This is a genomic window from Streptomyces sp. NPDC051738, from assembly GCF_044453205.1.
Lineage (GTDB): Bacteria > Actinomycetota > Actinomycetes > Streptomycetales > Streptomycetaceae > Streptomyces.
Window position 1 is genome coordinate 361077 of record NZ_JBITCM010000004.1, and the last position, 56673, is coordinate 417749.

The 56673-nt window shown below is 69.7% G+C and carries 49 protein-coding genes (1 of these 49 cut by a window edge); 26 read left to right on the forward strand and 23 right to left on the reverse strand.

All coding sequences use genetic code 11. The annotated features are described in order from the left end of the window. Nucleotides 1–388 precede the first annotated feature (388 nt). From ACIA8X_RS12315 to ACIA8X_RS12325, 3 genes are read right to left on the reverse strand one after another with little or no spacing between them, the layout of a single operon-like run. Complete coding sequence (locus ACIA8X_RS12315) at nt 389–1414, reverse strand: ABC transporter permease (RefSeq protein ID WP_399458265.1); 1026 nt, start codon at nt 1412–1414, stop codon at nt 389–391. Next, a complete protein-coding gene (locus tag ACIA8X_RS12320; protein ID WP_393461855.1) occupies nt 1407–2330 on the reverse strand; it encodes an ABC transporter permease in 924 nt (307 codons plus the stop codon). The genes ACIA8X_RS12315 and ACIA8X_RS12320 overlap by 8 nt, the downstream gene beginning before the upstream one ends. A 7-nt stretch (nt 2331–2337) precedes the next feature. After that, nucleotides 2338–3963 (reverse strand): ABC transporter substrate-binding protein, encoded by a 1626-nt coding sequence (locus ACIA8X_RS12325; protein WP_399458266.1) that lies wholly within the window; start codon nt 3961–3963, stop codon nt 2338–2340. 357 nt (nt 3964–4320) lie between these two features. On the opposite strand from ACIA8X_RS12325, the gene ACIA8X_RS12330 reads away from it, so the two are divergent. From ACIA8X_RS12330 to ACIA8X_RS12350, 5 genes are all read left to right on the forward strand, one after another. Continuing rightward, on the forward strand, nt 4321–6141 hold the full coding sequence (locus tag ACIA8X_RS12330; RefSeq protein WP_399458267.1) for an ABC transporter substrate-binding protein: 1821 nt from the start codon (nt 4321–4323) through the stop codon (nt 6139–6141). 6 nt (nt 6142–6147) lie between these two features. Then, nucleotides 6148–7200, forward strand: coding sequence for an ABC transporter permease (locus tag ACIA8X_RS12335; RefSeq protein ID WP_393461849.1), 1053 nt, complete (start codon nt 6148–6150; stop codon nt 7198–7200). Then, nucleotides 7197–8129, forward strand: coding sequence for an ABC transporter permease (locus tag ACIA8X_RS12340; protein ID WP_393461847.1), 933 nt, complete (start codon nt 7197–7199; stop codon nt 8127–8129). The genes ACIA8X_RS12335 and ACIA8X_RS12340 overlap by 4 nt, the downstream gene beginning before the upstream one ends. 178 nt (nt 8130–8307) lie before the next feature. Beyond that, the gene (locus ACIA8X_RS12345) at nt 8308–9282 is read left to right on the forward strand and encodes an ABC transporter ATP-binding protein (protein WP_393461845.1); all 975 of its coding nucleotides are present in this window, start codon (nt 8308–8310) and stop codon (nt 9280–9282) included. Then, nucleotides 9279–10256, forward strand: coding sequence for an ABC transporter ATP-binding protein (locus ACIA8X_RS12350; protein ID WP_393461843.1), 978 nt, complete (start codon nt 9279–9281; stop codon nt 10254–10256). The genes ACIA8X_RS12345 and ACIA8X_RS12350 overlap by 4 nt, the downstream gene beginning before the upstream one ends. An 84-nt stretch (nt 10257–10340) precedes the next feature. On the opposite strand, the gene ACIA8X_RS12355 is transcribed toward ACIA8X_RS12350, so the two are convergent. The 8 genes from ACIA8X_RS12355 to ACIA8X_RS12390 form a co-directional block, all read right to left on the reverse strand. After that, a complete protein-coding gene (locus ACIA8X_RS12355; RefSeq protein ID WP_399458268.1) occupies nt 10341–11486 on the reverse strand; it encodes an ABC transporter ATP-binding protein in 1146 nt (381 codons plus the stop codon). A 25-nt stretch (nt 11487–11511) separates the two neighbouring features. Further along, nucleotides 11512–12573: an ABC transporter ATP-binding protein gene (locus tag ACIA8X_RS12360; protein ID WP_399458269.1), complete on the reverse strand. Its 1062-nt coding sequence runs from the start codon at nt 12571–12573 to the stop codon at nt 11512–11514. A 10-nt stretch (nt 12574–12583) separates the two neighbouring features. After that, nucleotides 12584–13561: an ABC transporter permease gene (locus tag ACIA8X_RS12365; protein WP_393461837.1), complete on the reverse strand. Its 978-nt coding sequence runs from the start codon at nt 13559–13561 to the stop codon at nt 12584–12586. Nucleotides 13562–13673: 112 nt separating this feature from the next. After that, complete coding sequence (locus ACIA8X_RS12370) at nt 13674–15473, reverse strand: ABC transporter substrate-binding protein (RefSeq protein ID WP_393461835.1); 1800 nt, start codon at nt 15471–15473, stop codon at nt 13674–13676. A 117-nt stretch (nt 15474–15590) separates the two neighbouring features. Beyond that, nucleotides 15591–16622: an ABC transporter permease gene (locus tag ACIA8X_RS12375; protein WP_393461833.1), complete on the reverse strand. Its 1032-nt coding sequence runs from the start codon at nt 16620–16622 to the stop codon at nt 15591–15593. Nucleotides 16623–17494: 872 nt separating this feature from the next. Next, nucleotides 17495–19402, reverse strand: coding sequence for a translational GTPase TypA (typA, locus tag ACIA8X_RS12380; protein WP_393461831.1), 1908 nt, complete (start codon nt 19400–19402; stop codon nt 17495–17497). Between the two features lie 383 nt (nt 19403–19785). Further along, on the reverse strand, nt 19786–20610 hold the full coding sequence (locus tag ACIA8X_RS12385; protein ID WP_393448374.1) for a purine-nucleoside phosphorylase: 825 nt from the start codon (nt 20608–20610) through the stop codon (nt 19786–19788). 171 nt (nt 20611–20781) lie between these two features. Next, nucleotides 20782–21219, reverse strand: a complete 438-nt coding sequence (locus ACIA8X_RS12390) for a gamma-glutamylcyclotransferase (protein ID WP_093905048.1) — start codon at nt 21217–21219, stop codon at nt 20782–20784. 96 nt (nt 21220–21315) lie between these two features. Between ACIA8X_RS12390 and ACIA8X_RS12395 the strand changes: the two genes are divergently transcribed. Further along, complete coding sequence (locus ACIA8X_RS12395; RefSeq protein WP_093905047.1) at nt 21316–22764, forward strand: NAD(P)H-quinone dehydrogenase; 1449 nt, start codon at nt 21316–21318, stop codon at nt 22762–22764. 166 nt (nt 22765–22930) lie between these two features. Beyond that, nucleotides 22931–23893 carry a DeoR/GlpR family DNA-binding transcription regulator gene (locus ACIA8X_RS12400; RefSeq protein WP_393448371.1) on the forward strand — a complete coding sequence of 321 codons (963 nt, stop codon included), beginning with the start codon at nt 22931–22933 and terminating at the stop codon, nt 23891–23893. 96 nt (nt 23894–23989) lie between these two features. On the opposite strand, the gene ACIA8X_RS12405 is transcribed toward ACIA8X_RS12400, so the two are convergent. Together ACIA8X_RS12405 and ACIA8X_RS12410 are read right to left on the reverse strand one after the other, a co-directional pair. Beyond that, entirely contained in the window at nt 23990–24610 is a 621-nt protein-coding gene (locus ACIA8X_RS12405; RefSeq protein ID WP_393448369.1) for a TetR/AcrR family transcriptional regulator, read from the reverse strand. A 132-nt stretch (nt 24611–24742) separates the two neighbouring features. Continuing rightward, nucleotides 24743–26515 (reverse strand): acetyl/propionyl/methylcrotonyl-CoA carboxylase subunit alpha, encoded by a 1773-nt coding sequence (locus ACIA8X_RS12410; protein WP_393448367.1) that lies wholly within the window; start codon nt 26513–26515, stop codon nt 24743–24745. 374 nt (nt 26516–26889) lie between these two features. Between ACIA8X_RS12410 and ACIA8X_RS12415 the strand changes: the two genes are divergently transcribed. Continuing rightward, nucleotides 26890–27390: a hypothetical protein gene (locus tag ACIA8X_RS12415; protein ID WP_393448365.1), complete on the forward strand. Its 501-nt coding sequence runs from the start codon at nt 26890–26892 to the stop codon at nt 27388–27390. Here ACIA8X_RS12415 and ACIA8X_RS12420 read toward each other — a convergent pair. Then, nucleotides 27359–27979 carry a Maf family protein gene (locus tag ACIA8X_RS12420; RefSeq protein ID WP_393448363.1) on the reverse strand — a complete coding sequence of 207 codons (621 nt, stop codon included), beginning with the start codon at nt 27977–27979 and terminating at the stop codon, nt 27359–27361. The two genes, ACIA8X_RS12415 and ACIA8X_RS12420, sit on opposite strands and share 32 nt — an antisense overlap. Nucleotides 27980–28025: 46 nt before the next feature. After that, on the reverse strand, nt 28026–28154 hold the full coding sequence (gene mmpB, locus ACIA8X_RS12425) for a morphogenic membrane protein MmpB (protein ID WP_093905041.1): 129 nt from the start codon (nt 28152–28154) through the stop codon (nt 28026–28028). 131 nt (nt 28155–28285) lie between these two features. Here mmpB and ACIA8X_RS12430 point away from each other — a divergent pair, with 131 nt between their 5' ends. Beyond that, the gene (locus tag ACIA8X_RS12430) at nt 28286–29440 is read left to right on the forward strand and encodes an SGNH/GDSL hydrolase family protein (protein ID WP_393448361.1); all 1155 of its coding nucleotides are present in this window, start codon (nt 28286–28288) and stop codon (nt 29438–29440) included. A 1-nt stretch (nt 29441) separates the two neighbouring features. Here the strand turns inward: ACIA8X_RS12430 and ACIA8X_RS12435 are convergent, their stop codons facing one another. Together ACIA8X_RS12435 and ACIA8X_RS12440 are read right to left on the reverse strand one after the other, a co-directional pair. Then, a complete protein-coding gene (locus ACIA8X_RS12435) occupies nt 29442–29651 on the reverse strand; it encodes an acyl-CoA carboxylase epsilon subunit (protein WP_393448359.1) in 210 nt (69 codons plus the stop codon). Between the two features lie 17 nt (nt 29652–29668). Continuing rightward, nucleotides 29669–31291 carry an acyl-CoA carboxylase subunit beta gene (locus ACIA8X_RS12440; RefSeq protein ID WP_393448357.1) on the reverse strand — a complete coding sequence of 541 codons (1623 nt, stop codon included), beginning with the start codon at nt 31289–31291 and terminating at the stop codon, nt 29669–29671. A 110-nt stretch (nt 31292–31401) separates the two neighbouring features. On the opposite strand from ACIA8X_RS12440, the gene ACIA8X_RS12445 reads away from it, so the two are divergent. Together ACIA8X_RS12445 and ACIA8X_RS12450 are read left to right on the forward strand one after the other, a co-directional pair. Further along, nucleotides 31402–32262 carry a biotin--[acetyl-CoA-carboxylase] ligase gene (locus ACIA8X_RS12445; protein ID WP_399458270.1) on the forward strand — a complete coding sequence of 287 codons (861 nt, stop codon included), beginning with the start codon at nt 31402–31404 and terminating at the stop codon, nt 32260–32262. 134 nt (nt 32263–32396) lie between these two features. Continuing rightward, on the forward strand, nt 32397–33524 hold the full coding sequence (locus tag ACIA8X_RS12450) for an adenylate/guanylate cyclase domain-containing protein (RefSeq protein WP_393448353.1): 1128 nt from the start codon (nt 32397–32399) through the stop codon (nt 33522–33524). Nucleotides 33525–33625: 101 nt separating this feature from the next. Here ACIA8X_RS12450 and ACIA8X_RS12455 read toward each other — a convergent pair whose 3' ends face one another. Continuing rightward, entirely contained in the window at nt 33626–34246 is a 621-nt protein-coding gene (locus ACIA8X_RS12455) for a hypothetical protein (protein WP_399458271.1), read from the reverse strand. 183 nt (nt 34247–34429) lie between these two features. Between ACIA8X_RS12455 and ACIA8X_RS12460 the strand changes: the two genes are divergently transcribed. The 3 genes from ACIA8X_RS12460 (at nt 34430) to hutH (ending at nt 38286) form a co-directional block, all read left to right on the forward strand. Beyond that, the gene (locus ACIA8X_RS12460) at nt 34430–35230 is read left to right on the forward strand and encodes an enoyl-CoA hydratase/isomerase family protein (RefSeq protein WP_393448349.1); all 801 of its coding nucleotides are present in this window, start codon (nt 34430–34432) and stop codon (nt 35228–35230) included. Between the two features lie 131 nt (nt 35231–35361). Beyond that, the gene (locus ACIA8X_RS12465) at nt 35362–36510 is read left to right on the forward strand and encodes a diguanylate cyclase domain-containing protein (RefSeq protein WP_393448347.1); all 1149 of its coding nucleotides are present in this window, start codon (nt 35362–35364) and stop codon (nt 36508–36510) included. 237 nt (nt 36511–36747) lie between these two features. Next, the gene (gene hutH, locus ACIA8X_RS12470) at nt 36748–38286 is read left to right on the forward strand and encodes a histidine ammonia-lyase (protein ID WP_399458325.1); all 1539 of its coding nucleotides are present in this window, start codon (nt 36748–36750) and stop codon (nt 38284–38286) included. Between the two features lie 94 nt (nt 38287–38380). On the opposite strand, the gene ACIA8X_RS12475 is transcribed toward hutH, so the two are convergent. Together ACIA8X_RS12475 and ACIA8X_RS12480 are read right to left on the reverse strand one after the other, a co-directional pair. Further along, on the reverse strand, nt 38381–39142 hold the full coding sequence (locus ACIA8X_RS12475) for a hypothetical protein (RefSeq protein ID WP_399458272.1): 762 nt from the start codon (nt 39140–39142) through the stop codon (nt 38381–38383). A gap of 42 nt (nt 39143–39184) precedes the next feature. Further along, complete coding sequence (locus ACIA8X_RS12480) at nt 39185–39481, reverse strand: hypothetical protein (RefSeq protein WP_399458326.1); 297 nt, start codon at nt 39479–39481, stop codon at nt 39185–39187. Between the two features lie 161 nt (nt 39482–39642). On the opposite strand from ACIA8X_RS12480, the gene ACIA8X_RS12485 reads away from it, so the two are divergent. From ACIA8X_RS12485 to ACIA8X_RS12510, 6 genes are all read left to right on the forward strand, one after another. Then, the gene (locus tag ACIA8X_RS12485; RefSeq protein WP_393448343.1) at nt 39643–40023 is read left to right on the forward strand and encodes a hypothetical protein; all 381 of its coding nucleotides are present in this window, start codon (nt 39643–39645) and stop codon (nt 40021–40023) included. A gap of 225 nt (nt 40024–40248) precedes the next feature. Continuing rightward, nucleotides 40249–41499, forward strand: coding sequence for an Ig-like domain-containing protein (locus ACIA8X_RS12490; protein WP_393448341.1), 1251 nt, complete (start codon nt 40249–40251; stop codon nt 41497–41499). A gap of 160 nt (nt 41500–41659) precedes the next feature. Further along, nucleotides 41660–43144 carry an ABC transporter permease gene (locus ACIA8X_RS12495; protein ID WP_393448339.1) on the forward strand — a complete coding sequence of 495 codons (1485 nt, stop codon included), beginning with the start codon at nt 41660–41662 and terminating at the stop codon, nt 43142–43144. A gap of 346 nt (nt 43145–43490) precedes the next feature. Next, entirely contained in the window at nt 43491–44174 is a 684-nt protein-coding gene (locus ACIA8X_RS12500; RefSeq protein ID WP_393448337.1) for an ABC transporter ATP-binding protein, read from the forward strand. A 196-nt stretch (nt 44175–44370) separates the two neighbouring features. Continuing rightward, complete coding sequence (locus ACIA8X_RS12505) at nt 44371–47682, forward strand: S8 family serine peptidase (protein ID WP_399458273.1); 3312 nt, start codon at nt 44371–44373, stop codon at nt 47680–47682. 83 nt (nt 47683–47765) lie between these two features. Then, nucleotides 47766–48536 carry a group II truncated hemoglobin gene (locus ACIA8X_RS12510; protein WP_393448333.1) on the forward strand — a complete coding sequence of 257 codons (771 nt, stop codon included), beginning with the start codon at nt 47766–47768 and terminating at the stop codon, nt 48534–48536. Nucleotides 48537–48548: 12 nt separating this feature from the next. Here ACIA8X_RS12510 and ACIA8X_RS12515 read toward each other — a convergent pair whose 3' ends face one another. Then, a complete protein-coding gene (locus ACIA8X_RS12515; RefSeq protein WP_393448331.1) occupies nt 48549–48932 on the reverse strand; it encodes a VOC family protein in 384 nt (127 codons plus the stop codon). Nucleotides 48933–49173: 241 nt separating this feature from the next. Between ACIA8X_RS12515 and ACIA8X_RS12520 the strand changes: the two genes are divergently transcribed. The 3 genes from ACIA8X_RS12520 to ACIA8X_RS12530 are packed head-to-tail and all read left to right on the forward strand — an operon-like array spanning nt 49174 to nt 52354. After that, nucleotides 49174–50232, forward strand: a complete 1059-nt coding sequence (locus ACIA8X_RS12520) for an ABC transporter substrate-binding protein (protein WP_393448980.1) — start codon at nt 49174–49176, stop codon at nt 50230–50232. Nucleotides 50233–50279: 47 nt separating this feature from the next. Beyond that, a complete protein-coding gene (locus tag ACIA8X_RS12525) occupies nt 50280–51266 on the forward strand; it encodes a FecCD family ABC transporter permease (RefSeq protein ID WP_393448329.1) in 987 nt (328 codons plus the stop codon). Between the two features lie 35 nt (nt 51267–51301). After that, nucleotides 51302–52354, forward strand: coding sequence for a FecCD family ABC transporter permease (locus ACIA8X_RS12530; RefSeq protein WP_393448327.1), 1053 nt, complete (start codon nt 51302–51304; stop codon nt 52352–52354). Nucleotides 52355–52467: 113 nt separating this feature from the next. Here ACIA8X_RS12530 and ACIA8X_RS12535 read toward each other — a convergent pair whose 3' ends face one another. Next, nucleotides 52468–53508, reverse strand: coding sequence for an NAD(P)-dependent alcohol dehydrogenase (locus tag ACIA8X_RS12535; RefSeq protein ID WP_393448325.1), 1041 nt, complete (start codon nt 53506–53508; stop codon nt 52468–52470). Nucleotides 53509–53689: 181 nt separating this feature from the next. Between ACIA8X_RS12535 and ACIA8X_RS12540 the strand changes: the two genes are divergently transcribed. Further along, the gene (locus ACIA8X_RS12540; RefSeq protein ID WP_393448323.1) at nt 53690–54646 is read left to right on the forward strand and encodes a helix-turn-helix domain-containing protein; all 957 of its coding nucleotides are present in this window, start codon (nt 53690–53692) and stop codon (nt 54644–54646) included. 232 nt (nt 54647–54878) lie between these two features. On the opposite strand, the gene ACIA8X_RS12545 is transcribed toward ACIA8X_RS12540, so the two are convergent. Beyond that, nucleotides 54879–55343 carry an SRPBCC family protein gene (locus ACIA8X_RS12545; protein ID WP_393448321.1) on the reverse strand — a complete coding sequence of 155 codons (465 nt, stop codon included), beginning with the start codon at nt 55341–55343 and terminating at the stop codon, nt 54879–54881. Between the two features lie 101 nt (nt 55344–55444). On the opposite strand from ACIA8X_RS12545, the gene ACIA8X_RS12550 reads away from it, so the two are divergent. Next, nucleotides 55445–56242 (forward strand): carbon-nitrogen family hydrolase, encoded by a 798-nt coding sequence (locus ACIA8X_RS12550; RefSeq protein WP_393448319.1) that lies wholly within the window; start codon nt 55445–55447, stop codon nt 56240–56242. A gap of 131 nt (nt 56243–56373) precedes the next feature. After that, on the forward strand, nt 56374–56673 hold the 5' portion of the coding sequence (locus ACIA8X_RS12555) for a hypothetical protein (protein WP_399458274.1). 351 nt of this gene lie beyond the right edge of the window; 300 of the gene's 651 nt are visible here — the first part of the coding sequence; it begins with the start codon at nt 56374–56376; its stop codon lies off the right edge, out of view.

The window sequence follows — 56673 nt, forward strand, 5'->3', positions numbered from 1 at the left end:
AGCGGCAACCGCAGGACAGCGGGCGGGCACCGGAGGGACAGCGGGCACTCGACAGGACCCCCGCCCCGACCCGTCGCCCGAGGCCGAGCCCACCCGCACCTCGCACCACGAACCCATGACGCCCGCACCCCGCCCCCGCACCGAGGACGCCACGCACCGCGACGCCGAGGCGATGAAGACCGCAGCGGCAACCGCAGGACAGCGGGCGGGCACCGGAGGGACAGCGGGCACTCGACAGGACCCCCGCCCCGACCCGTCGCCCGAGGCCGAGCCCACCCGCGCCCCGCACCGCGAACCCAATCTCCGCTCACCTCGACCTCGGCCCGAGGGCATCGCGGACCGCGTCGCCGAGGATGGGAGATCCCGCGTCACCGAACCCATGACCCCCTCACCTCAACTTCGGATCCAGGGCGTCGCGCACCGCGTCGCCCAGCATGATGAAGGCCAGGACCGTGATGGCCAGGGCGCCGGAGGGCCAGAGCAGGGCGTGGGGGGCGTTGCGGATGTAGGGGGAAGCCGCCGAGATGTCGATGCCCCAGGAGACGCTCGGGGGTTTCAGGCCTACTCCGAGGTAGGACAGGGTCGCCTCCAGGGCGATGTACGTGCCGAGCGCGATCGTCGCCACCACGATCACCGGGGCGACGGCGTTGGGCGCGATGTGGCGGAGCAGGACGCGGGAGTGGGAGGCGCCCAGGGCTCGGGCGGCCTGCACGTAGTCGTTCTGTTTGGCGGTGATGACCGCGCCGCGCGCGATACGGGAGATCTGGGGCCAGCCGAGCAGCACGATGAAGCCGATGACCGGCCAGACGGAGTTGCTGGTCACCACCGAGAGAAGGACCAGGCCGCCGAGGACCACCGGGATGGCGAAGAAGATGTCGGTGATCCTGGAGAGGAGCGAGTCCCACCGGCCGCCGAAGAAGCCGGCGAGTGCGCCCAGCACCGAGCCGAGGACCGCGACGCCGAGCGTGGCACAGACGCCGACCGTGACGGACGTACGGGCGCCGTAGACCGTGCGCGTGTAGACGTCGCAGCCCTGTCCGTCGTAGCCGAAGGGATGGCCGGGTGCCGAGGCCTGCTGGGCCTTGGCGAGGTCGCATGCGAGGGGGCTGCCGGAGGCGATCGCCGCGGGCCACAGGGAGATGAAGACCAGGAAGACGATGATCAGGGACGAGATGACGAAGACCGGGTTGCGGCGCAGGTCGCGCCAGGCGTCGGAGCCAAGGCTGCGGGGCCGTTCGGCCGGGCCGGCGGCCGGCTGTGGCTCCGTCGGCTGCGGGGCCGCCGGCGCCCGTCCGCCGAAGGGGCCGGACTGCTGCCGCTGAAGGGTCTCCGCCTCACTGGCGGCCAGGTGCATCGCGCCGGACGTACCGCTGCCGGAGATCGCCCCGTCGGACGGGAACGGCTGGTCAGGCATAGCGGATCCTCGGGTCGAGTACGGCGTACAGGAGGTCGACGACCAGGTTGCACAGGAGGAAGACGAGGACGAGGACCGTCACGAAGCCGACGACGGTCTGCATGTTCTGGCGCAGGATGCCCTGGTAGAGCTGGTAGCCGACGCCGTGGATGTTGAAGATCCGCTCGGTGACGATCGCCCCGCCCATGAGGAAGCCGATGTCGGCGCCGATGAAGGTGACGACCGGGATGAGGGAGTTGCGCAGAAGGTGGCGGGTGACCACGCGGTGTCTGGGCAGGCCCTTGGCGATGGCCGTACGGACGTAGTCGGAGCGCCGGTTCTCCGCGATGGAGGTGCGGGTCAGGCGGGTGACGTAGGCGAGGGAGACCGAGGCCAGGACAAGGCCGGGGATCAGAAGCTCGCTGAAGGGGGCCGCCGTCGAGACGGACGGGCGGATCCAGCCCCATTCCACGCCGAGCAGGAGCTGGAGCAGCAGGCCGGTGACGAAGGTGGGAACGGAGATGACGACGAGGGTGAGGAGCAGGACGCCGGTGTCGACGGGGTGGCCGCGGCGCAGGCCGGTGACGACGCCGAGCGTGACCCCGACGACGACCTGGATGAGGATCGCCACGATGGTCAGGCGGATGGTGACCGGGAAGGCCGTCGACATCAGCTCGGTGACTTCCTGGCCGTTGAACGCCGTACCGAAGTCCCCGGTGAAGACGTTCCCCATGTAGGTCAGGTACTGCTGCCACACGGGCTTGTCGAGGCCGAACTCCTTCCGCAGCTGAGCCGCCGTCGCCGGGTCGCACTGCCGGTCGCCGCACAGGCCCGCGACGGGGTCGCCCATCACGTTCACCATGAGGAAGATCAGCATCGTGGACCCGATGAACACCGGGACCATCTGCAGCAGACGCCGGACGACGTACTGCCCCATGGCGGGCTCAGCCGACCTTGATCTGGTCGTAGACGGGAACGCTGAACGGGTTGAGGGCCACGTTCGACAGCCGCTCCGACCAGCCGGCGCTGCCGTTCTGGTACCAGAGCGGGATGGCCGCCATGTTGTCCCGGACGATTTCCTCGGCCTTCTGGAAGGTCTGGACGGCCTTGGCGACGTCCGTCTCGGCGTTCGCCCGGTCGACGAGCTCGTCGAACTCCTCGTTGGACCATTTGCCGTCGTTGGAGGAGGCGTTGGTGTAGTAGAGCGGCTGGAGGAAGTTCTGGGTCAGCGGGTAGTCCATCTGCCAGCCCGCCCGGAAGGGACCGGAGAGTTTCTGGGTCGTGCTCTTGCTGCGGAAGTCGGCGAAGGTGCCCATCGGGTTGCCGACGCAGGCCCGGTCGTTGTCCAGGGCGTTGTTGATGGAGTTGCAGACGGCGTCCACCCACAGCTTGTGGGAGCCGGTGTCCGCGTTGTACGTGATCTTCACCTGCCCGCCGGGCAGGCCGCCCCCCTCCTTGATCAGCTTCTTGGCCGCGGCGGCGTCGTACTGGCACCACTCACCGCACAGCCCCTCCTTGTAGCCGCCCTCCGCGCCGAGGACGGGTGAGGTCCAGTCGGTGGCGGGGGTGCGGGTCCCCTGGAAGATGGTCTTGGTGATCTGCTCGCGGTCGATCGCCCGGGACAGGCCCTTGCGGACCTTGACCGAGCCGGGCCTGCTCCAGTCCTTGTCGTAGTGGGGGAAGGCCAGGGTCTGGATGATGCCGGCCGGGGTGTTGAGGTAGCGATCGCCCAGGTCGCCGCGGACGTTGCCCAGCTGCTGGGCCGGTACGTCGTCGACGAGGTCGAGGTTGCCGGCCATCAGGTCGGTGTAGGCGGTGTTGTTGTCCGTGTAGACCTTGAGCGTGACGCCGTCGTTGCGGGCCGCGTCCTCGCCCGGGTAGGCGTCCCATCGCGTCAGGCGCATCTCGGAGCCCTTGGTGTACGACTCCACGGCGTACGGGCCGTTGCCGACGGGCTTGGCCAGCCAGCCGGCGTGGTCGTCGAAGAACGCCCGGGGCAGCGGTACGAAGGCGTTGTAGCCGAGGGTGTCGGGGAAGCTGGAGAACTTCTGGCCGAGCCGGACGGTGAAGGTCCGCTCGTCCAGCACCTTCAGCCCGGACATCGTCTCGGCGCTCTGCTCGCCCTTGGCCGGGTGGACCTTGTCGTAGCCCTCGATGTAGCCGAAGAAGTAGGCGTTCTTCTGGTTGTTCTTCAGACTCGCCCCGTAGTTCCAGGCGTCCACGAAGGACCGGGCGGTGACCTTCTCGCCGTTGCTGAAGGTCCAGCCCTTCTTGAGGGTCACCGTGTAGTTCCGCGAGTCCGGGGTCTCGATCTTCTCGGCGAGCATGTCCTCGGCCTCGCCGGTCTTCGGGTCGTACTGCTTCAGCCCCCGGAAGATCATGGAGAGCACCTTGCCGCCCTGCACCTCGTTGGTGTTGGCCGGCTCCAACGGGTTCTGCGGATCGGTCCACGAGGAGCTGAGCACGGCGCCGCCGTCGCCGGCGCTCCCACCTCCGCCTCCGCAGGCCGTCGCCGCGAGGGCGACCACCACCGCGCATACGGCCCGTCCGGCGTGCCTGGCTCCGCGCATGGTGCGTCCTCCTGACTGCGCCGCCTGTATGTCGCCGCGCCCTGGCAGCAAATATCGGCAGCCGGGGAGGACTGTGCATGTGCACGGCACCCATCCGAGGCGCCGTTAGCTCTTTCGGCGGCAACCGCCCGCCGACCGGTCGGCGCGACGGTATCCGGCACGCATCGCCTTCGCCCTGCCGGACCGTCAGGGATTGACCAGGTGCTCTTCACTGGTGTGGACCATTGACTGTCTCAATCTCATCACTTCGTTGTTTTCGCAGGCCACATGGGGTTTCATGCGCTGTTCACGCGCGCAGTAAAGCGCTGACAGTCCAACAAGCCGTCCCTGTGCAAGCGATGACGTGAGGTCACGATCATGAGCACTCAACAGCAGCACGGCAGAGTGCGGCGCCTGCTCGCCGCCACAGCCGCCGCCCTGACGCTGTCGGCCGGACTCGCGCCGCACCAGGCAGCGGCGGCGGACGGCGACAAGGTCCTCACCGTCGCGGTCGCGCAGAGTGTCGACTCGCTGAGCCCCTTCCTCGCGGCGCGGCTCCTCAGCACCAGCATCCACCGGCTGATGTACGAGTACCTCACGAACTACGACCCGGGGGACGCCCACGCCGTCCCGGCCCTGGCGACCGAGTGGAAGTCGTCGCCGGACAAGCTGACCTGGACGTACACGATCCGCTCCGACTCCAAGTGGTCGGACGGACAGCAGGCGACCGCCGAGGACGCGGCCTGGACGTTCAACAAGATGATGACCGACGAGGGCGCGGCCACCGCCAACGGCAGCTTCGTCGGCAACTTCCGCAAGGTGACGGCCCCGAGCCCCACCGAGCTGGTCATCGAGCTGAAGAAGCCGCAGGCCACGATGACGGCACTGGACGTGCCGATCGTGCCGAAGCACGTCTGGGAGAAGGTCGGCGACTTCTCGAAGTTCAACAACGACAAGGACTTCCCCGTCGTCGGGAACGGGCCGTTCATCCTCACCGACTACAAGCCCGACAGCTACGTCCGCCTCAAGGCCAACAAGGACTTCTGGCGCGGGGCACCGAAGTTCGACGAGCTGGTCTTCCGCTACTACAAGGACCAGGACGCGGCGGTCGCCGCCCTGCGCAAGGGCGAGGTCTCCTTCGTCGCCGGGTCCCCGTCCCTGACGCCCGCTCAGGCGACCTCGCTCAAGGGCGAGAAGAACATCCGCGTCAACGACGCCCCCGGCCGCCGCTTCTACGCCCTCGCCACCAACCCGGGGGCACGGGCGAAAAACGGCCAGAAGTTCGGTGACGGCCACCCCTCCCTGCTGGACGAGCGGGTGCGGCACGCCCTGTTCACGGCGGTCGACCGCAAGACCATCATCGACCGGGTGTTCCAGGGGCACGCGGTGCAGGGCGAGGGCTACATCCCGCCCCGCTTCTCCACGTACTTCTGGAAGCCGGCGGGCGGGCAGGAACTCGCCTACGACCCCGCGAAGGCCGCCCAACTCCTCGACCAGGCCGGCTACAAGAAGAACGGCGACGGCAAGCGCCTCGGCAAGGACGGCAAGCCGATCACCTACCGCGTCCTGTGCCATGCCACCGACCCCAACGACAAGGCCATAGGGCAGTACCTCCAGGAGTGGTGGGGCGAGCTCGGCATCGGCGTGAACCTCAACTGCCTGGACAACGTCAGCGATCCCTGGCTCGCGGGCACCTACGACATCGCCTTCGACGGCTGGTCCGTCAACCCCGACCCGGACTTCGTGCTGTCGATCCACACCTGCGGCGCGCTGCCCTCGACACCGAAGGACACGGGCGCGACGGACAACTTCATCTGCGACAAGACGTACGACGACCTGTACGCGAAGCAGCTCGCCGAGTACGACCCGGCCAAACGGGCGGACATCGTCAAGCAGATGGAGTCCCGGCTGTACGACCTCGGGTACATGAACGTCATGGCGTATCCGAACGCGGTCGAGGCCTACCGCACGGACCAGATCAAGTCGATCACGACGATGCCCGAGAAGGCGGGCAACATCTACGGGCAGGACGGCTACTGGAGTTGGTGGTCGGCGACCCCGGCGGACTCGGACGGCTCCTCCGACGGTTCCGGCTCGACGGGCGTCGTCATCGGGGTCGTCGCCGGTGCCGCCGTCCTCGTCGGCGCGGGAGTGTTCTTCGCCCTGCGCCGCCGGGCGACCGCCGAGGAGCGCGAGTAGCCGCCCATGACCGCCGACGCACCCTCCGCTCCGGCCGTCAAGGCCGCCGCGCCCGCGGTCCGGGGACCGCGGGCGCGCACCACCACGCGCTATCTGCGCTACGGCGCCGGCAAGGTGGGCGGCGCCGCCGTCTCCCTGCTCGCCGTCCTCGTCACCGGGTTCTTCCTGTTCCGGCTGATTCCCGGCGACCCCGTCAAGACCATGACGGGCGGCCGCCCCATCTCCGAGGAGCAACTCGCCGCCTACCGCAGGGAGTTCGGGCTCGATCTGCCGATGTGGGAGCAGTTCACGGACTACTGCGGCAAGGCGCTCACCGGGGATCTCGGGACGTCGTACCAGTTCCGGGCGCCCGTCGTCGACAAGATCTCCGAGGCGCTGCCCAACACGCTGCTGCTCACCGGAACCGCGTTCGTCCTGTACACCGTGCTCGGCATCGTGCTGGGCACTCGCTCGGCCTGGCGGCACGGGGGACTCGGCGACCGCCTGAACACGGGTCTGGCCCTCACTCTCTACTCGATCCCGTCGTTCTGGCTGGGCCTGCTGCTGATCATCGTGTTCTCGGTGGGGATCGGCCCGATTCCCGGACTGTTCCCGACCGGTGGCATGGAGTCGGGCGGTGAGGAGGGCTTCGCGTACGTCCTCGATGTCGCCCACCATCTGATCCTGCCCGTCGTCACGCTGGTCGCGGTCGAGTACGGCCAGACCCTGCTGGTGGCCCGCTCCGCGCTGCTGGACGAGATGGGCAGCGACTATCTGACGACCGCCCGCGCCAAGGGCCTCAGGGACGACCTGGTGCGGCGCCGGCATGCCGTGCCGAACGCGCTGCTGCCGACGGTGACGCTGGTCTTCGTCAATCTGGGCCGGACGGTCGCGGGCGTGATCCTCGTCGAGACGGTGTTCTCCTGGCCGGGACTCGGCGGGCTGTTCTACCAGGCGCTCAGCGTGCCCGATCTGCCGCTGGTGCAGGGCCTGTTCCTCTTCTTCGCAGCGGCGGTGATCGTCATGAACACCCTGGCCGACCTGGTCTATCCGCTGCTCGACCCCCGGGTGGGCCGATGACGACCGAGACCGGGAAGGACGATGCCGGGGCGCGGGCGGCCGGTCCGCGCGCGCTCGCCCGGCAGCGGCGGCGCCAGTCCGTCGTACGGTTCTGGAAGCAGTACCGCACCCATCGCGCGGGCCTGGTGGGTCTGATCGCCCTCGCCGTGTTCGCGCTGCTCGCGCTGACCGCCCCGCTCACCATCGGCTCCGACGTGGCCGGCGTGACCCGGGCGCCGGGGCAGCCGATGGAGAGCCCGAGCGGTGAGTTCCCGCTGGGGACCGACCGGTTCGGGCGGGATCTGCTGGGCCTGCTGGTGTGGGGCTCGCGGGTGTCGCTGCTGGTTGGGCTGCTCGCCGCCGCGCTGTCGGTGGCGATCGGCACGACGGTCGGGATCACCGCGGGGCACTTCAAGGGGGCGTACGCCACCGTGCTGATGCGGGTCACCGACTGGTTCCTGGTGATGCCGACCCTGGTCCTCGCCATCGCGCTGGCCACCGTGCTACCCCGCTCCCTGGGCACGGTCGTCCTGGCGATCGGCGTGACCTCCTGGCCGACCACGGCCAGGCTGGTGCGGGCGCAGACGCTTGCGGTGGAGTCACGGCCGTACATCGAACGCGCGAAGGCGCTGGGCGGCGGGCACTGGCATGTGATGTCCCGGCATGTGCTGCCCAATGTGATGCCGCTGGTGCTCGCCCAGACGACGCTGATGATCTCGTCCTCCATCCTCGCCGAGGCGACCCTCGCCTTCCTGGGGCTGAGCGATCCGAACGTCGTGTCGTGGGGCGGGCTGCTCCAGGACGCGCGGGAGGCGGGGGCGGTCAGCTCCGGGAACTGGTGGTATCTCGTGCCGCCGGGCATCGCCATCGCGGTGGTGGCACTGGCGTTCACACTGTGCGGGCGTGCGGTGGAGTCCGTGCTCAACCCCAGGCTGGGGGTGGGACGTTGAGCCTGCCCGCAGTCAGGACCCACGCAGCGACGCGCCGCGGCGCAGCGGCCGCCCCGCCGGGGGACGCCACTTCACCGCCCGCACGCCGAAGCCCCACCGGCACCGGCTCGGCGACGGCCCACCCGCCCCGCCGACCCGCCACGAAACCAGCCCTCAACCCCACACCGGGGGTGACACCTTGAGCCTGCTCGACGTCAAGAACCTCACGGTGACCTACGCGGGCGGTGCCGCCGCCGTGCGGGGCGTCGACCTGACGCTGGCGGCCGGGCAGAAGCTCGGGATCGCGGGCGAGTCCGGCTGCGGCAAGTCCACGCTCGCCCTCGCGCTGCTGCGGCTGCTGCCGGCCGGGACCCGGATCGGCGGGCAGGTGCTGCTGGACGGCGAGGACGTCCTCACCATGAAGTGGGGCCGGCTGCGGGCGGTGCGCTGGGCCGGGGCCTCCATCGTCTTCCAGGGCGCGATGCACTCGCTCAACGCCGTCCACCGCGTCGGAGACCAGATCGCCGAGCCGATCCAGCTGCACGGGAAGGCGACCCCCGCGGGAGCGAGGAAGCGGGCCGGGGAGCTTCTGGAGCAGGTGGGGCTCCCCGCGGCGCGGGCGTCGGCGTATCCGCACGAGCTGTCCGGCGGGCAGCGTCAGCGCGTCATGATCGCCATGGCCCTCGCCTGCGACCCCCGACTGATCGTCGCCGACGAGCCGACCACCGCCCTGGACGTGATGATCCAGGCGCAGATCCTCCGCCTCATCGAACAGCTCGTCGCGGAGCAGGAGTTGGGCCTGATCGCGATCAGCCACGACCTGGCGGTCCTCGCCGACACCTGTGACCGGCTGGCGGTGATGTACGCGGGCCGCGTGGTCGAGGAGGGCCCGGCGCGCAGGGTCTACGAGGACGCCCGGCACCCCTACGGCAAGGCGCTGTCGGAGGCGTTCCCGAGGATCGGCGACCCGGCGTCGCGGTTCGCGCCGCGCGGCCTGCCGGGCGATCCGCCGGACCCGTCCGCCGTGCCCTCCGGGTGCGCCTTCCATCCGCGCTGTCCGGTCGCGCTGGAGTCCTGCGCGGAGGACGACCAGGAGCTGCGGGCGGCCGACGAGGACCGGCGGGCGGCCTGTGTGCATGTGCGGGCGACGCAGGACACGAGGAGCGGATCATGACCCTCTTGAGCGCACAGGGCCTGCACGTCACCTATCCCGGCCGGCACGGCGCCCCGCCCGCCCGCGCGGTGGACGGCGTCCAACTCGACATCGGCACCGGGGAGATCGTGGCACTGGTCGGCGAGTCCGGCTGCGGCAAGACGACGCTGGCCCGCGCCCTGCTCGGCCTGGAACCGCCGACCCAGGGGCGGGTCGTCTTCGACGGCGAGCAGCTCCGTTACTCCTCGCGGGCCCTGAAGGCGTACCGGCGACGCGTCCAGCTGGTCCTCCAGGACCCGACGGGATCGCTGAACCCACGGCACACGGTGTACGACGCGGTGGCGGAGGGCCTGCGGATCCACGGCCACGGCGGCGACGAGCGTGCGGCGGTGGCCGGGGCGCTGTCCCGGGCCGGTCTGCGGCCCCCGGAGCGCTTCTTCCTGCGCTATCCGCACGAACTCTCCGGCGGCCAGCGCCAACGCGTCGTCATCGCCGGCGCGTTGGTCCTCGAACCCGAACTCCTCGTCGCCGACGAGCCGGTGGCCTCCCTGGACGCCTCCGTACGCGGCGAGATCCTCGCCCTGCTGCTGCGGCTGCGCGCCGATCTCGGTCTGTCGGCGCTGGTGGTGACGCACGACCTGGGGCTGGCCTGGAACATCGCGGACCGGGTGGCGGTGATGTACCTGGGCCGGATCGTGGAGACGGGGGACGTGGAGCAGGTGCTCACGGCGCCCCGGCATCCGTACACCCAGGCCCTGTTGTCGGTCCTGCCGGAGGCACCCGGCGATCCGGTGGTCCTGACCGGCGAGCCTCCCGACCCGACCCGCATCCCCTCCGGATGCCGTTTCCACGCCCGCTGCCAGGTGCTGGCGGGCGGGGAGGCGGAACGGGCGGGAGTGGCGGACGCCTGCCGGACCGAGGATCCGGAGGTGCTCGGCGGAGGTGCGCAGGCGCAGGTGGCGTGTCACTGGGCGCGGGCGCGGATCACCGCCTGACGCCCGAGTACGCGCCGACACATACGAAAGACCGAGGGCGGGAGAGCAGGCTCCCGCCCCCGGTCCATGACGACCCCGCCGGTCTCAGCCCTTCGAGACCGCCGTGTCGCCGTCGGCGTTGTCCTCCAGGGCCTTCAGGCCCAGGTCCAGCACCACGTCCTCGCCGCGGTCCGCGATGGTGGGCTCCTCCGGGAAGTGGCACGCCGTCAGGTGCCCCTCCTTGCTGCCCTCGATGCGCAGCAGCGGCGGCTCCTGCGTCGCGCACTTGTCCTGCGCCTTCCAGCAGCGCGTACGGAACCGGCAGCCGGACGGCGGGCTGATCGGGGAGGGCACGTCACCGGCGAGGCGGATCCGCTCCCGCTTGGCCGCGTCGATGTCCGCGTCCGGCACCGCCGACAGCAGCGCGTGCGTGTAGGGGTGACGGGGCCGGTTGTAGAGCGAGTCGCGGTCCGCGATCTCCACGACCTTGCCGAGGTACATCACCGCGACGCGCTGCGAGAAGTGGCGCACGATCGCCAGGTCGTGGGCGATGAAGACGAAGGCGATGCCCATCTCCCGCTGCACCTCCTGCAGCAGGTTCACCACCTGGGCCTGGATCGACACGTCGAGGGCCGAGACCGGCTCGTCCGCGATGATCAGCTTCGGCTCCAGCGCGACGGCGCGCGCGACACCGATGCGCTGGCGCTGGCCGCCGGAGAACTCGTGCGGGAAGCGGTTGTAGTGCTCCGGGTTGAGACCGACGATCTCCAGGAGCTCGCGGACCCGCTTCTCACGGCCGCCGGGCGGGTTGATCCCGTTGATCTCCATCGGGCCCGAGATGATCTTGCCGACCGTCTGCCGCGGGTTCAGCGCGGTGTACGGGTCCTGGAAGATCATCTGGATCTCGGACCTGATCGGCGCCATCTTCGACCGGCTGGCGTGACTGATGTCCCGCCCCTTGTACTCGATGGTGCCCTCGGTCGGCTCGTACAGCCGGGTCAGCAGTCGCCCGGTCGTCGACTTGCCGCAGCCGGACTCGCCGACCAGGCCGAGGCTCTCCCCGGGGAAGACCTCCAGGTCGACGCCGTCGACGGCCTTGACATGGCCGACGGTCCGCCGGATCGGGAAGCCGCCTTTGATCGGGAAGTGTTTCTTCAGGCCGCTGACCTTGAGGAGCGGTGCGCTGTCCTCGCCCCGCTGCTGCGGGATCGCGTCGGCGACCGCCGTGGTGGTGTTGCTGTTGTCGCTCATGGTGATGCCCCAGTCCCGGTTTGGCTCAGCCCAGCCGGGGCTGAATCGTCTCGATGAACAGCTGCTGCCGCTGGTCCCCCGTCAGGTGACACGCGGCGGCTCGCCCAGGGGCGAGCGGCGGCCGCTCACTGGAGCAACGGCCTCCAGGAACCTCTTCGGTGAAGCCGCACCGCGGGTGGAAGGCACAACCCGTGGGCGGGTTGAGCAGCGAGGGGGGCGATCCGGGGATCGGCACCAGCGGCTCGTCGACATCGGACGTGAGCCGCGGCATCGACCCCAACAGGCCCCAGGTGTACGGGTGCTGAGGCGCCTTGAGCACCTCGCGCACCGTGCCCCGCTCAACCGCGCGGCCCGCGTACATCACGAGGATGTCGTCGGCCATGTTGGCGACGACGCCGAGGTCGTGGGTGATCATGATGATGGCGGAACCGAACTCCTGCTGCAGGTCCTTGAGCAGGTCGAGGATCTGCGCCTGCACCGTCACGTCGAGCGCCGTGGTGGGCTCGTCGGCGATGAGCAGGTCCGGGTCGCAGGAGAGCGCCATCGCGATCATGGCGCGCTGCCGCATACCGCCGGAGAACTGGTGCGGGTAGTCGTCGACCCGCTGCTGCGGGTGCGGGATGCCGACCTTCTCCAGCAGATCGATGGCGCGCACGCGGGCGTCCCGCTTGGAGGCCCCGGTGTGCTTCATGAACGGCTCACCGATCTGGCGGCCGACCGTGTAGTACGGCGACAGCGCGGTCAGCGCGTCCTGGAAGATCATCGCCATCTTCTTGCCGCGCAGCGTCTCCAGCTGCTTCTCGCCGGTCTCGGTCAGCTCCTGACCGTCCAGCGTGATCGACCCGTCGATGGCGGTGGTCTTGCGGTTGTGCAGGCCGAGGACGGCGAGGTTGGTCACCGACTTGCCGGAGCCGGACTCACCGACGATGCCGAGGGTCTTGCCGCGCTCCAGGTCGAAGGAGAGCCCGTCCACCGCCTTGACGACGCCGTCCTCGGTGGAGAAGTGGACCTTGAGGTCACGTACCGAGAGGAAGGCCCGCTCCGCGGCGGTGGCCGCGGCCTCTTCGGGCTTGGTCTGAGTGGTCACGGTGGTTCTCCTAGGACAGCCGCACGCGCGGGTCGATGACGGCGTACAGGGCGTCCACGATCAGGTTGAAGACGATGATGAGCGCGGCGCTGATCAGCATGACGCCCATGAGCATCGGCAGGTCCTTGTTGGTGACGGACTCCAGCGCGAGTCGGCCGAGACCGGCCAGACCGAACGTCAGCTCCGTCACCATGCCGCCCGCCAGCAGGGAGGACAGGTCGATGCCGAGGATGGTGACGATGGGGATGAGGGAGCCGCGCCAGGCGTAGCGGAAGAACACGTAGTTGCCCGACATGCCCTTGGCGCGGGCCGCCTTCACATGCTCTTCCTGCAGCTGCTCGATCATCGAGGAGCGGGACATACGTGTGTAGTTGGCGGTGAAGATGGTCGCCATGACGACCCAGGGGATCAACAGGCCCATGAACCAGCCGCCGAGGTCCTCGCTGATCGGCACGTACTTCGGCTTGTCGAGCCAGCCGGTGCTGTAGACCAGGCCGAGGAGCACCAGGGGGCCGAGGAAGTAGATCTGCATGGAGCTGATGACCAGCGAGCCCGAGCTGAACACCTTGTCCAGCCAGGTACCGCGGTACTTGGCGGCCAGCAGACCGGCGCCGAGGCCGAGCGTGAGGAAGACCAGCAGGCTGCCTGCGGTCAGCGAGAGGGTCAGCGGGAAGCGGTCGAGGATCGTGTCCCAGACGTTCTGGTTGTTGGCGAAGGAGACGCCGAAGCAGGGGGCGTCGCAGTGGCCGACGGCGAAGTCCCGGCCGACGAATATGCCGGCGAGGAAGTTCCAGTACTGAACGGGGACGGGCGAGTCGAGGCCGAGGTTCTTGTGGATGATCGCCAGCGCGTCCGGAGTGCAGTTCTTGCCACAGGCCAGCAAAGCCGGGTCCTGCGGGATGGCGAAGAACATGAAGAACGTGAACGCACTGATCAACAGCAAAATCAGCGCCGCGCCGAACGTCCGGCGAATGAGGAATTGAAGCATGGCAGGCAGCTGCTCTCAGGACGGCGGCAGTCGAAGGGAAGGTCTGGGGAATCCGGGCCCCGGTGGTGGGCGCTCCGCCACGCGCCCACCACCGGTTTGCCGACGAAGCCGGTTACTTCTTCAGGAAGACCCGGGTGACGTCCACGTAGCTCGAGTCCGAGCTGTAGCGGATGCCGCCGATGTTCGAACCGAAGATCTGGAAGACCTTGGTGTAGTAGATCGGGGCGGCCGGGTTGACCTTCTCGGTGATGTACTTGTTCAGCGCGTCCCACGCCTTGGTGGCCTGGGCGGTGTCCGTGATCTTCACGATGCGGGCGATCTCGGAGTTGACGTGCTCGTCATTGATGTGCGAGTAGTTCGACGCGCCGTCCTGGATCTGCGTCCCGTCGTACAGCGGCGGGAAGACCGTGGACGCGGACGGCCAGTCCTGGCCCCAGCCGGTCATGTACAGGTCGTAGCCGTTCTTGACCTTGCCGATCTGCTCGTACCAGGTGGCGGAGTCGATCTCCTTCTTCTGGATGTCGAGGCCGATCTTCTCCAGCGCGTCGGCGATCAGGACGGCCTGCTGCTGACGGACCGGCGTGTTGCCGTAGGCGTAGACGAGCTTCTTGCCCTTGAAGCCGCCTTCCTCGATCAGCTTCTTGGCGGCCGCGATGTCACCGTTGGGCTTCTTGGCCCGGTTGAACGGGTCGTACTTCTCGTCGTAGCCCGGAGTGGTGGGCGACATCAGCGAGTTGGCGGTCTCACCGCCGTAGGCGCCACCGTCGGCCTTGAAGACCGAGGAGGCCGGCAGGGCCAGCGTGATGGCGTCACGGAGCTTCTTGTCCGTGACGCGGTCCATGTTGAAGTTGAGCTGCCACACGTAGGGCGCGTAGCCCTGGATCGTGCGGTTCTTCATGGCGTTCTTGTCGCCCACGACGGCCTGCAGCTGCGTGGTGGCGACCTGACCCGTGAACATCATCGTGTTCTTGGCGTCGCCCTGGTCGGCGAGGAGGGTCTTGGTCTGGTCCTCGTCGTCGTGGTTCATCTCGATGTTGAAGCCGTCGACGTACTGGTGGCGCACCGAGTCGGACTTCGGGTCCCACTCGGTGTTCTTGACGAGCTTCATCGACTTGCCCGGCTTGAAGTCGGCGATCTTGTACGGGCCGAGCGCGACCGGGTCGTTGTCGTACTTCTCCTTGGTGTCCGTCTCCTCCGGGACGACGCTGTAACCGGGCATGGTCAGCATCTGCGGGAGGTCGGGCTGCGCGTCCTTGAAGTGGAAGACGATCGTCTTGTCGTCCGGCGTCTCCAGGACGTTGTCCGGCAGGTGCTTGCCCTTGTCCGGACCTGCGTAGGCCTTGCGGTAGGTGGTGCCGGCGCCGGACAGCCACTGCTGCAGGTAGGTCGGGCCGTCGGTGATGTAGTTCGCGTACAGGCGCTCGACCGTGTGGCGGATGTCCGCCGCGTTGATCGGGTTGCCGTTCTCGTCCTTCAGGTTGTCCTTCAGGGTGTACGTCCAGGTCTTGCCGCCGTCGGAGACCTTGCCCGCGTCGGTGGCGAGGTCTCCCACGACGGTCAGGTTGCCCTGGTCGTCCTCGTTGTACTGGGTGAGACCGCGGAAGATGAGGCGGCTGAGCAGCTTTCCGTCCGAGACATAGATCTGGCCCGGGTCCAGGTGGGAGAAGTCCGCCTCCTGGTAAACGTTCGCAGTGCCGCCCGACTTGGCACCGGGGACCTCGGCAGCGGGGCCGGTGGACGCCTTCGCATCGCCGATCTGCACCGGCTTGGACTGCGACTTGGCGTCCTCCTTGCTCTTGCTGTTGTCCTTCGCCGAGCTGCCGCTGCCGCCGCCGCACGCGGTGAGGGTCAGTGCTCCGGCGGCAACCGCGACAAGCGCGGCTGTGGTGGTGCGGTTACGGAAGATGCTCATGGAGTGGAATCCACCTGCCTGTGAGTAGTAGCGCTACTGGTAGCTGGCCGGAGCCGGGCCGTGGGGACCGAAGCCGACGTGGGCAAGAGCGTGGCCTGCCCGTGAGTGGGGGGACCCTCAGCGGCCCGTCTTGGGATCGAAGGCATCCCGTACCGAGTCACCGAGAAGGTTGAAGGCCACGACGAAGACCACCATGGCCACGCCGGGGAAGAGCATGAAGTACGGGTCCTGCTCGATGATGTTCGCGCCGATGGCGAACATCCGCCCCCAGTCCGGGGTGGGTTCGACGTATCCCACGCCCACGAAGGAGAGGAAGGCGATGCTGAGGATGGTGCTCGGCAGCGTGAGCGTGGCCTGCACCAGCACCGGGGTGACGATGTTGGGCAACAGCTCCTTGCGGATGATCCGCCAGGGCGAGGCCCCGGAGATCCGCGCCGCCTCGATGAACTCCCGGTCACGCAGGGACAGCGTGGCGGCCCGGATCAGTCGCGCCATGCTCATCCAGCCCAGGAAGGACAGGACGATGATGATCGCGGCTGTGCGCACATAGGTGGGCGTCTCCTCGTCCGGAGCGACGAACACCGTGGTGATGACGGGCATCGCGGCGACGAAGAAGAGCTGGTTGGGCAGCGCCATGAAGAAGTCGGTGATCCGGCCGAGCCAGTAGTCGGACTTCCCGCCGAAGTAGCCTCCCGCGAGGCCGATCAACACACCCACCACGGTCATCAGCACCGTCGCGGCCAGCGCCGTGAACAGCGAGGTCCGGATGCCGTACAGCAGCAGGGTGAAGACGTCCCGGCCCAGGCCCGGTTCGATGCCGAACCAGAACTCCCCGTTCATGCCACCGGCGGGCCCCGCCGGCATGGTGAACATGTCCAGGAGTTCGGGCCGCTCCTGCCCGTAGAGCGTGTACGGGTCCTTGCCGTACACCTTCGCGATCAGCGGCGCCGCGGCGGCGATGACGAAGAAGAACAGGACGACGAAGGCGGAGATCACACCGGTGCGGTCGCGCTTGAAGCGGCCCCACATCAACTGCCCGGGGCTGCGTCCCGCAAGCTTCTTCGACTCCTTGGCGCCTTCCTGCGGGGCGCTCTCCTTGTCCACGAGAGAAGGGGTTTCGGCACCCTCGAGCTCGATTGGACTCGTCATGATTCGTCCATTTCACAGATGTTGGAGATCGTCGGGACTGCACAGTGGTCGACGACCTTCGCACGGCGTACGTCTTTCGCAGCGCGCGAGGAGAACAACGGTTGGGGGCGGGCCCCTGAGGAACCCTGGCTCGCGATCGGAACCGACCGGCCGACGGAACGGACCGTCAGGGGAGTTCGCGGCGCCTGGCCGCGACCGCAACCGCCGAATCGGGACTCAGCACGCCTGCGGGGCCTACATCTGCCATCCGGGACGACGCGACCCATATGGCGCTTGTGGCACCTCGCATGGGTTCCTCCTCATGAATCCGCTGGTTCACCGCAAAGGGGAGCACACGACACCTCCAGGCCCCGTCGCCGGTGCCGGAGTTGGTCTGGTGCCCCCACGCTCGCAAGTCCGCGCCCCGTCAGCGCGTAACCCGTTTATCCGAGCTCTACGCGCCTAACTATCTGCTATCGGCCAGGGGACGAACCACAGTCTCGAGGTCTCGGTTCGATCACAGATAGGGGCCAGGTCTTCCAAAATCCGGACAAAGGGTTTGAGGAGAGATCGCTGCGAAACGGACTTGTTACACATCTATCGGGGGGTTGCGTCCGAATACCGGACGTCCTGCGCCGGAAAAACAGTTGCCGAGCGCATACCGTCGGTGCTTGGGTGCCCCGACCGTTCGGCGCGCTGCTCCCGAGCAAGTTGGCACGTTGCTTTCGGGCAGGTTAATGGGATCCGACCTGCCGAACGGGGCCTCACAACGAATCAAAGGGTTTTCCCTACGTCCCGTTGGAGAGCCCTTCACGTCAGTCACCCCCATCTTGTGCAAAACGGCACCGGGCACCCCTCAGTGGGGCGCCCGGTGCCGTCTGCGGCGGTGAGGGTCAGCCGTGCTTGGCGCGGCTCGCGGCGCGGGCGCGCTCGCGGGCGTCCAGGTTCACCTTGCGGATACGGACCGCCTCCGGGGTCACCTCGACGCACTCGTCGTCGCGGCAGAACTCCAGGGACTGCTCCAGGGAGAGCTTGCGGGGCGGCACGATCGCCTCGAACGAGTCGGCCGAGGAGGACCGCATGTTCGTGAGCTTCTTCTCCTTGGTGATGTTCACGTCCATGTCGTCGGAGCGCGAGTTCTCGCCGACGATCATGCCCTCGTACACCTCGGTGCCCGGGTCCGTGAACAGCACGCCGCGCTCCTGGAGGTTGGTCATCGCGAACGCGGTGACGGCACCGGAGCGGTCGGCGACCAGCGACCCGTTGTTACGGGTCTGCAGGGTGCCGAACCAGGGCTCGAAGCCCTCGTGGATGGAGTGGCCGATGCCGGTGCCGCGGGTCTGGGTCAGGAACTCGGTCCGGAACCCGATGAGACCGCGGGACGGCACGACGAACTCCATACGGACCCAGCCGGAGCCGTGGTTGGACATGTTGTCCATACGGCCCTTGCGGACGCCCATGAGCTGCGTGACCGCGCCCATGTGCTCCTCGGGGACGTCGATGGTCATGCGCTCGACGGGCTCGTAGACCTTGCCGTCGACGTCCTTGGTCACCACCTGCGGCTTGCCGATGGTCAGCTCGAAGCCCTCGCGGCGCATCTGCTCGACCAGGATGGCCAGCGCCAGCTCACCACGGCCCTGCACCTCCCAGGCGTCCGGGCGCTCGGTGTCGAGGACGCGCAGCGAGACGTTACCGATCAGCTCGCGGTCCAGGCGGTCCTTGACCTGGCGGGCGGTGACCTTGCGGTCCTTGACGGCCGCCTTGTTGTCGGCGCCCTTACCGGTGCCGCCACGGCCGACCAGCGGCGAGGTGTTGGTGCCGATGGTCATGGAGATCGCGGGCTCGTCGACCGTGATCAGTGGCAGCGGAATCGGGTTCTCAGTGTCGGCGAGGGTCTCACCGATCATGATGTCCGGGATACCGGCGACGGCACAGATGTCACCGGGGCCGGCCTTCTCGGCGGGCTTGCGGGTCAGCGCCTCGGTCATCATCAGCTCGCTGATGCGGACGTTGCCGACGGTGCCGTCACGCTTGATCCAGGCGACGGTCTGGCCCTTGCGCAGTTCGCCCTGCTCGACGCGGAGCAGCGCGATACGGCCGAGGAAGTTGTCCGCGTCCAGGTTGGTGACGTGCGCCTGGAGCGGGGCCTCCTCGTCGTAGGTCGGGGCCGGGATGTGCTGGAGGATCGTGGAGAAGAACGGCTCCAGGCTGGTCGAGTCGGCCGGGACCGTGCCGTTCTCCGGCTTGGTCAGCGAGGCGATGCCGTCACGGCCACAGGCGTAGACGATCGGGAACTCGATCTGCTCCTCGTCGGCGTCCAGGTCGAGGAAGAGGTCGTAGGTCTCGTTGACCACCTCGTCGATCCGGGAGTCCGGACGGTCCGTCTTGTTGATGCACAGGATGACGGGCAGGCGCTGCTGCAGCGCCTTGCGCAGCACGAAGCGGGTCTGCGGCAGCGGGCCCTCGGAGGCGTCGACGAGGAGCACGACACCGTCGACCATCGACAGACCGCGCTCCACCTCGCCACCGAAGTCGGCGTGGCCGGGGGTGTCGATGATGTTGATGGTGATGACGTCCCCCCCGTCCTTCGGGTGGTACTTCACCGCCGTGTTCTTGGCCAGGATCGTGATGCCCTTCTCACGCTCCAGGTCGTTCGAGTCCATCATGCGGTCGTCGACGCCTTCGAGCTGATGCGCGGCGAAGGCGCCGGCCTGCTTCAGCATGCCGTCCACGATGGTGGTCTTGCCGTGGTCGACGTGGGCGACGATGGCGACGTTGCGGATGTCGTGGCGCGTGGCCATGGTGTGGCGTACTCCCGGAGTGGTGAGGACGGCTCTCGCGTACGTCTGTGTTACGCGGGCCCTGCCGGGCTGAACGTGCCACGGCCTTACCCCATGGTACGGGGCCGCTGCCACTGGGGCTTGGCGGGATACGTCGGTGCAGGTCAGGGTCGATTTTGGGGGCCCTGCACCGTGGTTACCGCCGGTCATTTCGCCCCCGCCGCCCCTACCCGTCCCGTCCTTCTGGGGCTCCGCCCCAGACCCCGCTCCTCAAACGCCGGAGGGGCTGAGTAGTTCAGCCCGTCCGGCGTTTGAGGACGAGGCCCCTTCAGGGCCGAAGCGGGGGTCTGGGGGCGGCAGCCCCCAGGGACGGGACGGGTAGGGGCGGCGGGGGCGAAAAACTCCTACAACCGCCCCAGCACCTGCGCCAGCAGCGACCCCATCTGCGTAGCCGAGTCGCGCCCGGCCTGCAGGACCTCCTCGTGGTTGAGGGGCTCGCCCGTCATCCCCGCGGCGAGGTTCGTCACCAGGGAGATGCCCAGCACCTCCGCCCCCGCCTCACGCGCCGCGATCGCTTCGAGCACCGTCGACATGCCCACCAGGTCCGCACCGATCACCCGGGCCATCCGGATCTCCGCCGGCGTCTCGTAGTGCGGGCCGGGGAACTGGGCGTAGACACCCTCCTCCAGCGTGGCGTCGATCTCCTTGCACAGGGCACGCAGACGCGGCGAGTACAGGTCCGTCAGGTCGACGAAGTTCGCGCCGATGATCGGCGACGTCGCCGTGAGGTTGATGTGGTCGCTGATCAGGACCGGCTGGCCGGGGCGCATGCCCTCGCGCAGACCGCCGCAGCCGTTGGTGAGGACGACCGTCTTGCAGCCGGCCGCCACCGCCGTACGGACGCCATGCGCGACGGCGGCCACACCACGGCCCTCGTAGAAGTGCGTGCGGCCCAGGAACACGAGCGCGCGCTTGTTTCCGATCCGGTAGGAACGGATCTTGCCGCCGTGCCCTTCCACCGCCGGCGGGGGGAACCCGGGCAGCTCGGTGACCTGGAACTCGGCCTCGGGTGCGCCGAGGGCGTCCACGGCCGGAGCCCAGCCGGAGCCCATCACGAGGGCGACGTCGTGGGTCTCGGCGCCCGTGAGTTCGCGCAGGCGCGCGGCGGCGGCGTCGGCGGCGGCATGGGGGTCGCCCTGGATGTCGTCCGGAAGAAGAGATGCGTTCACGCGACTGAGGGTAGCCGGTTTGGGCCTACGCGCGTAGATGACAGAGCTCACGGGATGGCGATCGTTGTCTTGTCGTTTCCAACGAAGGTGTGACGGGAGAGGCGGGTGAGGCAGGGGTGAAGCGGGAGGGGGAGATGAGGTCGGCGGGGCGAAGTCGGCGACCGTCAACCGTCAACAGGGCCGCTTCCGCAGCTCCATCACATAGTCGTGCGGCGCCCCCGCCGACTCCGCCGCGTCCGCCACCTCGCCCAGATAGCGGGCCGACGGCAGCCCGCCCTCGTAGGCGTTCAGCACGAACACCCACGCCGGCTCCTCGCCCTCCAGTGTGTGCACCCGCACCCGGAGCCTGCGGTATATCCCGAGACCGACGCCCTCCCAGCGGTCCAGGGACTCCTCGTCCATCGGGGCGATGTCGTACAGCGCGACGAAGACCTGCTCGCCCGGCTCCTCGACGAGCGTCGCCAGCGCGCCGTCCCAGCCGAGCTGCTCGCCCCCGAACGTCAGTCGCCACCCGTTCAGCCAGCCGGTGGCGCGCAGCGGCGAGTGGGGGGCGCGGCGGGTCATCAGCCGCGCGTCGAGATTGCCGGCGTACGCGGCGTAGAGCGACATGCAGAGAGGGTACGGCAGCACAATCGCTCGCCCCTCCCGTAACAGTGGTGTCTCGGGCGGGCCCCCAGGCAGTACCACCGTGAGGCGTGCGGGACAATGGAGTACGTGACTCGGATCGTGATCATCGGTGGCGGACCCGGCGGATACGAGGCGGCCCTGGTGGCCGCCCAGCTCGGCGCGGAGGTGACCGTCGTCGACTGCGACGGTCTGGGCGGGGCGTCGGTGCTCACCGACTGCGTGCCGTCGAAGACTCTTATCGCTACGGCCGAGGTGATGACCACCTTCGATTCGTCGTACGAGGAACTCGGCATCATCGTCGCCGACGACACCCCGCACGTCGACACGCCCGCCCGGGTCGTCGGCGTCGACCTGGGCAAGGTCAACCGGCGTGTCAAACGGCTCGCGCTCGCCCAGTCCCACGACATCACCGCCTCCGTCACCCGCGCCGGCGCCCGGGTCCTGCGCGGCCGCGGCCGGCTGGAGGGCATGCAGGGCCTCGACGGCTCGCGCAAGGTCGTCGTCCGTGCCGCCGACGGCACCGAGGAGACCCTCACCGCCGACGCCGTCCTCATCGCCACCGGCGGTCACCCGCGCGAGCTGCCCGACGCCCAGCCCGACGGCGAGCGCATCCTCAACTGGACCCAGGTCTACGACCTCAACGAGCTGCCCGAGGAGCTCATCGTGGTCGGCTCGGGTGTCACCGGCGCCGAGTTCGCCGGTGCCTACCAGGCGCTGGGGTCGCGGGTCACCCTCGTCTCGTCCCGGGACCGCGTGCTGCCGGGTGAGGACCCGGACGCCGCCGCCGTCCTGGAGGACGTCTTCCGGCGCCGCGGCATGAACGTCATGGCCCGCTCGCGCGCCGCCGCCGCCAAGCGGGTCGGCGACCGGGTCGAGGTCACCCTCGCCGACGGGCGCGTCATCAGCGGCTCCCACTGCCTGATGGCCGTCGGTGCCATCCCGAACTCCGAGGGCATGGGCCTGGAGGAGGCCGGCGTCAAGCTGCGCGAGTCCGGGCACATCTGGACCGACAAGGTGTCCAGGACGACCGCGCCGGGTGTGTACGCGGCCGGTGACGTGACCGGCGTGTTTGCGCTCGCGTCCGTCGCCGCCATGCAGGGACGTATCGCCATGTACCACTTCCTGGGCGATGCCGTGGCCCCGCTGAACCTGAAGACCGTGTCCTCCAACGTCTTCACCGACCCCGAGATCGCCACCGTCGGCTACTCCCAGGCGGACGTGGACGCGGGCAAGATCGACGCCCGGGTCGTCAAGCTGCCGCTGCTGCGCAACCCGCGCGCCAAGATGCAGGGCATCCGGGACGGCTTCGTCAAGATCTTCTGCCGTCCGGGCACCGGCATCGTGGTCGGCGGAGTGGTCGTGTCGCCGCGCGCCTCGGAACTGATCCATCCGATCTCGATCGCGGTCGACAACAATCTGACGGTCGAACAGATCGCGAACGCCTTCACCGTGTACCCCTCCCTTTCGGGGTCGATCGCCGAGGTGGCACGGCAGTTGCACACGCGGAAATCCGGCGGCGAACTCTGACGGCCGGAACCAACTCCTCGCTGGTCACAGGGAGTTGTCGAGCATGCGTACGGCATAGGCGGCGGGACTAGGCTCTATACCACTTCTTGCCCTCGCGTACGAACAACTTCTGTTATTCGGCGCAAACTGCTGAAACCAGACGGTCGTTGGGGTTACTGTCAGTTTCGTGTTCGCTGCAGAACGTCGCCAATTGATCCTCGAAATGGTGCGAGCGAACGGGGCCGTGTCGCTCCGTGAGCTCGCCCGCGTCGTCCAGACCTCCGAAGTGACCGTACGGCGGGACGTGCGCGCACTGGAGGCAGAAGGACTCCTCGACCGCCGGCATGGCGGTGCGGTATTGCCGGGCGGGTTCACGCGGGAGTCCGGCTTTCCGCAGAAGTCACATCTCGCGACCGCCGAGAAGACGGCCATCGCCGACCTCGCCGCGAATTTCGTGGAAGAGGGCGAGGCGATCGTCGTCGGGGCGGGCACCACCACGCAGGAGCTGGCCCGCCGGCTCGCCCGCGTCCCCGGTCTGACCGTCGTCACCAACTCCCTTCTGGTGGCACAGGCGTTGGCCCATGCCAACCGGGTCGAGGTCGTGATGACCGGCGGTACGCTCCGCGGCTCCAACTACGCCTTGGTGGGCAGCGGTGCCGAGCAGTCCCTGCAGGGGCTGCGGGTGTCGCGGGCCTTCATCTCCGGGAGCGGTCTCACCGCCGAGCGTGGGCTGTCCACGTCCAACATGCTCTCGGCGTCCGTCGACCGGGCGCTCGTCCAGGCGGCCGCGGAGGTCGTCGTCCTCGCCGATCACACCAAGCTCGGCACGGACACGATGTTCCAGACGGTGCCTACGGATGTCATCACGCGGCTGGTCACCGACGAGCCGCCGGGCCATGACGACCGTGCCCACACCGAGTTGCAGGCTCTCGCCGACCAAGGGGTGCAGATCGCCGTGGCGGGGGCGAGCGGGAACCCGGGGGGTGAGGAGGTCCCGGCTCGGCGTCAACAGCGGCCTGCGTTGCCGGGGCCACGGAGGGGACAAGCCCCTCCGGGGGGTGGGCCGGGGTTGCGGAGCGCCGCCACGGTACTTGGGGATCCGGGGGGCGAGCGGGAGCGGGCCCGGGTTGCGGATCTGCGACGGCGTTAGGGTCGCCTGCTCGCCGTAGGGGTTTGTGTTGTCATGCGCGTGCGGGTGGTGTGTGGCTGGTCGCGCAGTTCCCCGCGCCCCTGGGTTGGCTGCTGCTCAGCCTGCTTTCAGGCCCCGCAACGTCAGCATCAGCAACCGGTCGGCCAACTCCGGATCCCCCGGTGTCTCCTCCGCCGCCAGCGCGATCGCGTGGGTGAGTTGGAGGAGGTCGCCGATTGCCACGTCTTCCCGTACCGCCCCCGACTCCTGTGCGCGTGCCAGCAGTGCGCCGCCCGCCTCGCGGATCGGGCCGCTGCAGCGGGACAGGGCCGAGGTGGTGTCGTAGGAGACGGACATCAGGGAGCGGGCCAGGCCGCGGTACTCGCCGGCGTGGGTGACCATCTCGCGCAGCCACTTCACCAGGGCCGCGCAGGGCTCGGGGGCGTGCAGGAGTTCGCGGGAGCGGGTCAGGAGGTCGCCGACCGCCTCCTCGAAGACGGCGCTCAACAGGGCGTCGCGGTTGGGGAAGTGGCGGTAGAGGGTGCCGATGCCCACGCCCGCCCGACGGGCCACGTCCTCCAGGGAGGCGTCGGTGCCGTGCTCGGCGAAGGCGGAGCGCGCCTCGGTGAGCAGGCGGTCGTGGTTGCGGCGGGCGTCCGCACGCATGGCGCGCGGCTGGGCCGGCGTCGCCGCCGCGTGCTCGTGCTCCGCAGCCTCGTGTGAGGTCGCGCCCACCATGGCTCCCACCTGCCCTCTCTCACGCCCTCGGCGTGTCTCCAGGATGCCACCGAGCCGAAAACGGGGCGCCCGGCGGACCACTGCTGCAGTCCGCCGGGCGCCCCGGGATGTCGTACGGAAGTCGTCGTACGGTCAGTCCTTGATCTCGCAGATGGCCGCACCGGAGGTGAGGGACGCGCCGACCTCGGCGGACAGGCCCTTTACGGTGCCGGACTTGTGCGCGTTCAGGGGCTGTTCCATCTTCATCGCTTCGAGGACGACGATCAGGTCGCCTTCCTTGACCTCCTGGCCCTCCTCGACGGCCACCTTGACGATGGTGCCCTGCATCGGGGAGGCGAGGGTGTCGCCGGAGGCCGCGGGGCCGGACTTCTTCGCCGCGCGGCGCTTGGGCTTGGCCCCGGCGGCGAGGCCGGTGCGGGCCAGCGTCATGCCGAGGGAGGACGGGAGGGAGACCTCCAGGCGCTTGCCGCCGACCTCGACGACGATCGTCTCGCGGTCCGGGTCCTCGTCCGCCTCGGTGTCGGCGGGGGCCGCGAAGGGCTTGATGTCGTTGACGAACTCGGTCTCGATCCAGCGGGTGTGGACCGTGAAGGGGTCCTCGCTGCCGGTGAGTTCGGGCGCGAACGCCGGGTCCTTCACCACCGCGCGGTGGAACGGGATGGCGGTGGCCATGCCCTCGACCTGGAACTCGGCCAGCGCCCGGGCCGCGCGCTGCAGGGCCTGCTCACGGGTGGCGCCGGTGACGATCAGCTTGGCCAGCAGGGAGTCCCAGGCCGGGCCGATCACCGACCCGGACTCGACGCCCGCGTCCAGGCGGACACCGGGGCCGGTGGGCGCGTCGAAGGTGGTCACCGTGCCGGGGGCGGGCAGGAAGTTGCGGCCCGGGTCCTCGCCGTTGATGCGGAACTCGAAGGAGTGGCCGCGCAGCGGCGGGTCGTCGTAGCCGAGTTCCTGGCCGTCGGCGATGCGGAACATCTCGCGCACCAGGTCGATGCCGGCCACCTCCTCGGTGACCGGGTGCTCGACCTGGAGGCGGGTGTTGACCTCCAGGAAGGAGATCGTGCCGTCCAGGCCGACGAGGAACTCGACCGTGCCGGCGCCGACGTAGCCGGCCTCCTTCAGGATCGCCTTGGAGGACGAGTACAGCTCGGCCACCTGCGCCTCGGAGAGGAAGGGCGCCGGGGCCTCCTCCACGAGCTTCTGGTGGCGGCGCTGCAGCGAGCAGTCACGGGTGGAGACCACGACCACGTTGCCGTGCTGGTCGGCCAGGCACTGCGTCTCCACGTGGCGGGGCTTGTCGAGGTAGCGCTCGACGAAACACTCGCCGCGGCCGAACGCGGCGACCGCCTCGCGCACCGCCGACTCGTACAGCTCGGGCACCTCTTCGAGGGTGCGGGCGACCTTCAGGCCGCGTCCGCCACCGCCGAACGCCGCCTTGATCGCGATCGGCAGGCCGTGCTCCTCGGCGAAGGCGACGACCTCGTCGGCGCCGGAGACCGGGTCGGGCGTGCCCGCGACCAGGGGTGCGCCGGCGCGCTGGGCGATGTGCCGGGCGGCGACCTTGTCACCCAGGTCGCGGATGGCCTGCGGCGGCGGGCCGATCCAGATCAGACCGGCGTCCAGGACCGCCTGGGCGAAGTCGGCGTTCTCCGAGAGGAAGCCGTAGCCGGGGTGGATGGCGTCCGCGCCGGACTCCCGGGCTGCCTTGAGGACCTTGTCGATGTCCAGGTAGCTGGTGGCCGGTGTGTCACCGCCCAGGGCGAACGCCTCATCCGCGGCGCGGACATGCAATGCGTCCCGATCCGGGTCCGCGTAGACGGCCACGCTCGCGATCCCGGCGTCCCGGCAGGCCCGGGCCACGCGGACAGCGATTTCGCCACGGTTGGCGATGAGCACCTTGCGCACGATTGAGGCTCCCTCCTTGAAACAAGCCGAGTTTAGGGACTGCCGACACGCAACATCGACCCGTCCCCGGTGGTGAGCTTGCCCACACGGAGCGTGACTCCGGACTCGCTCTCCCCGCGAAATCCCATGTCGCGCCTCGGCACGCAGGTCTCTCCCGGAAAACCCTAGCCCTCCGCTGTGGTCAAGGTCTCTGTCATCACGTGCTGCGGGCCACTTGGTTTCTTTGTGGAATCCCTACGAATGGCCCAATGATTCTTTGCTCCCGCCCGAACCCTTGTCCGGGGGTTTACCCGTTAGTAGCGTTCGCGATGTCTCGTACGTACTAGAGGTAACGGCGTCCGGCTCGGACGGCGGTCGAAAGTGGGTGGGGGCCGGTGGTGCGCAGATCGGTGGCGTGGGTGTTGGCACTCGTGCTCTTCGTCGAGGCGCTCGGCATCGCGGGGCTGAACTGGCTCCTCGGGAATGTCGTCGACGGTCAGCACATGTCCCTGGCGGGCCTGGACCCGGACGTGATGTCGATGTCCTCGAAGATCGGCGGCCTGGTCTTCGGCGCCTACTTCGCGTTCTGCGGCCTGGTCGCCCTGCTCGTGGCCCTGCGCAACCGCGCCCCGGCCGGCCTCGGCCGCATCCTGCTGATCAGCGCGGCCGTGGCGCACGGGCTGCTGGGCGCCGTCACCTGGGGTCTGGTGGGCCCGACGGCGTTCGTGTTCATGATGGTCGTACTCGGGCTGATAGTGCTGCTGCTCATGACGTACGACGCCCAGGCCGCGCCCGCGGGACCCACCGACGCCGTCCCCGGCGGGGACAGGGGCGACGACGGCTCCCCGGCCGGGGGCTCCCCGGTCAGCCCTCCGCCGGCGCCCACAACTCCGTGATGCCGATGCCCAGTTGGCCGAGCAGCCGCCGCACCAGCGGCAGGCTGATGCCGATCACATTGCCGTGGTCGCCGTCGATCCCGTCGATGAACGGGGCCGAGCGGCCGTCGAGCGTGAACGCCCCGGCGACGTAGAGGGGTTCGCCGGAGGCGACGTACGCCGCGATCTCCTCGTCGGTCGGCTCGCCGAAGCGGACGACCGTGGAGGCGGTCGCGGAGGTGTACCGGCCGGTGACGGTGTCGTAGACGCAGTGGCCGGTCTGCAGCGTGCCCGCCCGGCCGCGCATCGACTTCCAGCGGGCCGTGGCCTCCTCGGCGTCGGCCGGCTTGCCCAGGGCCTCGCCGTCCAGGTCGAGGACCGAGTCGCAGCCGATCACGATCGCGCCCTTGACCTCCGGCTTCGCCGCCACGACGGAGGCCTTCGCCTCGGCCAGGGCCAGCGCCAGGTCGGCGGGGGTGGGCGCGCTGACGGCGTCCTCGTCGACGCCGCTCACGATGACCTCGGGGTCCAGCCCGGCCTGGCGGAGCAGATTGAGGCGGGCGGGGGACTGGGAGGCGAGGACGAGTCGGCGGCGCGGCTGATCAGTCATGCGGTCAGCGTATCGGCGGTCCCGGCCGGACTCATCGCGGCCGGACTCACCACAGTCCGAGCACGATCATCGTGAGCACCATGGCCAGCGCCATGAGAACGCCCAGCCGCCGCAACATCTCCTGCATGTCGCGCAGTTCCTTGGGCGGCTCGTTCTCCGGGTCGGACCACAGCATGCCCTCCATCGTCGGTCGGGGGTCCGGGGCGGCGCCTGAGTACGCGTACTCAACTTTCCTCCAAACGGTGCTAGCGTTCCATTAACTAAAGGGACTCAAGTCCCGTTTGATGGATGTCTGGAGGGTGCGTCATGTTCACCGCTTCCTGGATCGCGTCACCGCAGCCGCCCAGCGAGGGCTTCACCCCCAACTGGTCCCGCGAGGGCTTCTGGCGGCAGTCACTGCGGCAGGTCGTACGGCTGTCGGCGGGGGGCGGCCGGCTGCGGGTGCGGCTCTCCCATGCCTACGGCACCTCGCCCGTGCGGGTCGCGGGGGCGAGTGTGGGGCGTACGGCCGCCGGGGCCGAGGTGGAGCCGGGGTCGCTCGTGCGGCTCACCTTCGGGGGTGTCGGGGACGCCGCGCTGCATCCATGGCGCGCCTCCGGCACGACGGCGCGCGGGGAGTTGGTCAGCGATGACGTCCCGCTCGCCGTCGCCGCCGGCGAGTCGGTGACCGTGACCCTGTACTTCGATGCCGCGACCGGCCCCGCGACCTTCCACGCGCAGGCCTTCACGGCCGGCTACCGGGGCGAGGGCGACCGGTCGGCGGACACGGGCGGCGAGGGCTTCGATGCCGCCACCGAGTCCTGGTACTTCCTGTCGGCCGTGGAGGTCGACGCCGGCCGCGCGGACGCCGTCGCCCTCTTCGGCGACTCGATCACGGACGGGTTCGGCTCGACACCTGGCGCCAACCGGCGCTGGTCGGACGCGCTCGCCCGGCGCACGGGGCGGCCCGTCCTCAACGCGGGGATCGGCGGGAACCTGCTGCTCAACGACTCCGCGTGGTACGGCGAGCGGGGCCTTGGGCGGTTGCGCCGGGACGTCCTCGACCGGGCCGGGGTGGACACGCTCGTCGTCCTGCTCGGCCTCAACGACATCGGCTTCAGCGAGACGGACGAGCAGCCGACCTACAAGCCGGCGCCGGTGGTGGAGGCGGAGGAACTCATCGCCGGGCACCGGGAGTTGATACGGCAGGGCAGGGCGGCGGGGCTGAGGGTGATCGGTGCGACGCTGCTGCCGTTCGCGGGCTCGGACCACTGGGGTGAGCACGCGGCCAAGGTGAGTCACGAGCTGAACGAGTGGATCCGTTGCTCGGGGGAGTACGACGCGGTCGTGGACCTGCACCGGGCGCTGGCCGATCCCGCGGACCCCGACCGACTGCACCCGTCGTACGACTTCGGCGATCACCTGCACCCGAACGACGCCGGGTACGAGGTGATGGCCGAAGCCGTGTCGACGATCCTCTGAACTAGCTCGGCCAGTAGGTGCGGGCCCAGGTCGCCGGGCCCGGTTGAGGCAGCCTGTGTGCCGCGATGCGGGACGGGTCCGACCACCCGTCCCGCGGCCTGGGTGCGCCGGGCGGCGGGACTGCCGCCGCCGCGGCGCGGGCGCGGACCACCGCCAGTGCGGCGGCCAGCTCCTCCGGTGTCGGGTTGCCCCGTAGGACCTTGATGTTCATGGATGCTCCCGGCAGGCCTAGAGGGGGATGTTGCCGTGCTTCTTCGGAGGCAGTGATTCCCGCTTGGTGCGCAGCTGACGCAGGCCCCGTACGACATGGCGGCGGGTGTCGGACGGCATGATCACCGAGTCGATGTAGCCGCGCTCGGCCGCGATGTAGGGGTTGAGGAGGGTGTCCTCGTACTCCTGGATCAGCCGGGCGCGCACCGCCTCCAGGTCCTCGCCGTTCGCCTCGGCCTCGGCGATGGTGCGCCGGTGCAGGATGTTGACCGCGCCCTGGGCGCCCATCACGGCGATCTGGGCGGTGGGCCAGGCCAGGTTGAGGTCGGCGCCGAGGTGCTTGGAGCCCATGACGTCGTAGGCGCCGCCGAAGGCCTTGCGCGTGATGATCGTGATGAGGGGGACGGTGGCTTCCGCGTAGGCGTAGATCAGCTTGGCGCCGCGGCGGATGATGCCGTCGTGCTCCTGGTCGACGCCCGGGAGGAAGCCGGGCACGTCGACGAAGGTGATGACCGGGACGTTGAACGCGTCGCAGGTGCGCACGAAACGCGCGGCCTTCTCGCTGGCCTGGATGTCGAGACAGCCGGCGAACTGCATCGGCTGGTTGGCGACGATGCCGACGGGACGGCCTTCGACCCGACCGAAGCCGGTGACGATGTTCGGCGCGAACAGCGGCTGCGTCTCGAAGAACTCGGCGTCGTCCAGGATGTGTTCGATCACCGCGTGCATGTCGTACGGCTGGTTCGCGCTGTCCGGCACGATCGTGTCCAGCTCGCGGTCCTCGTCGGTGACGGCGAGGTCCGCCTCCTCCGGGAACGCCGGGGGCTCGGAGAGGTTGTTGGACGGCAGGTACGACAGCAGCTGCTTGACGTACTCGATGGCGTCCTTCTCGTCCCCGGCCATGTGATGCGCCACGCCGGAGGCCGAGTTGTGGGTGCGGGCGCCGCCCAGCTCCTCGAAGCCGACGTCCTCGCCGGTGACGGTCTTGATGACGTCCGGGCCGGTGATGAACATGTGCGAGGTCTGGTCGACCATGACCGTGAAGTCGGTGATCGCCGGGGAGTAGACCGCGCCGCCCGCACAGGGGCCGACGACGAGCGAGATCTGCGGGATGACCCCGGACGCATGGGTGTTGCGGCGGAAGATCTCGCCGTACGCGCCCAGCGAGGCCACGCCCTCCTGGATGCGGGCGCCGCCGGAGTCGTTGATGCCGATGACCGGGCAGCCGGTCTTCAGCGCGAAGTCCATCACCTTGACGATCTTCTGGCCGTAGACCTCACCCAGCGCGCCGCCGAAGACGGTGAAGTCCTGGGAGAAGACGGCGACGGGGCGGCCGTCGACCGTGCCGTACCCGGTGACGACACCGTCGCCGTACGGGCGGTTCTTCTCCAGGCCGAAGTTGGTGGAGCGGTGCCGGGCGAACTCGTCGAGCTCGACGAAGGAACCCTCGTCGAGGAGCAGCTCGATGCGCTCACGGGCCGTCAACTTGCCCTTGGCGTGCTGCTTTTCGACGGCGCGTGCGGAGCCGGCGTGCGTCGCTTCCTCGATACGGCGCTGGAGATCCGCGAGCTTGCCCGCGGTGGTGTGGATGTCGATCCCTGAGGACTCTTGGATCTCGTGACGCTCTTCCGGCTCGGACATCGGGATGGCGCTCCCTGCCTGCTCAAAAGGGGGGACGGTTACTCATCCGTAGAGTAGTGGGGGGCCTACGAAACAGCAGTGCGGCGTTTCACACACCTAGGGTGGCTTGCATGACGCCGCGAGATGCATCAGACGACAGCCGTTGGTCCGATCTGGACCGTCCGCCGCTGAACGCCGCCGCCCTGCGGCGCGGGCTCGTGCGGGACGGCGGGCTGTGGCGCGACGTGGAGGTGGTGCGGAGCACCGGCTCCACCAACACCGACCTGGTGGACCTGGCGACCGGCGGCAAGGCGGGCGAGGGCTCGGTCCTGGTCGCCGAGGAGCAGACGGCCGGCAAGGGGCGCCTGGACCGGCAGTGGACGGCGCCGGCCCGCTCGGGCCTGTTCTTCTCGGTGCTGCTGAACCCCGCCGAGGTGCCGGTGGCCCGGTGGGGGTGGCTGCCGCTGCTCACGGGGGTCGCCGTGGCGACGGGGCTGTCGCGGTCGGCGGGCGTCGATACGGCACTCAAGTGGCCCAACGACCTGCTGGTGACCGTCGGCGGCGAGGAACGCAAGGCCGGCGGGATCCTCGCGGAACGGGCCGGGAACGCCGGGGTGGTCATCGGGGTCGGCATCAACGTCACCCTGCGTGCGGACGAGCTGCCCGTGCCCCAGGCGGGCTCGCTGCTGCTCGCCGGGGCCGTGAGCACGGACCGGGATCCGCTGCTGCGGGCCGTGCTGCGGTCACTGGAGGAGTGGTACGGGCGTTGGCGGGCCGCGGTGGGGGACCCGGTGGTGAGCGGACTGCAGGAGACGTACGCGGCGGGGTGCGCGACGTTGGGGAGAGTCGTGCGGGCCGAGTTGCCGGGCGAGCGGGAGATCACGGGGGAGGCCGTCGCGATCGACGGGGACGGGCGGCTGGTGCTGGCCACGGGGGACGGGGTGCAGGAGCCCGTGGGGGCGGGAGACATCGTGCACCTGCGGTTGGCGTGAGGGCGCCGACCCGGCCCCTCACCAGGGCCGGTACACCACCGTCGGCCTTCTCTTACGGAGTGAGGTGGCCCACACCTGCCGTACAGTGAAGGCCGGTCGAATACTGACCGCGGCAGATCGGAAGGGCAGCAGGCGTGACCGTCGACGATTCGGGCTCCGGCACGGGCGCGGACGGCCGGGTGGACCCCCACGCCGCCGATCCCGGCGAGGATCCGCTCGCCCTGCGTCTGGAACAGCTCATCCTCGGTGCCGAGCGGCGCTACACCCCGTTTCAGGCCGCTCGCAGCGCGGGCGTCTCCATGGAACTGGCGTCCCGCTTCTGGCGGGCCATGGGCTTCGCCGACATCGGGCAGGCCAAGGCGCTGACCGAGGCCGACGTGCTGGCGCTCAGGCGCCTCGCCGGTCTCGTCGAGGCGGGGCTGCTGAGCGAAGCCATGGCCGTGCAGGTGGCGCGGTCGACGGGGCAGACCACCGCCCGGCTGGCCGAGTGGCAGATCGACTCCTTCCTGGAGGGCCTGACCGAGCCCCCGGAGCCGGGCATGACCCGCACCGAGGTCACGTACCCGATCATCGAACTGCTCCTGCCCGAGCTGGAGGAGTTCCTCGTCTACGTCTGGCGGCGTCAGCTCGCCGCCTCGGCCGGCCGGGTCATCCAGGCTGCCGACGACGAGGAGATGGTCGACCGGCGCCTCGCCGTGGGCTTCGCCGACCTGGTCGGCTTCACACGGCTGACCCGTCGGATGGAGGAGGAGGAACTCGGCGAACTCGTCGAGGCCTTCGAGACCACCGCGGCCGACCTGGTCGCCGCGCGCGGTGGACGACTGGTCAAGACGCTCGGCGACGAGGTGCTGTACGCGGCCGACGATGCCGGGATCGCCGCGGAGATCGCGCTGCGGCTCATCGAGACGATGGCGGGCGACGAGACGATGCCCGAGCTGCGGGTCGGCATCGCGTTCGGCACGGTGACCACCCGGATGGGCGATGTCTTCGGTACGACCGTGAACCTTGCCTCCCGGCTGACGTCGATAGCTCCGCGGGATGCCGTGCTCGTCGACAGCGCGTTCGCGCAGGAGCTCGTCCGAACGGGTGAAGCGCCGGTGTCGGAGGCGGAGGCGGCGGAAGCGGCTGCGGCGGCGGAGAAGGAGGGGGAGGAGCCGCCGGTTTATCGGTTTGCGTTGCAGCCGATGTGGCAGCGGCCGGTGCGGGGGCTTGGCGTTGTGGAGCCTTGGCTTTTGACGCGGAGGGCGTCGACGGGGGACTAGGCGCCGTTGAGCTGGCCGTGGTGTGTCGGCTGCGGGTTCGTTGTGGCTGGTCGCGCAGTTCCCCGCGCCCCTTTGGCGGCGTTGCAGTGCAGGCCGACTTGTCAGTGATCGGTGGGCAGTGAGTCCACACACAGGCCGATGACCGGAACGCAGACGGTGCTGTCGTCGGGCTGAGTCGGCTGGGGGGCCGGGGGGTTCGTCGATGTCTGGCCGGGTGCCGGAGTCGGGGGCGGTTCGGGTGCGTGGGTGGTCGTCGTCGGTGGGCGGGGTGTGGGGGTGTGCACCGGGGCGTCGGCCGTTGTGGTGCCGAGGGCCGGTAGCTGCGTACTGGTCGCGTTCCTTGTCGGTACGACGATCGTGCCCGTTGCCGGGGTCGCGCCCAGGCCGCCCATGGCTGAGGTTGCCGACGGGCTTGGGGTCGGGAGTGTGGCGGCGGCGTTGGTCGAGCCGTCCGTGTCCGTGTCTGTGTCCGTGCCGATGGCCAGGTCCGGGGTGGGGTCGGTTTCCGTGGTGCCGAGGCCGGTGATGTTGGAGTCCGGGGTCGGGCGTACGAGGCTCAGGGCGCCGGCCGCCAGGGCGAGGCCGCCCGCGGCCAGGAGGACCTTGCGGGGGCGAGGGCGGCGGTGGCGGCCTCGGGGGCCGAAGAGTGCCGACGGTGTCCTTGGTGCCTCGGCTTCCCGTGCCGTCTCTTCCGCCGGTGAGCCTTTCGCCGTACCACCCATCGCGACCCTCCCCATGCGCTCGCGCCCCCAATGCGCCGTGGTTCGCGCACGCTATGCGCTGGGGTCGGCGGTGCGATGGGAGTTGGGCGGGATGTCACTCGAACGGGGTGTCCCTTTCCCTGGCGGGGTCCGGCTGCGATGATCGGGGCGAGTGTTGTTAACCCGCGTTAACCGGAGGGTGTCATGAGCGAGGAGCGGTACGGGGAGTTCGTGCTGGTGCGGCGGCCCGGCGACGGGCATGTCGCGGAGCTCGTCCTGGACCGGCCCAAGGCCATGAACGCCGTTTCCACGGAGATGGCTCGTTCGATCGCGGGGGCGTGTGCGGCGCTGGGTGCGGACAGCGGGGTACGGGTGGTGGTGCTGACCTCGACGCATGAGCGGGCGTTCTGTGTCGGGGCGGATCTGAAGGAGCGGAACTCCTTCAGCGACGCGGAGCTGGTGCGGCAGCGGCCGGTGGCGCGGGGGGCGTACACCGGGGTGCTGGAGTTGCCGGTGCCGGCGATCGCGGCGGTGCACGGCTTCGCGCTGGGGGGTGGCTTCGAGCTGGCGTTGGCCTGCGATGTGATCGTGGCCGACCGTACGGCTGTGGTGGGGCTGCCCGAGGTGTCGGTCGGGGTGCTTCCGGGTGGTGGAGGTACGCAGTTGCTGCCCCGGCGGGTGGGGGCCGCGCGGGCGGCGGAGCTGATCTTCACGGCGCGGCGGGTCGAGGCGGTCGAGGCTCGGGAGCTGGGCCTGGTGGACGAGCTGGTGGAGCCGGGGCGGGACAGGGAGGAGGCCCTGGCCCTGGGTGCTCGGATCGCGGCGAACTCACCCGTGGGGTTGCGGGCGGCCAAGCGGGCGCTGCGGTTGGGGCACGGGCTGGATCTGCGGGCCGGGCTGGAGGTCGAGGACGCGGCGTGGCGGGCGGTGGCGTTCTCGGGGGACCGGGCGGAGGGGGTGGCGGCGTTCAACGAGAAGCGGACGCCGGAGTGGCCGGGGGAGTAGGGGAGTAGAGGGTGGGGCGGCTGGGGTGTGTGTGCCGCTTCTGGCTTGGCGTGCTGTCTGCTGCCCGCCTGTCCGTCACTCCAGTGCCGTATCGATGTCCCAGTTTGTCCCAAACCTCCTAGCCTGGAGTGATGGGTGAGGACAGACGGCTCGCGGCCGTGGTGGCGCTGGCGCAGGGGATGGCTGCGGCGCACACCCCGCGTGAGTCCTGGCGGGCGGCGGCGCTCGGGGCGTGTCGGGCGCTGGCCGGGAGCTTTGCCGCGCTGTCGGTGTGGGAGCGCGACCTCGGGCGGTTGCGGGTGCTCGTGAACGTGGGGGACCGGGCGCAGGGGGAAGAGGAGTTTCCCGGCGACGAGGCCTATCCGGTGCATCAGTTCCCGGAGATCACCGAGTTTCTGCACGAGCGGTGGGCCTCCGGCGGTGAGCCCAACGCCTGGGTGGAGACGGCCGAGGGTCCCGCCGCCGGTCACCCCGGGTACTGCCATCAGCGGGTCGCCGCGCTACGGCGCCGTGGGCGGGGGTGCTGTGTCGTCGCGCCGATCGTGCTGAACGGGCGGGCCTGGGGGGAGCTGTATGTCGCTCGCTCCGCCGGTTCGCCGGTCTTCGACCGGGGTGACGCCGACTTCGCCACCGTGCTGGCGTCCGTCGTGGCCGCCGGGATCGCGCAGAGTGAGCGGCTGGAGGAGGCGCGGCGGTTGGCGTTCACCGACGCGCTCACGGGGCTGGCCAATCGGCGGGCGGTCGATGTGCGGTTGGAGGAGGCCATCGAGCGGCACCGGCGGCAGGGCGTCGTCGTCAGTCTCGTCGTGTGTGACCTCAACGGGCTCAAGCGGGTCAATGACACGCGGGGGCATGCCGTGGGGGACCGGTTGTTGGAGCGGTTCGGGTCGGTGTTGTCGTTGTGCGGGGCGATGTTGCCCGGGGCGCTGGCCGCGCGGCTCGGAGGGGACGAGTTCTGTCTGCTCGCTGTCGGGTCGCCTGCCGACGATGTGGTGAAGGCCGCGGATGAACTGTGCCGTCGGGCCGGGGAGTTGGAGCTCGGGGAGGGGGTCGCGTGTGGGGTGGCGTCGACCGAGGATGCGATCGGGGAGGTTCGGTCCGCTCGGCGGTTGTTCCGGCTTGCCGATGCGGCGCAGTACCAGGCGAAGGCCGTGCGGGCGGAGCGGGCCGTTGTCGCGGGGCGGGAGGGGCCGGACGATCCGGTGGTGCGGCTCGCTGACGCGGAGCCGTCCGGGGAGGGGGTTGTGGAGCGGCGGCGGTTCCGGGGGCGGGTGCCGTGATCCTGCCGGTGGGTGCCTGGAGTTTCTCGCCCCCGCCGCCCCTACCCGTCCCGTCCCTGGGGGCTGCCGCCCCCAGACCCCCGCTTTCGGCCCGAAGGGCCTCGTCCTCAAACGCCGGACGGGCTGGAATGCCCGGGCCGGCGTTGAGATGTCCTGGCCACTCTGTGTTGTAAGGGGTGTACCCCCCACCCACTAGTGACATCTTCGTCTTCACTGCGTACGCTCCTGAATATGGATATGCACACTGTGGTGGTGGGGACGTACGGCGTCACCGCGTCCGACGTTCTTGCCGTGGCGCGGGGCGGGGCTCGGGTCGAGTTGTCGGGTGAGGCGGTGGCCGCTCTTGCCGCGGCTCGCGGGATCGTGGATGCGCTGGCGGCCAAGCCGGAGCCCGTCTACGGCGTCTCCACCGGGTTCGGTGCCCTGGCGACACGGCACATCAGCCAGGAGCTGCGCGCCCAGTTGCAGCGCAACATCGTCCGTTCGCACGCCGCGGGGATGGGGCCGCGCGTGGAGCGGGAGGTCGTACGGGCCCTGATGTTCCTGCGGCTGAAGACCGTCTGCTCGGGGCACACGGGCGTACGGCCCGAGGTCGCGCAGACCATGGCCGATGTTCTCAACGCCGGCATCACGCCCGTCGTTCATGAGTACGGGTCCCTCGGGTGTTCCGGTGATCTCGCTCCGCTTTCCCATTGCGCTCTCACGCTCATGGGGGAAGGCGACGCCGAGGGGCCGGACGGGGTCGTGCGGCCCGCCGGTGAGCTGCTTGCCGCACACGGGATCGCGGCCGTCGAGCTGAGGGAGAAGGAGGGGCTCGCCCTCCTCAACGGCACCGACGGCATGCTCGGCATGCTGATCATGGCCCTCGCCGATCTGGACACCCTGTACAAGTCCGCCGACGTCACCGCCGCCCTCAGCCTGGAGGCCCTGCTCGGGACGGACAAGGTCCTCGCGCCCGAGCTGCACGCCATCCGGCCGCACCCGGGGCAGGGCGCCTCCGCCGCCAACATGCTGGCCGTGCTGAAGGGTTCGGAGCTGACCGGGCATCACCAGGACGACGCGCCCCGCGTCCAGGACGCCTACTCGGTGCGGTGTGCTCCCCAGGTCGCCGGGGCCGGGCGGGACACCATGGCGCACGCACGGCTCGTCGCGGTGCGGGAGCTGGCCTCCGCCGTCGACAACCCGGTCGTGCTGCCCGACGGGCGCGTCGAGTCCAACGGCAACTTCCATGGGGCGCCCGTCGCCTACGTCCTGGACTTCCTCGCCATCGCCGTCGCCGACCTGGCCTCCATCGCCGAGCGCCGCACCGACCGGCTGCTCGACAAGAACCGCAGCCACGGGCTGCCGCCGTTCCTGGCCGACGACGCGGGGGTCGACTCCGGGTTGATGATCGCCCAGTACACCCAGGCCGCCCTGGTCAGCGAGTTGAAGCGGCTGGCCGTGCCCGCGTCCGCCGACTCGATTCCCTCCTCCGCCATGCAGGAGGACCACGTCTCCATGGGCTGGTCGGCCGCGCGGAAGCTGCGTACCGCCGTCGACAACCTCACTCGTGTGCTCGCCGTCGAGCTGTACGCCGCCACCCGCGCCATCGAACTGCGGGACGGTCTCGCCCCGGCACCGGCCTCGCGGGCGGTCATCGACGCCGTACGGTCCGCCGGAGTCCGGGGCGCCGGGCCCGACAGGTTCCTGGCACCCGACCTCGCCGCGGCGGACGCGTTCGTGCGCGCCGGGGAGTTGGTCGCGGCGACGGAGAAGGTCACCGGGCCGCTTCAGTGACATCCGGGCCGCGTCAGTGGCGTGGAAATGGAAGGGGGCCCTGTCCGCCGTACGAGCCTTGTGCGGCGTACGGCTGACAGGGCCCCTGCGTTCGCTACTTCAGCTTGGCGCCCTGGGCGTCGACCACCGCGGCCGGGACCGTGTAGTCCTTGCCGGTCATCAACGCGCCGAGGTTCATCGTGTAGTACGTGGCGACGGTGTTGCCGTGGCGGACGACCTCGGCGTGTGCCTGGCCGCTGTCACCGTCCTCCATGTCCGAGGTCAGGGCGAACGCCACCGACTCGTCGCCGGCGCCCGCGCCCTTCTCGGCGGCGACCTTGGTGAACTTGCCCTCGTCCTTCTTCTGCCCGGCGGTGAAGCCGCCCCCGCACTTCTCGACCGCGTCGGAGACGGACTTGAACGCCTTCTCGGCGCCGTCGCCGTCGTAGGACGAGAGCCCCACCACGGTGACGTCGACGCTCATCGACTCGTTGAGCGCGTCCTCGACGTCTCCCTCGGACAGCTCGTCAAGGGACTTGGAGGCGGCGTCCGTGGGCTTCTTCTCCTCCGTGGCCACCGTCCTCGTCTCGGTGGCCGCCTCGCCCGGGGCGAGGCCTCCGATGACGTACACGAGCGGCTTGCACTGCTCGTCCCCGCTGATCTCGCTCTTGGCGGACGGAAGTTGCTTGGCCTCGACCGCCGAGACCTTGTGTCCCTCGACATCGCCCTCGACGATGATCGCCTTCTTCAACTCCGCGGAGCTGAGCGCCTTCGCGTCAGAACCGCCGGAGTCCCCGCCGCAACCCGTGACAAGGGCGAACGACAGCACGCTCACAGCAACCGTGGCGGCCGAACGCACGCCCGATGATCTCTTCATGCGCGGACTATGAAGCCCAGGTGAAGAGAGCGTCAAGTGATTTCAAAACCCGAGACGTTCCCGGCGTACCGAGTAGGCCACGAAGCCCGCGCCCAGTGCCAGAGAGACGGTCCCGCCGACGATGTACGGCGTGGTGTCGAAGCTTCCGGTGTCCGCGAGCCGGGTGCCGGCGGCGGTCGTGTCGCCCGCGCCCTCGGACGTGGCCCGCGCCTGCTGGGTGGTCTGCGTCGTGGGGGTCGCCGAAGGCTCCGTTCTCGCCGGCTCGTCGCCCGTCGCGTTCGCGGAGGGCACGAACCACAGAGCGCCCAGCAGGGCTCCCGCGGCGGTGGCGGTCAGCAGCGATCGGCGTGCGGTGGACGACGATCGGTGAGCGGCGGACACGGAATATCGATCCCCTTGTGGTGCTGGCGAATTGGCCGTGTGGGGCGATGTTAGTGAAAGTCGCGGGTCACGGGAAAGTCACGGGGGAAAAGAGCCGCAGTGAGCCGTACTCTCCGGGCATGAGCAATCCAGAATCATCACGGTTTGTGCGGCTTCGCGTGGAAGTCGTCCTGGAAGTGGACGACGAGGACGCCCTGACCAAGGCCGCGCTGCGCCGCATCGCCGACGACAGCACCATGCCGGCCGACGAACGGGTCCACGCCGAGGGCAGTGTGACGGAAGACACCGCGGAGGCCCTCGCCTACCTTGTAGATCCGTTCGACCTGGTCAGTGGGGTACCGGGGATCGAGCTCGCGCAGGCCTCCTGGTCAAGCGAGCGCATCGGGCACCATCCGGATTCGCCCGAGTGGGACTTCGACGACGATGATGTCGACGAGGACTTCGACGACGAAGCGGCAAACGCAGCGAACACGGCGAACACTGCAAACAGGGTCGGCTGAGGCGTCTTGGGGAAATCGTGACCCCGGGCGGCAACCGCCGCCCGGGGTTTCGTCGTCTCATGGTGCGCACTGGCCGACACCCGCACCATCCGTCACGGCGAATGTGACGTGGTGTGCCCCACACATACGCGGTATGTGGAACGGGACGAACCGGTCGTAGCGTTGAAGATTCTTGACGGGGACTCTCGGGGTTTTTGGGATTCGGGAACTATGGAGAAGCGTGTGATGACGAACAGTAAGCGGCGCAAGGGCCTCGCGGTCGCGTCCGCACTGCTCGGCGGTGTCCTGGTGCTCTCGGCCTGTTCCGGCGGCGACGACAACGCCTCCGGCAGTGACGGCGGCGACAGCTCGCAGTCCAAGGTCGACGAGGCGGCGGCCAAGAAGACCTCCGCCGCGCAGATCAAGATCACGCCAGGGGACGGCACCGACAACGCCTCCATCAACAAGTCCGCCGCCGTCACCGTGAGCAAGGGCACGCTCACCGAGGTGACGATGACGACGGCCGAGGGCGCGGCGGTCGAGGGCGAGATATCCGCCGACAAGACGAGCTGGAAGCCCAGCGCCCAGCTGGAGCGCTCCACGACCTACAAGATCGCGGTGAGCGCGAAGGACTCCAAGGGCCTGGAGGCCCACGAGAACGCCTCCTTCACCACCGTCTCCCCGAACAACAGCTTCCTCGGCTACTTCACGCCGGAGGACGGCTCCACGGTCGGCGTCGGCATGCCCGTCTCGATCAACTTCGACAAGGCGATCAGCAACAAGGCGGCCGTCCAGAAGGGCGTCACCGTCTCCACCACCAGCGGCCAGGAAGTCGTCTGCCACTGGTTCAACGACACCCGCATGGACTGCCGGCCCGAGGACTACTGGCAGGAGGGCGCCACCGTCACCCTGAAGATGGCCCTGGACGGGGTCGAGGGCTCCGACGGTGTCTACGGCGTCCAGGAGAAGACGGTCACCTTCAAGATCGGCCGCAACCAGATCTCCTACGTCGACGCGAAGACCAAGCAGATGAAGGTCACGCAGGACGGCAAGACCGTCAAGACCATCCCGATCTCCGCCGGTTCGCCCGACAACAAGACCTACCAGGGCATCATGGTGATGTCCGAGAAGTTCAAGGAGACGCGCATGAACGGCGCGACCGTGGGCTTCACGGACGACGACGGCAAGGGCGAGTACGACATCAAGGACGTGCCGCACGCCATCCGCCTGTCCACCTCCGGCACCTTCATCCACGGCAACTACTGGGGTGCCAAGTCCATCTTCGGCAGCGTGAACACCAGCCACGGCTGCGTGGGCCTGTCCGACACCAAGGGCGCCAACGACAAGGGCACCGCGGGCTACTGGTTCTACAACAGCTCGATCGTCGGTGACGTCGTGGTCGTCCAGAACACCGGCGACAAGACGATCTCGCCGGACAACGGCCTCAACGGCTGGAACCTGGACTGGGCGCAGTGGAAGGCCGGTTCGGCCGTCTGACGTACCGCTGCCGCGCGTAGAAGTCCCACAGCTGCCTCACAGCTGACCGATGCCGCCCTCAGGGGCGGCATCGGTGTTTCCTGGGGTTGTCTCAGCCTTCTCATGCATCTCTTATTTCGGCCTTATCCCTTCATCACGCACCGTGCCTAGCTTGCGGCGCATGTTCTTCACCTACCTGAGGCGCGAGCTGCGCCGCCGCAGAAAGGCGGCCCTCGTCGTCGCCTCCGGACTCGCGCTGGGTATCGCGCTGGTCATCGTGGTCAACTCCGTGTCCTCCGGCATGAGCAAGGCCCAGGACAAGGTCCTGCAGTCCCTGTACGGCCTGGGCACGGACATGACCGTCACCAAGGCCGCCGAGCCGACCTCGGACAGCTCCGAGCGGCCGCGGTTCCAGTTCGACGCGCAGGACGGCGACTCCGACGAGGAGCAGTCCACCGACCGCGTCATGGTCCAGGGCTTCCAGACGCTGGCGGGCTCGACCGTGACCAAGGTCGGCTCGCAGAGCGGGGTCTCCGACGCCGTGGGCGGGCTGAGCCTCCAGGTCATCAAGGTCAGCGGGGAGTTCACGCGGGGTGAGTTCCAGCAGGACCAGAGCAGCGGGGGCCAGCAGGGCGGTGGTCCCGGGCAGCAGGGCAGTGGCGGCAGCGGGCAGCCGCAGGGCGAAGTGCGCGGGGGCGGCGCCGACTTCGACGTCAACAACTACTCCGTCTACGGCACCGACGTCACCAAGTCGGCGCTCGGCCCGCTGACCTCGTCGAAGATCACCAGCGGCCGTACGTTCAAGTCGACGGAGACGAACGCCGAGGTCGTCGTCGCCGACACCTCCTACGCCAAGGAGAAGAAGCTCAAGGTCGGCTCGACCGTCACCGTCAAGGGCACCAAGTTCAAGGTGATCGGCATCGCCACGCCCGACAGCGGGGACGCGGCGGCCAACCTCTACATCCCGCTGAAGCAGGCGCAGACGCTCGCCGACGCGAAGGACAAGGTCACCACGATCTATGTCAAGGCGTCCGACTCCCAGCAGATCGACTCCGTCAAGTCGGCCATCCAGAAGAACATCTCCGGTACGACGGTGACGACCTCCGCGGACCTCGCTGACACGGTGTCGGGCTCGCTGTCCACGGCGTCGTCGTTGGCGACCAGTGTCGGCAAGTGGCTGTCCATCGCGGTGCTGGTGGCGGCGTTCCTGGTGGCCGGGCTGCTGACGTCCTCGGCGGTGTCGCGGCGAGTGCGGGAGTTCGGCACGCTGAAGGCGCTGGGGTGGAAGTCGGGGCGGGTGACCCGGCAGGTGGTCGGTGAGGCGGTCGTCAACGGGCTGCTCGGCGGGGCGCTGGGGATCGCGATCGGGCTCGCGGGTGCGTACGCGGTGACGGCGATCAGCCCGACGCTGCAGGCGCAGTTGGGTGGCGGTACGGGTGGCGGTGGCATGGGCGGTGGCCCCGGCGGCGGTGGCTTCGGTGGCGGCGGTCCTGGACGGCAGACGGCGTCCACGACGCTGGACGTCGCGCTGACGGCGCCGGTGAGCCTGACGACGGTTGCGCTCGCGGTTGGCCTGGCCGTGACGGGTGGGCTGATCGCCGGCGCTTTCGGCGGCTGGCGTGCGTCACGGCTCCGCCCGGCGGATGCACTACGCCGCGTCGAGTAGCTGACGTCGGCTGCGGCTGGGGAGGGGTGGGTGTCGCTCACCCGCGCTGGCGGGGTGCCGCTCTCTTTGGGACGGGTGCCGCCCAAGCGGCACGACTGCCCGCAGCTACGCGGGCTGAGGCTGCTCGCGGCTGCCCAGGTCGCAGCGACCCAGGCCGCGACCGCGCGCAGTTAGGCACGCGGCGGCGGACGCCGTGCTCCGCGGCGAGGAGCGGTCCGTTGGCAGCCGGCGGGACTGCGCCCACCCCAGGGGCGCGGGGAACTGCGCGACCAGCCCCCACCCACCCGCACCCAAAAACGATCCGCACCACCCCGAACCGAACCCACCCACCCAGGAGCAATCCACCATGTACGAACTCAGAAGCGTCACCAAGCGCTACACCCGAGGCAAGGAAACCGTCGACGCCCTCGACGGAGTCGATCTCACCATCGCCGACGGGGACCGTCTCGTCATCCAGGGCCCCACCGGCGGCGGCAAGTCCACGCTGCTGCAGATGCTCGGCGGCCTCGACCGGCCCACCGCAGGTGAAGTCGTGCTGGACGGCATCGACTTGGCCAAGCTGTCCGAGGCCCGGCTCACAAAGGTCCGCAGCGAGAACATCGGGTTCGTGTTCCAGTCCTTCAACCTCATCCCCACCCTCACCGCACAGGAGAACGTGGAGACCGCCCTCGTCCCCCTCGGCGTCAAGTCGAAGGAGCGGCGCGAACGAGCCGCCGAGGCGCTGAAGTCGGTCGGGCTGGGGGAGCGGCTCGGGCATCTGCCGAGCGAGATGTCCGGCGGGCAGCAGCAGCGGGTCGCCATAGCCAGGGCACTCGTCAAGCAGCCCAAGGTGCTGCTCGCCGACGAACCCACCGGCAACCTCGACGAGTCGATGCGCGACGAGATCATGGACGTACTCGAACGCATGTGGAAGGAACTCGGGTTGACCTTCATCATGGTCACCCACGACTCGGCGATCGCGAAGAAGGCCCCGCGGGTGGCGACCATCCGCAAGGGCCGGATCAGTGTCAAGGAGAACGCGGGGGCGTAACCCGGCGACTCTGTAACGGAGTTCACGCCGTCGCGTAACAGTCTCCACGCGCGCTTCTCATCTTCTTCTCATCTATTGAGGAGTCTGATCACCCCTCGGCATACTGCGTATTCCGGGGGGTGACGCGCATGCATACGGGATCTCCCTCGGCCGGGTGAACGGGGAAATTCGCCCGGACCTTCTGCAAGGGGGAAACTTGCGCAGAAATGTCAAAAGAATAGGCACGGCCTCGGTCGCCACAGCGGCCGCCGTCGCCCTCGCCGCGGGAATGACCAGCCCCGCGTCGGCCGAACCGGAGGAGCAGCGCGCACCGGGCGCCGCCGCCTCGTTCACGTCCCCCCACCGCATCACCCTGATCACGGGTGACCGGGTCTCCGTCGACTCCAAGGGCCGCGTGGTCGGCCTGGAGCGGACCAAGGGGCGCGAGCACGTACCCGTACAGATACGCAAGGTCGACGGGCGCACGCTCGTCATCCCGGCCGACGCGGCCCGCCTGGTCGCCACCGGCAAGCTCGACCAGCGGCTGTTCGACATCACCGAGCTGGCCAAGTCCGAGACCCGCGCCTCCCAGGCCAAGGGCCTGAAGGTCATCGTCGGCTACCAGGGTGCCGCAGCCGGCGCCAAGGCGGACGTCCGGGACGCGGGCAAGCTGCGCCGGACCCTGAAGTCCCTGAATGCCGATGCGGTGCAGACGCCGCATCAGGACACCCCCGAGCTGTGGGACGCGCTCACCAACGGCGACAGGGCGACCTCCGGCATCGCGCACGTCTGGCTCGACGGCGTCCGCAAGGCCAGCCTCGACAAGTCCGTGCCGCAGATCGGCGCCCCCAAGGCGTGGGAGGCCGGCTACGACGGCAAGGGCGTCAAGATCGCCGTCCTGGACACCGGCGTCGACGCGACCCACCCGGACCTCAAGGACCAGGTGATCGGGGCCAAGAACTTCACGCCGGCCGCCACCGCCGAGGACAAGGTCGGCCACGGTACGCACGTCGCGTCCATCGCGGCGGGCACCGGCGCCAAGTCGGGGGGCAAGCTCAAGGGCGTGGCGCCCGGCGCCGACATCCTCAACGGCAAGGTCCTCGACGACCAGGGCTTCGGCGACGACTCCGGCATCCTCGCCGGCATGGAGTGGGCCGCCGAGCAGGGCGCCCAGGTCGTCAACATGAGCCTGGGCGGCGGCGACACCCCGGAGATCGATCCGCTGGAGGCGGCGGTCAACAAGCTGTCCGCCGAGAAGGGGATCCTGTTCGCGATCGCGGCGGGCAACTCCGGCCCGGAGTCGGTCGGTTCGCCGGGCAGCGCGGAGGCCGCGCTCACCGTCGGCGCCGTCGACGACAAGGACGTCCTCGCCCCGTTCTCCAGCACCGGCCCGCGCCTCGGCGACGGCGCCATCAAGCCGGACGTCACCGCGCCGGGCGTGGACATCACGGCCGCGTCCGCCAAGGGCAGCCTCATCGAGCAGGAAGTCGGCGAGAATCCGGCCGGCTACCTGACGATTTCCGGTACGTCCATGGCGACCCCGCATGTCGCGGGCGCGGCGGCGATCCTCAAGCAGCAGCACCCGGACTGGACGTACGCCGAGCTCAAGGGCGCGCTGACCGGTTCCACGAAGGGCGGCAAGTACACGCCGTTCCAGCAGGGTTCGGGCCGTATCCAGGTCGACAAGGCCATCAAGCAGACCGTGATCGCCGACCCGGTGTCGGTGAGCTTCGGCACCCAGGCCTGGCCGCACACCGACGACACGCCGGTCACCAAGGAGCTGACGTACCGCAACCTCGGTACCGAGGACGTCACGCTCACGCTCTCCGCGACCGCCACCGACCCCAAGGGCCAGGCGGCTCCCGCGGGCTTCTTCAAGCTCGGCGCGACGAAGGTGACCGTCCCGGCGGGCGGCAAGGCCTCCGTCGACTTCACCGCCGACACCAAGCTGGGCGGCACGCTCGACGGCGCCTACTCCGCGTATGTGACGGCGACGGGCGGCGGGCAGAGCGTCCGTACGGGCGCCGCGGTGCAGCGTGAGATGGAGTCGTACGACGTCACCGTCAAGCACATCGGCAAGGACGGCAAGCCGGCCCCCGAGTACAACACCGCCCTGTTCGGCTACACGGGCCTGGCGACCGACCGCGCCTACCAGGTCCCGCTCGCCGAGTCCGGCACCACCAAGATGCGGCTGCCCAAGGGCACGTATCTGCTGGACGCCTGGATCGCCAAGGACTGGGTGAACCTGGAGGGCGGCCTCGACTGGCTGGTCCAGCCGAAGCTGAGCGTCACCAAGAACACCTCGGTGACGATCGACGCCCGGACCACCAAGAGCGCCGACATCACCGTCCCGGACGCAGCTGCCAAGCCGACGTCCGTCTCCATCAACTACTTCTACGACGAGGCGGTCGCCGGCGTCAGCGTCAGTCTCGACTCCTTCGCCAACCTGCGGATGGCGCACCTGGGCCCGGAGATCGCGAGCGGTCTGACCCAGACCTGGAGCGGCCAGTGGACCAAGGGCGCCGACACCGAGTACGACGTCGGCACCACCACCAAGGTCAAGAAGATCCAGGGCAACAAGGTCCGCCACTTCAAGGCGGGCGAGCTCGCCAAGGTGAAGCACAGCCTCGGCGCCTCCGCCCCGAACAAGACCGGCTCCCTGCTGCCCATCGGGGTCTTCCCCGAGGATGCCGCGATCGGCGTACCGGTCGAGCAGAAGCTGCCCGGTTCGCGGACGGTGTACCTGTCGACGTCCGACAAGATCCGGTGGACCTTCGACTTCGAGCAGTACGCCGGCAAGGACGCGGACGGCGTCCCGATCAGCGACGCGTACTACTCGCTGGGCGACCCGCAGGTCTTCAAGGCGGGGCAGAGCTACGCGAAGACCTTCAACACCGCGGTCTTCGGCCCGCACCTCAACAAGTACTTCGGCGTGTTCCGCGAGGGCAACGAGATCTACGGCTCGCTGCCGCTGTTCGCCGATGCCAACAAGCACGCCGGCTCGTCGAACTTCACCGCGGTGACCACGAACCTGTACCGCAACGGCACCAAGATCGGCACCAACCAGGACCCGCTGTTCGGTGAGCCGTTCACGGTCCCGGCCGCGGACGCCGAGTACAAGCTGACGACCTCGGTCAAGCGGAGCGTCAAGGTCGCGGCCGCCTCCACGCGGATCGACGCGAGCTGGACCTTCCGCTCCAAGAAGTCGGCCGCCGAGCAGGTCGTGCTCCCGGCCTCCACGGTCCGCTTCAACGCCAAGACCGGCCTGGACAGCCGGGTCGTGGCCGACAAGAAGGAGACGTTCCCGGTCACCGTCGTGGGTGCGGCCGCGGGCAGCAACCTCAAGTCGCTGCACGTGTACGTGTCGTACGACTACGGCCAGACCTGGAAGAAGCTCGACGTCAAGAACGGCAAGATCACCGTGAAGAACCCGGCGAAGGGGAAGGCCATCTCCTTCCACGCCAAGATCGCCGACAAGAAGGGCAACAAGTCGACGATCTCGATCTACAACGCGTACTACGGCAAGTGAGCCACGGATAGTCGGCTGAGCCGACAGCGAACCGCCCGCCGGAAGTGCAGCTTCCGGCGGGCGGTTCGTGTTTCCGTGAGGCCATGACGGCTCACACGGTGGAATACATCCGGTACCGCATTCCCGAGCAGAGGTCGGCGGAGTTCCTGGCTGCCTACACCCGCGCCGCGGCCCAGCTGGCCGCGTCCGAGCACTGCGTGGACTACGAACTCGCCCGCTGCGAGGACGACTTCGAGCACTTCATCCTGCGCATCACCTGGACGTCGAGCCAGGACCACATGGAGGGCTTCCGCGAGTCGGAGCTGTTCCCCGACTTCCTCGCCGAGATCCGCCCTTACATCCCGCACATCCAGGAGATGCGCCACTACAAGCCGACGACGGTACGGGGCGCGGGCGCCTCGGTGCCGACGCTGTACGCCTGGGCGGGCGGCGCCGAGGCATTCGCCCGGCTGACCTCGGCGTTCTACGACAAGGTCCTCAAGGACGACCTCCTGGCCCCCCTGTTCGCCGACCTCGACCCGGCCCACGCCGAACACGTGGCGCTCTGGCTCGGCGAGGTCTTCGGCGGCCCGCCCGCCTACTCCGAGACCCAGGGCGGCCACGGCCACATGGTCGCCAAGCACATGGGCCGGGGGATCACCGAGCCCCAGCGCCGCCGCTGGGTCAACCTCATCCAGGACGCGGCCGACGAGGCGGGCCTGCCGACGGACGCGGAGTTCCGCTCGGCGTTCCTGGCGTATGTGGAGTGGGGGACGCGGCTGGCGGTGTACTTCTCGGGGGCGGACGCGGTGGCGCCGGCGGAGCAGCCGGTGCCGAAGTGGAACTGGGGGGCCGCACCGCCGTATCGGGGCTGACGTCCACCCCGGTCAGTCCCCACTCCCGTACGGCCTCGTCAGGATCTCCAGGTTGTGGCCGTTCGGGTCGTCGAAGTACGTGCCGCGGCCGCCGTCGTTGTGGTTGATCTCGCCGGCGCGGCGGTGGTACGGGTCGGCCCAGTAGGTCAGACCGGCCTCCCGGATTCGGCCGAAGATCGTGTCGAAGTCGTCCTCCGACACCAGGAACGCGTAGTGCTGGGGCGTGATGGTGTCGGGCGAGTCCAGGTAGTCCAGGGTCACGCCGCCCGGGATCTCGACCGGTATGAACGGGCCGTACTGCGGGCTCACCTCCAGGCCCAGGATGTCGGCGAGGAACCTGGCCGACGCCTTCTTGTCGTGCGCGGCGACGATGGTGTGGTTGAGCTGGACGGTCATCGGGGCTGCCTCCTCGTGGCACGGTTCACGGTTCGGACTGGCCTGGTTTCACGCTAGGCGGGGCCGTGGCGCGGCACATCGGCCGTAGGGAGGGGGCGGCCGTACTCCTCCGGTGCTCGGCCTCTGGTGCGCAGCCTCCGGAGCCGAGCGTTCCGTATGGAAGTGATCGGGTTAAGGTAAGCCTTGCCTAATTGCTAGCAAGTGATCGTGAATCGTGGGAGTCGTCGTGCGCGCAGTCGGAATGAGGGCCGTCGGAGCGAGGGCCGTCCTGGCCACGGCCGTCGTCGGAGGGCTGCTCGTCGGCTGCTCGACGTCGGCGGACGGTGGGGGGAGCGGTGCCGAGAAGGAGGACGGCTCGCGCAGTGAGGTGATCGGCGCCGCCGGTGGCGAAGGGCCCTCCGCCGCGCCCAGCGCCCTCGCCGACGGCATGGGCGCCGACACCGACAAGGACGGCGACTTCCCGCGCACCGTCAAGCACTTCAAGGGCAGTACGACCCTCAAGGCCGAGCCCGAGAAGATAGCCGTCCTGAGCACCGGCCAGCTCGACGACCTGCTCTCCCTCGGCGTCGTCCCCACGGCCACCACCCGCGCCGACAACGCGGGGCTCGTGCCGGACTACCTCGCCGACGCCTTCCCCAAGGACAAGGCACGGCTCGACGGGATGACCGACGCGGGCACCCGGCAGGCGCCCAACCTGGAGTCGCTGGCCGCCGCCAAGCCCGACCTGATCCTCGCCAACGACTCCCTCGGCGAGCTCTACCCCAAGCTGTCGAAGATCGCTCCCACCGTGATCACCGCAGGCAACGGCATCAACTGGAAGCGCGACCTGCTGCTCGTCGGCGAGGCCGTCGGCAAGGGGCAGCAGGCGCAGGAGCTGCTCGATGACATCGTTGCCGACGCCGGGAAGAAGGGGCAGGAGCTCGAAGGCGACCCCGCCGTCTCCATGGTGCGGTTCACGCCCGACCGGACCCGGATGTTCGGGGTCTCGTCCTTCACCGGGTCCATCGCCGTGGACATGGGGCTGAAGCGGCCCAAGTCGCAGCAGTTCAACGCCATTTCCGAGGACATCGGCCCCGAGAGCGTCGACACCGCCGACGGCGACTGGATCTTCTACTCCGTGCAGGGGGACCCGGCGAAGACGGACGCGGCGAGCGTCGTGGCCGGTCCGCTGTGGAAGTCGATGAAGGCCTTCGAGGCCGGGCACGCGGTCAAGGTGGACGACGACCCGTGGTACCTCAACGCCGGTCCCACGGCGGCGCGTCTGGTCATACGGCAGCTCGCCGAGCACATCGGCAAGTGAGCCGCGTACGGCAGGCGTCACGTACGGCAAACGCGCGTACGCAGGCGATGAGTTCCCGTCTGGCCTTTCCAGCGGCCGCCCTCGCGGTGGCCGCCACGGCCGTCCTCAGCCTCGCCGTCGGCACCCGTGCCGTGCCGCCGTCCGCCGTGCTCGACGCCCTGCTCCAAGGCGGCGGTTCGCCGGACGCCCTGGTCGTGCGGTCGCTGCGGCTGCCGCGCACCGAGGTGGGGCTGGCCGCAGGTGCCGCGCTCGGCATGGCCGGGGCGGCACTGCAGGCCGTCACCCGCAACCCGCTCGCCGATCCCGGCATCCTCGGGCTGAGCCAGGGGGCCGCGGCGGGAGTCGTCATCGCCATCGCCCTCGGGCTCGCGGACGGCTTCGGCGGCCACGTCTGGTACGCCTTCGCCGGTGCCGTCGTCGCCGCGTGCCTGGTCTACGGGATCGCGGCGCGCGGACGGGGCGGCGCGTCGCCGGTGAAGCTGGCGCTGGCCGGGACCGCGCTGTCGGCGATGACGGCCGGCGGCACCACCGTCGTCCTCACCTCCAGCTCCGCCACGCTCGACCAGTTCCGGTTCTGGCAGGTGGGGGCACTGAGCGGGCGGGACGCCGGGACGGTCGTACGGATGCTGCCGTTCCTGGCGGCCGGGGCGGTGCTCGTGCTGGCCTGTGCGCGAGGGCTGGACGCGCTGGCCCTGGGCGACGAGACGGCTCGCGCGCTGGGGCACCGGGTCGCGGTCGTCCGGGGGTGCGCGGCGCTCGGGGCCACCCTGCTGACCGCCGCCGCGGTCGCCGCCGCGGGGCCGGTCGCCTTTGTGGGGCTGGCGGTGCCGCATCTTGCCCGGCGCTTGGTGCGGGGTGGGTATGCGGCCGTACTGCCGTTGTCCGCGCTGCTCGGGGCCGCACTGCTGCTGGCGGCCGATGTCGTGGGGCGGGTGGTGCGGGCTCCGGCCGAGGTGCCTGCCGGGGTGATGACGGCGCTGGTCGGGGTGCCGGTGCTGGTCGTGCTGGTGCGGCGGAGAGGTGCGGTGTCGTGAGCGGGCGTACGGCTGCGACGGAGAGGCGCGGTGTCGTGAGCGGCCGTACAGCCGTGGCCGCGGGCCTGACCCTCCTGCGCCCCCACCCCCGGGTCTCCCTCCTCCTGCACCGTCGTTCCGCCGCCGTGGCCGTCGCCCTCCTGGCGCTCCTCGCGGCCGTGATGATCACTTCGGCGAGCGTCGGCCAGACGTACATCGCGCCCAGCGACGTCTGGCACACCCTGCGCACCGGCACCGGCCCCCACGACCTCGTGGTCAACGAACTGCGCGTCCCCCGTATCGTCGTCGGGGCGCTCGTCGGTGCCGCGCTCGGGCTGGCCGGCGCGCTCGTGCAGACCGTCACCCGGAATCCGCTGGCCAGCCCGGACGTCATCGGCGTCGGGCACGGAGCCGCTGCCGCGACCGTGCTCGCCCTCGCGACCGGTGCCGTCAGCTCGCCGGGCGCCATGCCCGTCGTATCCGTCCTCGGAGGGCTCGCCGCGGCTGCCCTCGTCTATGTGCTCGCCTGGCGAGGCGGCATGCAGCCGAGCCGTTTCGTGCTCACCGGCGTCGGTATCGGGGTCGCGCTGTCCGCCGTCGTCCAGCTCTATCTCACCGACAGCGAGCTGGAGGCCGCCGAGCAGGTCAAGCTGTGGCTGACCGGGAGCCTCAACGGGCGGGGCTGGGCGCAGGCGGGCCCCCTCGCCCTCGTCCTGGGTCTGTCCCTGCCCGGCCTGGTGTGGGCGAGCCGGGCCCTGCGGCCGCTCGGGCTCGATGCGGACACGGCGGCCGGTCTTGGCATACGGGTCGACCGGGTGCGGCTCGGGCTCACCGTCCTCGGCGTCGTCCTCGCCGCCACGGCGACCGGGGCCGCGGGGCCGATCGGCTTCGTGGCGCTGACCGCGCCGCAACTGGCCCGGCGACTCACCCGTACGCCCCAACTCCCGCTGTTCAACGCCGCGTTGACGGGCGCGATCGTGCTCGTCGCCGCCGACCTCGCCGCCCGTACCCTGCTGCCCCCGCTGGAGATCCCGGTCGGCGCGCTCACCGCGCTGGTCGGCGGGCCGTATCTGCTGTGGCTGCTGGGGCGTCGGACGGCGACGCGCTGAGGGACCGGCGACAGGCTGAGAACCTGAAGGCCCGGCGACATGCTGAGAGCCCCGGAGCAGTGCGGCTCCGGGGCCCTCGGTCAGGGGGATGGGTTCCCCAAGGGGAGTCCGTATCAGATGGTCGCCGTGTCGATCACGAACCGGTACCGCACATCGCTGCTCAGCACCCGCTCGTACGCCTCGTTGATCTGGTCCGCGCTGATCAGCTCGATCTCGGCGCCGAAGCCGTGCTCGGCGCAGAAGTCCAGCATCTCCTGGGTCTCCTGGATGCCGCCGATGCCGGAGCCGGCGAGGGTCTTGCGGCCGCCGATCACCGAGAACAGGTTGATCGCGACGGGCTCCTCGGGGGCGCCGACGTTCACGAACGCGCCGTCCGTCCTGAGGAGGGACAGGAACCGGTCCAGGTTCAGCGGGGCCGAGACCGTGGAGAGGATCAGGTCGAAGGTGCCCGCCAGCTCCTTGAAGGTGTTCTCGTCGCTGGTGGCGTAGTAGTGGTCCGCGCCCAGCTTCAGCCCGTCCTCCTGCTTGCGCAGGGACTGCGAGAGGACCGTGACCTCGGCGCCGAGCGCGTGCGCGATCTTCACGCCCATGTGGCCGAGGCCGCCCATGCCGAGGATCGCGACCTTCTTGCCGGGGCCGGCGTTCCAGTGGCGCAGGGGGGAGTACGTGGTGATGCCGGCGCACAGGAGCGGCGCGGCGACGTCCAGGGACAGGCTGTCGGGGATGCGGACGACGAAGCTCTCGTCGACGACGATCTTCTCCGAGTAGCCGCCGTAGGTCGGCTCGCCGTTCTTGTCGAGGGCGTTGTACGTGCCGACGTTGCCGCCGGTGCAGTACTGCTCCAGACCGGCCTTGCAGTTCTCGCACTCACGGCAGGAGTCGACCATGCAGCCGACGCCCACGCGGTCGCCGACCTGGTACTTCGTGACGCCGGACCCGACCTCGGAGACGATGCCGGCGATCTCGTGGCCGGGGACCATCGGGAAGATCGCCTCGCCCCAGCCCTCGTGGACCTGGTGGATGTCCGAGTGGCAGATACCGGCGAACTTGATGTCGATCAGGACGTCGAACTCGCCGACTTCGCGGCGCTCGATGGTGGTGCGCTCCAGCGGAGCCTTGGCGGCGGGTGCTGCGTATGCGGCGACGGTGGTCATGCCGGGGATCTCCTAGCGGGGTGGTGCGCCCGGCTGCCTTCTGGTCCAGCTTTCGTCCGGGCACGGCACCCAGCCTGCCGAAAGGCGGCGCAGCTACCCAGACCTCGGTTGTTCGTACGTCCGACGGTCCTACCACTGAGGGGGTCAGGCTCGTGTGCGTACGACCGGGAATACTTGAGGCATGGATGAAAAGCCCGAATCCGTACCGGGACACACCGCCGGCCAGTCCCGCCAGGCCCTGGGCGCCCCCGCCGACACCGGTGCCGGCCTGGACCGGCGCGCCGAGCTCAGCGAGTTTCTGCGTACCCGGCGTGCCCGGCTGAAGCCCGAGGACGTCGGGCTGCCGGACTTCGGGCGGCACCGCCGGGTGCCGGGGCTGCGGCGCGAGGAGCTGGCGCAGCTGGCCGGGGTGTCCGTGGCGTACTACACGCGTCTGGAGCAGGGCAACGGGCGCAACGTCTCCGCGGAGGTCCTCGACGCGATCGCCCGTGCGCTGCGGCTGAGCGACGCCGAGCACGCGCACCTCACCCACCTGGCGAAGCCGAAGCAGCACAAGAAGAAGGCGACGGCGCGACCGGAGCAGGTACGGCCGGCGCTGGCGCAGCTGCTGGACTCGATCGACGGGGTGCCCGCGTACATCTCGGGCCGGCGGTCGGACATCCTCGCCTGGAACCGGATGGCGGCGGCGGTCTTCGGCGACTGGGCGGAGCTGCCGGTGCAGGAGCGGAACTGGGCGCGGCTGGTGTTCCTGCGGCCCGAGTACCGCGAGCTGTTCGTGGAGTGGGACCAGAAGGCCTCCGACATGGTCAGCTATCTGCGCATGGACGCGGGCTGCCACCCGGACGACCCGCGCCTGTCCGCCCTGGTCGGCGAACTCTCCGTCAAGAGCGAGGAGTTCCGACGGCTGTGGGCCACGCATGACGTCAAGGAGAAGAGCTACGGCGTCAAGCACATCCGGCATCCCCTGGTGGGCGAGCTGACCCTGAACTTCGAGTCGTTCCGCCTGCCCGACGGCTCGGAGCAGAGCCTGGTCACGTACCACGCGGAGCCGGGGTCGCCGTCGGCGGAGGCGTTGCGGCTGCTGGCGAGCTGGGGGGCGGACGCGACGAAGGCGGGGTCGTCGGCTCCGCAGGTGTGAGGGGGCTTTCGGGGAGGCTCGGTGGTGTGGTGGTCGGGCCGGTGAGGGTGGGCGGTTGTGGTGCGCGGCCCGGGGCGGGGTGGGCGCGTTGTGGTGCGCGGCCCGGTGCGGGTCGGCGCCTGCGGCGCTTGACCGCCGAGGCTCAGTCGTTGCGGTGCTCGATCGCCGAGGCTCAGCTGCTGTGATGCTCGATCGCCGAGGCTCAGCCGCTACGGCGCTTGACCGCCGACGCTCAGCCGCTGCGGTGCTCGACCGCCGAGGCGACCTCGTCCAGGTCCTTCGCGATGGCCTTCCGTACCGCCCGGGCGCCCAGGCCGCCCAGAATCCTGGCGAGCAGACCCGTGACGCCGCCGGAGGCCACGGCGGTGAAGGTCATCCCGACTGTGGTCACCGAGGGGCCGTCGGCCCGTAGCACCCACTCGGAGATGTAGCGGGTGCCGTGCGACTCGGCCTCCACGACATAGCGCTCGGGCGGATCGCAGGCGGTCACCCACATCTCCTCGGTGGCCTCCTTGCCGAACATCCGCCGGGTCTCCCGCCACCGCGTCCCCACACCGAAGGCCCCGTCCGTGAGGATGTCGACCTTCGTGACACCGCTGAGCACCCGCTCCATTCCTCGAAGGTCGGTCAGGGCTTCCCACACAGGCCCCTGGCCCGCGGCGATACGCCGCTCCACGAGGACGCTTCTGCCGGTCATGCCCCCATGAAAGCAGCAGGGTCCGCCCCTCGCTCGGCCTACGCTCGAAGGGAACGGGTTTCCCCTTGGACCGTGCGTGCGCGGTCTCGGAGGTGACAGCCATGCGTGTCTCGCTGATACAGCTGTCCGTGGACTCGTCGGAATCCGCCGACGAGCGCCGGCACAGGGCGGCTTCGCTGGTCCGCGGCCGGACGGGCGACGATCTGGTGGTCCTGCCGGAGCTGTGGGCGGCCGGCGCCTGGGCCTACGACCGCTGGGGGCGCGATGCCGAAGCGGTCGACGGCCCCACGGCCGAGGTCATGTCCGCCGCCGCTCGTCAGGCCGGGCTGTGGCTCCACGCCGGATCGATCGTCGAGCGGGACGCGGACGGGACGCTGTACAACACCGCGCTCCTCTTCGACCGGGGCGGCGACCTGCGCGGCAGCTATCGCAAGATCCACCGGTACGGCTTCGACACCGGCGAGGCGACCTTGATGGGCGGCGGCGACCACATCGTCACCGTGCCCACCGACTTCGGCGCGATCGGCCTCGCCATCTGCTACGACCTCCGCTTCCCGGAGCTCTTCCGGGGCCTGCTCGACGCGGGCGCCGAGCTGATCGTGGTGCCCGCGGCATGGCCCGCGGCCCGGCTCAGCCACTGGCAGCTCCTCACCCGCACCAGGGCCCTGGAGGAACAGGTCTTCCTCCTCGCCTGCTGCGCCACGGGCACCCACGGCGGGATGCGGCAGGGCGGCCACAGCGTGGTCGTCGACCCCTGGGGAACCGTCCTGGGCGAGGCCCTCATGGAGGAGGAGACGGTGACGGTGGATCTGGACCTGGCCGAGATCGCCCGGATCCGCACCGAACTCCCCGTACTGCGCGACCGCGTCCTTGCCGTCGAGGCGCCCGGGCTACGGTGACACCGGTGAGCGGCGACCGGCGACCGGCGACCGGCGACCGGCGGTGAGCGATGGCCCCGGCGTTCGGGGCCAGGGCCATCTACGGGTCCAGTATCGCCTGTTGAGGGAAGATCGGTCCGGGAGGTCATCGGATGACATGGAGCGCGGCGCTGCGTCCGTTGAGGTTGACGGAAGTTGAGGCAAGGGCGGCGCAGGTTCTGCCGGACGGCGAGCGGATCGTCGCCGGTCAGCCGGCCTGGCCTGGGCAACGGGTTCCCAAGCCGCGCAGGGGGCGCCGCCCGCGTGTGCTGCGCGGACTGCGGATGCCCGGCGACCGTTGGGAAGGGATGAAGACCCGGCTCCTGTTCCTCCTGGTGGTGACGGATCTCCTGGGCGCCCTTTTTGAGGCCCTGTTCGACTGGGAGCGCAAGAAGGGCAAGCCCCTCAAGGGT

Excerpts from the sequence above, each read along its gene's own strand:
- ACIA8X_RS12315 (WP_399458265.1), bottom strand. The coding sequence starts at position 1,414 with ATGCCTGACCAGCCGTTCCCGTCCGACGGGGCGATCTCCGGCAGCGGT.
- ACIA8X_RS12320 (WP_393461855.1), bottom strand. The coding sequence starts at position 2,330 with ATGGGGCAGTACGTCGTCCGGCGTCTGCTGCAGATGGTCCCGGTGTTC.
- ACIA8X_RS12325 (WP_399458266.1), bottom strand. The coding sequence starts at position 3,963 with ATGCGCGGAGCCAGGCACGCCGGACGGGCCGTATGCGCGGTGGTGGTC.
- ACIA8X_RS12330 (WP_399458267.1), top strand. The coding sequence starts at position 4,321 with ATGAGCACTCAACAGCAGCACGGCAGAGTGCGGCGCCTGCTCGCCGCC.
- ACIA8X_RS12335 (WP_393461849.1), top strand. The coding sequence starts at position 6,148 with ATGACCGCCGACGCACCCTCCGCTCCGGCCGTCAAGGCCGCCGCGCCC.
- ACIA8X_RS12340 (WP_393461847.1), top strand. The coding sequence starts at position 7,197 with ATGACGACCGAGACCGGGAAGGACGATGCCGGGGCGCGGGCGGCCGGT.
- ACIA8X_RS12350 (WP_393461843.1), top strand. The coding sequence starts at position 9,279 with ATGACCCTCTTGAGCGCACAGGGCCTGCACGTCACCTATCCCGGCCGG.
- ACIA8X_RS12355 (WP_399458268.1), bottom strand. The coding sequence starts at position 11,486 with ATGAGCGACAACAGCAACACCACCACGGCGGTCGCCGACGCGATCCCG.
- ACIA8X_RS12365 (WP_393461837.1), bottom strand. The coding sequence starts at position 13,561 with ATGCTTCAATTCCTCATTCGCCGGACGTTCGGCGCGGCGCTGATTTTG.
- ACIA8X_RS12370 (WP_393461835.1), bottom strand. The coding sequence starts at position 15,473 with ATGAGCATCTTCCGTAACCGCACCACCACAGCCGCGCTTGTCGCGGTT.
- ACIA8X_RS12375 (WP_393461833.1), bottom strand. The coding sequence starts at position 16,622 with ATGACGAGTCCAATCGAGCTCGAGGGTGCCGAAACCCCTTCTCTCGTG.
- typA (WP_393461831.1), bottom strand. The coding sequence starts at position 19,402 with ATGGCCACGCGCCACGACATCCGCAACGTCGCCATCGTCGCCCACGTC.
- ACIA8X_RS12390 (WP_093905048.1), bottom strand. The coding sequence starts at position 21,219 with ATGTCGCTCTACGCCGCGTACGCCGGCAATCTCGACGCGCGGCTGATG.
- ACIA8X_RS12395 (WP_093905047.1), top strand. The coding sequence starts at position 21,316 with ATGGAGTACGTGACTCGGATCGTGATCATCGGTGGCGGACCCGGCGGA.
- ACIA8X_RS12405 (WP_393448369.1), bottom strand. The coding sequence starts at position 24,610 with ATGGTGGGCGCGACCTCACACGAGGCTGCGGAGCACGAGCACGCGGCG.
- ACIA8X_RS12420 (WP_393448363.1), bottom strand. The coding sequence starts at position 27,979 with ATGACTGATCAGCCGCGCCGCCGACTCGTCCTCGCCTCCCAGTCCCCC.
- mmpB (WP_093905041.1), bottom strand. The coding sequence starts at position 28,154 with ATGCTGTGGTCCGACCCGGAGAACGAGCCGCCCAAGGAACTGCGCGAC.
- ACIA8X_RS12430 (WP_393448361.1), top strand. The coding sequence starts at position 28,286 with ATGTTCACCGCTTCCTGGATCGCGTCACCGCAGCCGCCCAGCGAGGGC.
- ACIA8X_RS12435 (WP_393448359.1), bottom strand. The coding sequence starts at position 29,651 with ATGAACATCAAGGTCCTACGGGGCAACCCGACACCGGAGGAGCTGGCC.
- ACIA8X_RS12440 (WP_393448357.1), bottom strand. The coding sequence starts at position 31,291 with ATGTCCGAGCCGGAAGAGCGTCACGAGATCCAAGAGTCCTCAGGGATC.
- ACIA8X_RS12445 (WP_399458270.1), top strand. The coding sequence starts at position 31,402 with ATGACGCCGCGAGATGCATCAGACGACAGCCGTTGGTCCGATCTGGAC.
- ACIA8X_RS12455 (WP_399458271.1), bottom strand. The coding sequence starts at position 34,246 with ATGGGTGGTACGGCGAAAGGCTCACCGGCGGAAGAGACGGCACGGGAA.
- ACIA8X_RS12460 (WP_393448349.1), top strand. The coding sequence starts at position 34,430 with ATGAGCGAGGAGCGGTACGGGGAGTTCGTGCTGGTGCGGCGGCCCGGC.
- ACIA8X_RS12465 (WP_393448347.1), top strand. The coding sequence starts at position 35,362 with ATGGGTGAGGACAGACGGCTCGCGGCCGTGGTGGCGCTGGCGCAGGGG.
- hutH (WP_399458325.1), top strand. The coding sequence starts at position 36,748 with ATGCACACTGTGGTGGTGGGGACGTACGGCGTCACCGCGTCCGACGTT.
- ACIA8X_RS12475 (WP_399458272.1), bottom strand. The coding sequence starts at position 39,142 with ATGAAGAGATCATCGGGCGTGCGTTCGGCCGCCACGGTTGCTGTGAGC.
- ACIA8X_RS12485 (WP_393448343.1), top strand. The coding sequence starts at position 39,643 with ATGAGCAATCCAGAATCATCACGGTTTGTGCGGCTTCGCGTGGAAGTC.
- ACIA8X_RS12490 (WP_393448341.1), top strand. The coding sequence starts at position 40,249 with ATGACGAACAGTAAGCGGCGCAAGGGCCTCGCGGTCGCGTCCGCACTG.
- ACIA8X_RS12495 (WP_393448339.1), top strand. The coding sequence starts at position 41,660 with ATGTTCTTCACCTACCTGAGGCGCGAGCTGCGCCGCCGCAGAAAGGCG.
- ACIA8X_RS12500 (WP_393448337.1), top strand. The coding sequence starts at position 43,491 with ATGTACGAACTCAGAAGCGTCACCAAGCGCTACACCCGAGGCAAGGAA.
- ACIA8X_RS12510 (WP_393448333.1), top strand. The coding sequence starts at position 47,766 with ATGACGGCTCACACGGTGGAATACATCCGGTACCGCATTCCCGAGCAG.
- ACIA8X_RS12515 (WP_393448331.1), bottom strand. The coding sequence starts at position 48,932 with ATGACCGTCCAGCTCAACCACACCATCGTCGCCGCGCACGACAAGAAG.
- ACIA8X_RS12520 (WP_393448980.1), top strand. The coding sequence starts at position 49,174 with ATGAGGGCCGTCGGAGCGAGGGCCGTCCTGGCCACGGCCGTCGTCGGA.
- ACIA8X_RS12525 (WP_393448329.1), top strand. The coding sequence starts at position 50,280 with ATGAGTTCCCGTCTGGCCTTTCCAGCGGCCGCCCTCGCGGTGGCCGCC.
- ACIA8X_RS12535 (WP_393448325.1), bottom strand. The coding sequence starts at position 53,508 with ATGACCACCGTCGCCGCATACGCAGCACCCGCCGCCAAGGCTCCGCTG.
- ACIA8X_RS12540 (WP_393448323.1), top strand. The coding sequence starts at position 53,690 with ATGGATGAAAAGCCCGAATCCGTACCGGGACACACCGCCGGCCAGTCC.
- ACIA8X_RS12545 (WP_393448321.1), bottom strand. The coding sequence starts at position 55,343 with ATGACCGGCAGAAGCGTCCTCGTGGAGCGGCGTATCGCCGCGGGCCAG.
- ACIA8X_RS12550 (WP_393448319.1), top strand. The coding sequence starts at position 55,445 with ATGCGTGTCTCGCTGATACAGCTGTCCGTGGACTCGTCGGAATCCGCC.